Source organism: Robiginitomaculum antarcticum DSM 21748, assembly GCF_000365025.1.
Lineage (GTDB): Bacteria > Pseudomonadota > Alphaproteobacteria > Caulobacterales > Maricaulaceae > Robiginitomaculum > Robiginitomaculum antarcticum.
On the sequence record NZ_KB823011.1, the window covers coordinates 933,307 to 990,977 of the forward strand.

The 57,671-nt window shown below is 53.1% G+C and carries 52 protein-coding genes, 1 tRNA gene and 1 pseudogene (1 of these 54 running past the window's edge); 25 read left to right on the forward strand and 29 right to left on the reverse strand.

The features are described 5' to 3' along the window. A protein-coding gene (locus tag H142_RS0104450) for a hypothetical protein (protein ID WP_017930898.1) crosses the window boundary here: on the reverse strand, positions 1-209 show its 5' end (the start). 730 nt of this gene lie to the left of the window's left edge; only the first 209 of its 939 coding nucleotides appear in the window; it begins with the start codon at positions 207-209; its stop codon lies beyond the left edge, outside the window. Between the two features lie 71 nt (positions 210-280). On the opposite strand from H142_RS0104450, the gene H142_RS14305 reads away from it, so the two are divergent. After that, positions 281-922 carry an LOG family protein gene (locus H142_RS14305; RefSeq protein WP_017930899.1) on the forward strand — a complete coding sequence of 214 codons (642 nt, stop codon included), beginning with the start codon at positions 281-283 and terminating at the stop codon, positions 920-922. Here H142_RS14305 and H142_RS0104460 read toward each other — a convergent pair. After that, positions 882-1,364 carry a GAF domain-containing protein gene (locus H142_RS0104460; RefSeq protein WP_017930900.1) on the reverse strand — a complete coding sequence of 161 codons (483 nt, stop codon included), beginning with the start codon at positions 1,362-1,364 and terminating at the stop codon, positions 882-884. The two genes, H142_RS14305 and H142_RS0104460, sit on opposite strands and share 41 nt — an antisense overlap. Before the next feature lie 31 nt (positions 1,365-1,395). Continuing rightward, positions 1,396-2,346: an NAD(P)/FAD-dependent oxidoreductase gene (locus H142_RS0104465; RefSeq protein WP_017930901.1), complete on the reverse strand. Its 951-nt coding sequence runs from the start codon at positions 2,344-2,346 to the stop codon at positions 1,396-1,398. 115 nt (positions 2,347-2,461) lie between these two features. On the opposite strand from H142_RS0104465, the gene H142_RS0104470 reads away from it, so the two are divergent. Next, positions 2,462-5,311 carry a phosphoenolpyruvate carboxylase gene (locus H142_RS0104470; RefSeq protein WP_017930902.1) on the forward strand — a complete coding sequence of 950 codons (2,850 nt, stop codon included), beginning with the start codon at positions 2,462-2,464 and terminating at the stop codon, positions 5,309-5,311. A gap of 57 nt (positions 5,312-5,368) precedes the next feature. Here H142_RS0104470 and H142_RS0104475 read toward each other — a convergent pair whose 3' ends face one another. The 4 genes from H142_RS0104475 to H142_RS0104495 all read right to left on the reverse strand — a co-directional run bounded on the left by H142_RS0104475 (position 5,369) and on the right by H142_RS0104495 (position 9,536). Next, on the reverse strand, positions 5,369-6,127 hold the full coding sequence (locus H142_RS0104475) for a sterol desaturase family protein (protein ID WP_017930903.1): 759 nt from the start codon (positions 6,125-6,127) through the stop codon (positions 5,369-5,371). 39 nt (positions 6,128-6,166) lie between these two features. After that, positions 6,167-6,904 carry a GDSL-type esterase/lipase family protein gene (locus H142_RS0104480; RefSeq protein WP_017930904.1) on the reverse strand — a complete coding sequence of 246 codons (738 nt, stop codon included), beginning with the start codon at positions 6,902-6,904 and terminating at the stop codon, positions 6,167-6,169. An 85-nt stretch (positions 6,905-6,989) separates the two neighbouring features. Continuing rightward, positions 6,990-8,411 (reverse strand): sugar porter family MFS transporter, encoded by a 1,422-nt coding sequence (locus H142_RS0104485; RefSeq protein WP_017930905.1) that lies wholly within the window; start codon positions 8,409-8,411, stop codon positions 6,990-6,992. A gap of 120 nt (positions 8,412-8,531) precedes the next feature. Further along, positions 8,532-9,536: a LacI family DNA-binding transcriptional regulator gene (locus H142_RS0104495; RefSeq protein WP_017930907.1), complete on the reverse strand. Its 1,005-nt coding sequence runs from the start codon at positions 9,534-9,536 to the stop codon at positions 8,532-8,534. Between the two features lie 122 nt (positions 9,537-9,658). Here H142_RS0104495 and H142_RS0104500 point away from each other — a divergent pair, with 122 nt between their 5' ends. Genes H142_RS0104500 through xylA form a run of 3 tightly spaced genes read left to right on the forward strand, consistent with a single transcriptional unit; the run spans position 9,659 to position 14,861 of the window. After that, complete coding sequence (locus H142_RS0104500) at positions 9,659-12,088, forward strand: glycoside hydrolase family 3 N-terminal domain-containing protein (protein ID WP_017930908.1); 2,430 nt, start codon at positions 9,659-9,661, stop codon at positions 12,086-12,088. Continuing rightward, entirely contained in the window at positions 12,088-13,548 is a 1,461-nt protein-coding gene (gene xylB, locus H142_RS0104505; RefSeq protein ID WP_017930909.1) for a xylulokinase, read from the forward strand. The genes H142_RS0104500 and xylB overlap by 1 nt, the downstream gene beginning before the upstream one ends. Then, entirely contained in the window at positions 13,545-14,861 is a 1,317-nt protein-coding gene (gene xylA / locus H142_RS0104510) for a xylose isomerase (protein WP_017930910.1), read from the forward strand. Before xylB ends, xylA begins: the two co-directional genes overlap by 4 nt. Positions 14,862-14,874: 13 nt before the next feature. Here xylA and H142_RS0104515 read toward each other — a convergent pair whose 3' ends face one another. The 3 genes from H142_RS0104515 to H142_RS0104525 form a co-directional block, all read right to left on the reverse strand. Next, entirely contained in the window at positions 14,875-15,222 is a 348-nt protein-coding gene (locus H142_RS0104515; protein ID WP_017930911.1) for a hypothetical protein, read from the reverse strand. Positions 15,223-15,317: 95 nt separating this feature from the next. After that, positions 15,318-16,739: an MATE family efflux transporter gene (locus H142_RS0104520; protein ID WP_017930912.1), complete on the reverse strand. Its 1,422-nt coding sequence runs from the start codon at positions 16,737-16,739 to the stop codon at positions 15,318-15,320. Positions 16,740-16,942: 203 nt separating this feature from the next. Continuing rightward, positions 16,943-18,040 (reverse strand): DsbA family protein, encoded by a 1,098-nt coding sequence (locus H142_RS0104525; protein WP_017930913.1) that lies wholly within the window; start codon positions 18,038-18,040, stop codon positions 16,943-16,945. Between the two features lie 35 nt (positions 18,041-18,075). On the opposite strand from H142_RS0104525, the gene H142_RS0104530 reads away from it, so the two are divergent. Next, positions 18,076-18,531 carry a MaoC family dehydratase gene (locus H142_RS0104530; RefSeq protein ID WP_017930914.1) on the forward strand — a complete coding sequence of 152 codons (456 nt, stop codon included), beginning with the start codon at positions 18,076-18,078 and terminating at the stop codon, positions 18,529-18,531. A 75-nt stretch (positions 18,532-18,606) separates the two neighbouring features. On the opposite strand, the gene H142_RS16130 is transcribed toward H142_RS0104530, so the two are convergent. Then, entirely contained in the window at positions 18,607-18,915 is a 309-nt protein-coding gene (locus H142_RS16130) for a M14 family metallopeptidase (RefSeq protein ID WP_017930915.1), read from the reverse strand. Between the two features lie 300 nt (positions 18,916-19,215). On the opposite strand from H142_RS16130, the pseudogene H142_RS15935 reads away from it, so the two are divergent. Further along, positions 19,216-19,915 (forward strand): annotated as a pseudogene (locus tag H142_RS15935) (IS6 family transposase). Between the two features lie 86 nt (positions 19,916-20,001). Here the strand turns inward: H142_RS15935 and H142_RS0104550 are convergent. Beyond that, positions 20,002-20,078: transfer RNA gene (locus tag H142_RS0104550), tRNA-Met, on the reverse strand. Positions 20,079-20,219: 141 nt separating this feature from the next. Between H142_RS0104550 and H142_RS0104555 the strand changes: the two genes are divergently transcribed. Beyond that, positions 20,220-20,933 (forward strand): SIMPL domain-containing protein, encoded by a 714-nt coding sequence (locus H142_RS0104555; protein ID WP_017930917.1) that lies wholly within the window; start codon positions 20,220-20,222, stop codon positions 20,931-20,933. A gap of 81 nt (positions 20,934-21,014) precedes the next feature. Here H142_RS0104555 and panD read toward each other — a convergent pair whose 3' ends face one another. Then, the gene (panD, locus tag H142_RS0104560) at positions 21,015-21,377 is read right to left on the reverse strand and encodes an aspartate 1-decarboxylase (protein ID WP_017930918.1); all 363 of its coding nucleotides are present in this window, start codon (positions 21,375-21,377) and stop codon (positions 21,015-21,017) included. A 166-nt stretch (positions 21,378-21,543) separates the two neighbouring features. Here panD and H142_RS0104565 point away from each other — a divergent pair, with 166 nt between their 5' ends. Both H142_RS0104565 and H142_RS0104570 read left to right on the forward strand, forming a co-directional pair. Beyond that, entirely contained in the window at positions 21,544-22,035 is a 492-nt protein-coding gene (locus tag H142_RS0104565; RefSeq protein WP_017930919.1) for an asparaginase domain-containing protein, read from the forward strand. Continuing rightward, positions 22,028-23,119 (forward strand): NADH:flavin oxidoreductase, encoded by a 1,092-nt coding sequence (locus tag H142_RS0104570; protein ID WP_017930920.1) that lies wholly within the window; start codon positions 22,028-22,030, stop codon positions 23,117-23,119. The genes H142_RS0104565 and H142_RS0104570 overlap by 8 nt, the downstream gene beginning before the upstream one ends. Here the strand turns inward: H142_RS0104570 and H142_RS16135 are convergent. From H142_RS16135 to H142_RS0104605, 7 genes are all read right to left on the reverse strand, one after another. Beyond that, the gene (locus H142_RS16135) at positions 23,116-23,514 is read right to left on the reverse strand and encodes an ExbD/TolR family protein (RefSeq protein ID WP_017930921.1); all 399 of its coding nucleotides are present in this window, start codon (positions 23,512-23,514) and stop codon (positions 23,116-23,118) included. The genes H142_RS0104570 and H142_RS16135 overlap by 4 nt on opposite strands. A 76-nt stretch (positions 23,515-23,590) precedes the next feature. Beyond that, positions 23,591-24,367, reverse strand: a complete 777-nt coding sequence (locus H142_RS14325; protein ID WP_169331804.1) for an NAD(P)H-hydrate dehydratase — start codon at positions 24,365-24,367, stop codon at positions 23,591-23,593. A gap of 33 nt (positions 24,368-24,400) precedes the next feature. Continuing rightward, positions 24,401-24,781 carry a thiol-disulfide oxidoreductase DCC family protein gene (locus H142_RS16780; RefSeq protein ID WP_017930923.1) on the reverse strand — a complete coding sequence of 127 codons (381 nt, stop codon included), beginning with the start codon at positions 24,779-24,781 and terminating at the stop codon, positions 24,401-24,403. A 6-nt stretch (positions 24,782-24,787) separates the two neighbouring features. Beyond that, positions 24,788-26,023 (reverse strand): dipeptidase, encoded by a 1,236-nt coding sequence (locus H142_RS0104590; RefSeq protein ID WP_017930924.1) that lies wholly within the window; start codon positions 26,021-26,023, stop codon positions 24,788-24,790. Positions 26,024-26,326: 303 nt separating this feature from the next. Next, the gene (gene rpoD / locus H142_RS0104595; RefSeq protein WP_017930925.1) at positions 26,327-28,480 is read right to left on the reverse strand and encodes an RNA polymerase sigma factor RpoD; all 2,154 of its coding nucleotides are present in this window, start codon (positions 28,478-28,480) and stop codon (positions 26,327-26,329) included. 77 nt (positions 28,481-28,557) lie between these two features. Beyond that, positions 28,558-30,426 carry a DNA primase gene (gene dnaG, locus H142_RS0104600; RefSeq protein WP_017930926.1) on the reverse strand — a complete coding sequence of 623 codons (1,869 nt, stop codon included), beginning with the start codon at positions 30,424-30,426 and terminating at the stop codon, positions 28,558-28,560. 815 nt (positions 30,427-31,241) lie between these two features. Continuing rightward, the gene (locus H142_RS0104605; RefSeq protein ID WP_017930927.1) at positions 31,242-31,703 is read right to left on the reverse strand and encodes a GatB/YqeY domain-containing protein; all 462 of its coding nucleotides are present in this window, start codon (positions 31,701-31,703) and stop codon (positions 31,242-31,244) included. 162 nt (positions 31,704-31,865) lie between these two features. On the opposite strand from H142_RS0104605, the gene carA reads away from it, so the two are divergent. Continuing rightward, positions 31,866-33,074, forward strand: coding sequence for a glutamine-hydrolyzing carbamoyl-phosphate synthase small subunit (carA, locus tag H142_RS0104610; protein WP_017930928.1), 1,209 nt, complete (start codon positions 31,866-31,868; stop codon positions 33,072-33,074). 82 nt (positions 33,075-33,156) lie between these two features. On the opposite strand, the gene H142_RS0104615 is transcribed toward carA, so the two are convergent. From H142_RS0104615 to H142_RS0104625, 3 genes are all read right to left on the reverse strand, one after another. Then, the gene (locus tag H142_RS0104615) at positions 33,157-33,534 is read right to left on the reverse strand and encodes a type II toxin-antitoxin system death-on-curing family toxin (RefSeq protein ID WP_017930929.1); all 378 of its coding nucleotides are present in this window, start codon (positions 33,532-33,534) and stop codon (positions 33,157-33,159) included. Continuing rightward, a complete protein-coding gene (locus H142_RS0104620; protein ID WP_017930930.1) occupies positions 33,531-33,806 on the reverse strand; it encodes a hypothetical protein in 276 nt (91 codons plus the stop codon). Before H142_RS0104620 ends, H142_RS0104615 begins: the two co-directional genes overlap by 4 nt. A gap of 80 nt (positions 33,807-33,886) precedes the next feature. Continuing rightward, on the reverse strand, positions 33,887-34,720 hold the full coding sequence (locus H142_RS0104625; RefSeq protein WP_017930931.1) for a M48 family metallopeptidase: 834 nt from the start codon (positions 34,718-34,720) through the stop codon (positions 33,887-33,889). Between the two features lie 232 nt (positions 34,721-34,952). Between H142_RS0104625 and carB the strand changes: the two genes are divergently transcribed. The 5 genes from carB to H142_RS0104650 all read left to right on the forward strand — a co-directional run bounded on the left by carB (position 34,953) and on the right by H142_RS0104650 (position 41,457). Further along, positions 34,953-38,255, forward strand: coding sequence for a carbamoyl-phosphate synthase large subunit (gene carB / locus H142_RS0104630; protein ID WP_026147801.1), 3,303 nt, complete (start codon positions 34,953-34,955; stop codon positions 38,253-38,255). 25 nt (positions 38,256-38,280) lie between these two features. After that, positions 38,281-39,078 carry an energy transducer TonB gene (locus tag H142_RS16140; RefSeq protein ID WP_083898933.1) on the forward strand — a complete coding sequence of 266 codons (798 nt, stop codon included), beginning with the start codon at positions 38,281-38,283 and terminating at the stop codon, positions 39,076-39,078. A 223-nt stretch (positions 39,079-39,301) separates the two neighbouring features. Further along, a complete protein-coding gene (locus H142_RS0104640) occupies positions 39,302-39,838 on the forward strand; it encodes an outer membrane beta-barrel protein (RefSeq protein WP_017930934.1) in 537 nt (178 codons plus the stop codon). 147 nt (positions 39,839-39,985) lie between these two features. Further along, positions 39,986-40,459, forward strand: coding sequence for a transcription elongation factor GreA (gene greA, locus H142_RS0104645; RefSeq protein WP_026147802.1), 474 nt, complete (start codon positions 39,986-39,988; stop codon positions 40,457-40,459). 11 nt (positions 40,460-40,470) lie between these two features. Then, positions 40,471-41,457 carry a mitochondrial fission ELM1 family protein gene (locus H142_RS0104650; RefSeq protein WP_017930937.1) on the forward strand — a complete coding sequence of 329 codons (987 nt, stop codon included), beginning with the start codon at positions 40,471-40,473 and terminating at the stop codon, positions 41,455-41,457. Here H142_RS0104650 and H142_RS14335 read toward each other — a convergent pair. Then, positions 41,441-42,328, reverse strand: a complete 888-nt coding sequence (locus tag H142_RS14335; RefSeq protein WP_017930938.1) for a ThuA domain-containing protein — start codon at positions 42,326-42,328, stop codon at positions 41,441-41,443. The genes H142_RS0104650 and H142_RS14335 overlap by 17 nt on opposite strands. 148 nt (positions 42,329-42,476) lie before the next feature. Here H142_RS14335 and trxB point away from each other — a divergent pair, with 148 nt between their 5' ends. The 3 genes from trxB (at position 42,477) to H142_RS16145 (ending at position 47,234) form a co-directional block, all read left to right on the forward strand. Further along, positions 42,477-43,442, forward strand: a complete 966-nt coding sequence (trxB, locus tag H142_RS0104660) for a thioredoxin-disulfide reductase (protein WP_017930939.1) — start codon at positions 42,477-42,479, stop codon at positions 43,440-43,442. Positions 43,443-43,456: 14 nt separating this feature from the next. Next, positions 43,457-44,371: a LysR family transcriptional regulator gene (locus tag H142_RS0104665; RefSeq protein ID WP_017930940.1), complete on the forward strand. Its 915-nt coding sequence runs from the start codon at positions 43,457-43,459 to the stop codon at positions 44,369-44,371. A gap of 247 nt (positions 44,372-44,618) precedes the next feature. After that, positions 44,619-47,234: a response regulator gene (locus tag H142_RS16145; protein ID WP_017930941.1), complete on the forward strand. Its 2,616-nt coding sequence runs from the start codon at positions 44,619-44,621 to the stop codon at positions 47,232-47,234. Positions 47,235-47,630: 396 nt separating this feature from the next. On the opposite strand, the gene H142_RS0104675 is transcribed toward H142_RS16145, so the two are convergent. After that, positions 47,631-48,842, reverse strand: coding sequence for a pyridoxal phosphate-dependent aminotransferase (locus H142_RS0104675; protein WP_017930942.1), 1,212 nt, complete (start codon positions 48,840-48,842; stop codon positions 47,631-47,633). A gap of 65 nt (positions 48,843-48,907) precedes the next feature. On the opposite strand from H142_RS0104675, the gene H142_RS0104680 reads away from it, so the two are divergent. From H142_RS0104680 to H142_RS0104695, 4 genes are all read left to right on the forward strand, one after another. Further along, positions 48,908-49,810 carry a DMT family transporter gene (locus H142_RS0104680; protein WP_017930943.1) on the forward strand — a complete coding sequence of 301 codons (903 nt, stop codon included), beginning with the start codon at positions 48,908-48,910 and terminating at the stop codon, positions 49,808-49,810. Positions 49,811-49,879: 69 nt separating this feature from the next. Further along, on the forward strand, positions 49,880-50,059 hold the full coding sequence (locus H142_RS0104685; protein WP_017930944.1) for a hypothetical protein: 180 nt from the start codon (positions 49,880-49,882) through the stop codon (positions 50,057-50,059). Between the two features lie 137 nt (positions 50,060-50,196). Then, the gene (locus H142_RS17130; protein ID WP_017930945.1) at positions 50,197-51,810 is read left to right on the forward strand and encodes a hypothetical protein; all 1,614 of its coding nucleotides are present in this window, start codon (positions 50,197-50,199) and stop codon (positions 51,808-51,810) included. A 71-nt stretch (positions 51,811-51,881) separates the two neighbouring features. After that, a complete protein-coding gene (locus H142_RS0104695; protein ID WP_017930946.1) occupies positions 51,882-53,447 on the forward strand; it encodes an FMN-binding glutamate synthase family protein in 1,566 nt (521 codons plus the stop codon). Here the strand turns inward: H142_RS0104695 and H142_RS0104700 are convergent. Continuing rightward, a complete protein-coding gene (locus tag H142_RS0104700) occupies positions 53,444-53,686 on the reverse strand; it encodes a ParB N-terminal domain-containing protein (protein WP_017930947.1) in 243 nt (80 codons plus the stop codon). The two genes, H142_RS0104695 and H142_RS0104700, sit on opposite strands and share 4 nt — an antisense overlap. Before the next feature lie 60 nt (positions 53,687-53,746). Here H142_RS0104700 and H142_RS0104705 point away from each other — a divergent pair, with 60 nt between their 5' ends. Continuing rightward, positions 53,747-54,397 carry a fumarylacetoacetate hydrolase family protein gene (locus H142_RS0104705; protein WP_017930948.1) on the forward strand — a complete coding sequence of 217 codons (651 nt, stop codon included), beginning with the start codon at positions 53,747-53,749 and terminating at the stop codon, positions 54,395-54,397. Here the strand turns inward: H142_RS0104705 and H142_RS0104710 are convergent. Next, positions 54,388-55,125, reverse strand: coding sequence for a dienelactone hydrolase family protein (locus H142_RS0104710; RefSeq protein ID WP_017930949.1), 738 nt, complete (start codon positions 55,123-55,125; stop codon positions 54,388-54,390). The genes H142_RS0104705 and H142_RS0104710 overlap by 10 nt on opposite strands. Positions 55,126-55,229: 104 nt before the next feature. Between H142_RS0104710 and H142_RS0104715 the strand changes: the two genes are divergently transcribed. Continuing rightward, positions 55,230-55,904: a LysM peptidoglycan-binding domain-containing protein gene (locus tag H142_RS0104715; RefSeq protein WP_017930950.1), complete on the forward strand. Its 675-nt coding sequence runs from the start codon at positions 55,230-55,232 to the stop codon at positions 55,902-55,904. On the opposite strand, the gene H142_RS0104720 is transcribed toward H142_RS0104715, so the two are convergent. Beyond that, positions 55,879-57,102 carry an alkane 1-monooxygenase gene (locus H142_RS0104720; RefSeq protein WP_017930951.1) on the reverse strand — a complete coding sequence of 408 codons (1,224 nt, stop codon included), beginning with the start codon at positions 57,100-57,102 and terminating at the stop codon, positions 55,879-55,881. The two genes, H142_RS0104715 and H142_RS0104720, sit on opposite strands and share 26 nt — an antisense overlap. Continuing rightward, the gene (locus H142_RS14350) at positions 57,099-57,506 is read right to left on the reverse strand and encodes an ArsR/SmtB family transcription factor (protein WP_083898962.1); all 408 of its coding nucleotides are present in this window, start codon (positions 57,504-57,506) and stop codon (positions 57,099-57,101) included. Before H142_RS14350 ends, H142_RS0104720 begins: the two co-directional genes overlap by 4 nt. Positions 57,507-57,671: the final 165 nt, after the last annotated feature.

Sequence of the window (57,671 nt, forward strand, 5' to 3'; positions counted from 1 at the left end):
TGGACTTCTGACGGAGCAAATCCCTGAATTCTAACAGTTTGCCCTGTCAGGCTGACTTCGCTGATCTGCGCCGGAGCGTAAAGCGGCTCGGCCGGACGGTCTGCAGACGTCTGGTCAATTTGGTCAGGGCCCTCGCCGCAACCGCCCAGCGTTAAAGCCGCAGCCGTGCAAACAAATGCGAAGCGGTAATTTAATTTCCGGTTGCCCATATTCAGCCTTGCCAAATCAGTCAGTGAAACAGCACAGTGACAATCCATAGATAAAAACTCAAGAGCGCAATATGACAGAAAAAAAACCCACTTCCCCTAAAAGCATTTGCGTTTTTTGCGGCTCGTCCGGCGCCGTAGAGCAATCCTATCTGGATCTGGCCAGCGAAACAGGAGAGGCGATTGGCCGGTCTGAATTTCGTCTGGTCTATGGCGGCGGCGGCGTGGGCCTGATGGGGGCAACGGCCAAAGCGGCACATAAAGCAGGCGGCGACGTATTGGGCATAATTCCGGAGTTTTTAAAATCGCGCGAAGGCCTTTATGTCGATGTCCCGCACCAGATTGTTCCGGATATGCATACGCGTAAGCGAAATATGTACGCCGCGTCTGACGCATTTATTGTCCTGCCGGGCGGCATTGGCACGCTAGAAGAAACGATAGAAGTCATTAGCTGGCTGCGTCTTGGCTTACATGCCAAGCCCGTCATTTTTTTAGATAATGACGGCTATTATGTGCCTCTGCTGAGTCTGATCAAACATACAAGTGACGCGAAATTTACGCCTGACTGGCTTAATGATTTTCTATATCACGCAGAAACGCCGGACGAGGCTGTTAAGCTCGTAATTGCCAATATCGGCAGACATAAACCAGCCAATATTCTAGCAAAACCGGAATTTAATGACGTTGTGCCCCCGACAGAAGGCCTGCACATATAGTCTCCAGACCCGCTTTGTCATCGTCATCAAACGCGCTAAATTCCGTGCTGTCCACGTCCAGAACTGCGGCCAGCGCGCCGCCTTCGTCCAGAACGGGTACAACAATCTCTGAATTTGTGGCGCTGTCACAGGCAATGTGACCGGCAAAGTCATGGACATTATCCACGATAAGGGTCGTCTTATCCCGCGCCGCCGCGCCGCAAACGCCGCGCGAAAAAGATATGCGTAAACACCCTAATGTCCCCTGATAAGGCCCAACAACCAGCTCTTCGGGCCGCGCTGGATCAACCACATAAAATCCCGTCCAGAAATAATAAGGAAAGGCCTGCGAGAGCAAACAGGCCGCCGTGGCGTAGCGCGCTGTCGCGCTCGGCTCACCCTCAATAACGGCAGTAATTTCTTTGGCTATTCGCGCATAGGTCTGTGATTTGGTTTCCATCATGGCTATGTAGTGACGCAGCGCCGTTTTGCAATCATTTTGACATCCAGCCTTTGACTGTTAGGCCTGCAGCATTGCCACTTTGCCAAGCTGACTCGACGCGACCGCCCAAACATCCGTCTCCGGCGATAATCAAGTTTCGCTTCGGATCGGCGTAAATATCTTTACGCAATGATGTATAGACATTGGCATAGCGCCAACGGTGTAACATCAAAATTTTTGCGGTTGAGACATCAAGACCTGTCATGCCTTTAAACGCGGCGGTCATCTGTGCGCGCACCCAATCCCGATCCGCATCTTTATGCTGTTCTGCCCAGTCATTACGGCTTTGAATAACTAAGCTCGTATGATCGATATTGCGTCCCGGCTTCGCGCTATTGACTGCGGCCCATCCGATGACATCGCTGTCCGGGCGTATTGCGTCCCACGCACCGCTCCACATACCGGATAGACCTACCATGAGAGTGAAGTTTGCGATGTGGGATAGGGCCTCAATCGCCTGCGGAACGTCATCGCTCAGAATGTTGCGGGCTTGCGCGCTGGGCACGGCGACTATCAGGGCGTCAAATATCCCAAGATTAGCCCCATCTGCGTCGGTCAGCGTCCATCCTCCGCCGTCATATTTCGCGGATGCAACTTGCGTGTCCAGCGTGATGTCGAGCGGCTTGGCCATAGCCTTGCACAGACTGTTCATGCGCGGCGTTGCTATATATTTAAGGCTTTTGCTCTCCGGCAGAGCTTTGGGACTCCACGACGTGACCTGTCCGGAGATGACATAAGGGGAGAGAAAATCGGCAAATGCGTTGGTTTTTACCGTGAAATATTGAGCGCCGTGATCAAATTCGTAATCGCCGCTATAGCGCGTAGACATGCGCCCCGCGACGCCGCGTGATTTTTCAAAAACACTGACATTGCCATAAGGCGCCAAAAGCTGCGCCGCCCGAAGTCCGGCTATGCCCGCGCCGATAATTGCAAGTTTTTCCATCTCTTACTTACGCATCGCGCACAGACATCGTTCACTGCCGCTGCATATATGTTTGACAGCGCTGTTATTGTGTGAACACTGGCCAGCTTGCCGCTTTGGGTCTAAGGTCAAAATTATGAAAAAACGTACAATTGAAACACTTCACGCCGATCTGTCAGCTCAGCTTGCCGCGCATATGAAACGCATGGACAGTGATCCCCAAGCCAATGAAATTAAGCTTCTGGCTTATGATATTTCGAAAGAGGTCGAGCATCGTGAGATCGCATTTCGCGACATTGAAGCGCTGGTCAAAACGTTATCCGACAAAGGCGCGATTGCCCGCGCGAAACGTTTGATGACCCGCAGCGGCGCAAACGGCCTCGCCGCGCAAAAATCTGCGATTGTAAAATTAGCCAAAAGAAAAACGAAGCTGGGATATGACGCCTTCAAGTCCTGGGCAGAGAATCCCGGTCAGGGCATTGTTCTGACCGCCCATCCAACATTTTCGTTATCACGGAATATTCGCGACTGTCTTGGCGCGATGGCCAGTGCGCCTGATCAGGCGGAAAAGGATAAGCTATCCGCGCATTTGAAAACCCTGCCCTATTTGCCGAAACGCGCGCCGACCCTGCAAGAAGAACATGCTGATACACAGGCTGCGATTGAGCGCATCCAGATTGCCCTGCGTGATATTCATCACGCCGTCATCACCATTGCGCGCGAAGCCTTCCCGACAGACTGGGCCCGCATTACCCCGCGTTTGGCGACAGTCTATAGCTGGGTCGGTTATGATATTGACGGGCGAACGGATATTAGCTGGGGCGACGCTATACGCCTTCGCCTTGAGGAAAAAAGCACGCAGCTCGCGAGCTATCACAGCTACGCGCAAGATATGCTGAACAGCGCCGACGGCGTGCCGAAGGGTAGCGAAGCCCTGCTGGAAAAGCTGGTTGACCAACTGGCCAATGCCAAAGCCAGTGCGGAGCGCGACCTCGCTTTATTTGGTGAAGACCTCACAATTTCCGAAAACCTTGTCGCAGCGGCCAATAATCTGACCCGAAAATCGCCGCGCCGCATGTTGTCATTATCCGGCACAATCGATCAGATCGACAAAATTATCCGCGCCTCCGACCGTGCCGCCTTCTGTATGAAGATGATCGTCTTACAAAGTGATATGATCAATTACGGCCTCGGCACATCGCGCATTCATTTCCGCCTGAATGCGCGCCATGTGATGAGCGGCGTCAAAGCCGTATTCGGCATTTCCGGCAAAGCCGCCGATAACCGTACACTTTTAATGCGGGCCTCAAAACTGACTAAAAATGTGCAGCCGCAACCCGTCAATTTTGCCTCGCTCGCGCTGGAAAAAAGCACAGCCCATCAGCAAATGATCCTAACGGCGCAAATCCATAAATATATTGATGCCGATACACCGATTCGCTTATTGATCGCCGAATGCGAAGACAGCCTGACGCCGCTGGGCATGCTCTATCTGGCGCGGCGCTACGGTCTTGAAAACCATATGGATATTTCACCGCTTTTTGAGACCGCCGACGCGCTCAATAATGGCGGGCGCATTATCGATAAAATGCTCAGCAATAAAGTCTATCGCAGCTATATTGAAGACCGGGGGTGCTTTGCTATTCAGACGGGCTTTTCCGATGCCGGGCGCTTTATGGGACAAATCCCGGCGACACTCGCGATCGAGCGCCTGCAGTCTCATTTCGCGGCCGCGCTTGTCCGCCACAGGGTTAAAGACGTCACCGCAATTGTGTTCAACACCCATGGTGAAGGCAATGGCCGCGGCGGCCATCCGGGCAACATTCCGGCCCGTGTCGATTACGCGATGAGCCCGTGGGCCGTGGACCGCTTTACCCGCGCCGATATTGCTCTGACCCATGAGACCAGCTTTCAAGGCGGTGACGGCTTTATGTGGTTCCAAACCCCGCAGCTTGCCGCCGCTACGGTCAGCCAGCTTATCGTGACCCGGGCGCAGGATACATCCGTCGTGGATGATGATCCGTTTTATACGGAAAACGATTTTAGCTGGGATATCTACCGCACATTATCATCGCAGCAAGACAGCCTGTATCACGACCCCAATTATGTCAGCCTGCTCGGCGGCTTTGGGCAAAACCTGCTGATCCCGACAGGATCGCGCGCAGCCAAACGCGCCAAAGCCGGCAGCGATATGTTCGACCCGCGCCAGCTGCGCGCTATTCCGCATAATGCGATCTTGCAGCAAATGGGCGTTCCGGCAAATATCTTTTACGGTTTGGGCCGCGCCGCCGCGATTGATCCTGAAAAATTTGTCAGCCTGTTCGAGACCAGCGCGCGCGCGCGGTCCATATTCGGGCTGGCCTTTGCGTCAATGAAACGGGCTAATATCTCAATATTGACGGGGTATGCGCGATTGTTTGATCCAGCCTTTTGGATCAGCCGCGCTCTGTCGGGAAAAGAACCCATGGCCGCGCGAAGCTGCCTGATTGTGGCCGACACATTATCGACCTCGGAATGGGCAACGCGGCTTGGCGATCTGGCCAATCGCCTGCGTATGGATGTCTATGACAGCGTTATTTATCTGGGCGAAGGCGCGAAAGCCGCGGGATGGGATCCAGAATTTACCGAAAGCGAAGATCTGAAAATTCTGCATGCCTTGCGTCTCGCTCTGGTGATGAAAATGCTCATGATCGCAACCGAGCTTCCGGCGCACGGCGAAGAAGACACCGCGCAGCTTAATGTGTTGCAAAAGCTGCAAACCTTCCAGATCGACAGCGTGCTGTCTGACCTTAAAGAGCGTTATCCGGCCGTTTCCGCAGGCCAGTCATGGACTGAGGAACTGACCGAGAAAACTGACGCCCCCGTCGCGCCACCCGGCGGTTTCCCGCATATTAGCGAAACCATCATCAAACCGCTGGAACGCGCCTCGCAAATCGTGCGCCAAATCACGGTGGCCATTACCCATGAATTCGACGCCTATGGATAGTTTAGAGTGCAATCAATCCGGTAGGTCGATTGCAAAGAGGCTTTGAAACCGGCAAGCTTAACTTCCCGTCTCCAACCCTCTATCCGTCCCCATCACCTTATCCCAAAACCGGAAATACAGGCCGTAATTGCCTTTAAATTTCGTATGATGCAGATTATGGTGGCTGGCCGTAATCATGACGCTGCCAAACCAACCGGACAGCCAGCGTTTCGGATAAATCTCCCAGCCCGCGTGATTGAATACAGCGTTCATGGTCATGATGGTCAGCAAGACCAAAACCACGCCGACATGGATCGGAATGAACAGAGCGACCGCGGGCAGGAACCACGCGCTGATCAAGGCCTCTAGCGGATCAAAGGAAAAGCTCGCCCATGGCGTCGGCTGTTTGGAGCGGTGATGCCCGGCATGTGTGGCGCGGTAAAAGCGGGGATGGTGCATCACCCGGTGCGTCCAGTAAAAATAGGTGTCATGGGCAAATAGATAGAGCCCCGCTGAGAGCAAGACATAAGCCCATCCGTCAAATGTCGTCACTGGCCCGCTATAAATAGCCGTGCCGCCCGCTTCCCACATTTCAAGCAGAAGCGCACCGGGCGCGGCATAAATAAAGCTGCTGATCAGGGAGAGTCTAATTTCGTGGCGGATCACTTTGCGCGTCGGGATGATTTTGGTCAGGCGGCGCGCTTTGACCTTATTCTCGTCGCGCATCCACAGCGCCCAATGCATTGCCCCCGCAATCACGACATAGCGCGCCATGATGATCGCGACGAGTGCCAGATAAGTAACCAGCAAAGCTATAGGGTTCAGGGCGTCCATCATAACGGTTTAGCGGATAGCGGCGGCATTGCGTAGGCGCGTTTAGTCGCGCGGCAAATAAGGTTGCAATGCCTCTGCCCAGGCGTCGTATCCCGCCTCGGTTAAATGAATGCCGTCATGGGTATAGTCTTCGCGTAGATCATCGGCGGACGTGCCCATGACCGGCGACAGGTCAATAAAGGTAACGCGCTCGGACAGGCCGTCTTCACGTGACAGATCGACCAGTGCATCGTTTAAATTGACGACTGACTTATCCCATTGTCCATTACGCGGCAGCACGCTTTGCAGATAGATTTTCGCCTCCGGCCAGCGCTGCACATATTCGAGCAGAGATGCCCGTAGGGGCGGCAATATTTGATCCGGCGTGCGGTCATAAGATAAATCATTTGTCCCAATCATGACGAAAACCGCTTTGGGATCTTCACGCAAAATTTGCGGGGCGCGCGTCAGAACGCCTTCGGTCACATCCCAGCCCACGCCGTGATTGGCGACTGGTCCAACATAGGGGAAGTCCTGCTCCATCCAACCTTCGGTAATGCTGTCACCGATCAGCAATATTCCGCCGGCATTCGCACCCGCCGCCTCAATCTGCGCGACGCGCAGATTAAAATGGCTTTGTCCATCTTCATACATCCAGTCGGGCGGCGGTATTGTTAATTCCGCCTCCATCTGGGCCGGAGTAATATTGTTTTGCGTCTGGGTCTGGGTCTGCGCCGCGTCCGGGGCACACGCCGCGAGCGCAGCGGCAAGACTAAAAGATATTAAAATTTGACGTGTCATGGCGCATCTCCAAATAAGCTGATACAAAAATGGCACCCGCAATGACTGCGGATGCCTGAACTTTAAACCAAATATATCCGCGGCACTAGCCGACCATATCTTCGAGTTCTTTGCCTTTGGTTTCGCGAACCATGACAATCACGAATACGACCGAGACCAGCGCGAAGAAAGCATAAATGCCATATGCCGCCGCAAGACCGATGCCCGCAAGGAAAACGGGAAATGACCACGTAATCGCAAAATTGGTAATCCACTGCGCAAAACCTGCCACTGCGAGGCCGGAGCCGCGCACTTGGTTCGGGAACATTTCGCCGAGCATAACCCACATGACGGGACCCCAACTCATATTAAAGCAGACGACATAGGCATTGGCAGCAATCAATGCGACCAGACCCATTTGACCCGGAAGTTGAAGCGTACCGTCAACCAGCTCACCTTGCGAGAAAGCAAAGGCAACGGTGGCCAATGTGATAAACATACCGACCGAGCCCCAGACGAGAAACGGCTTACGGCCAATTTTATCAATTGTTGCCAAAGTGATCAGAACAGCTGCAATAGACAAACCGCCCGATAAGACATTGATCAGCAAAGCATCGTTTTCGGTAAAGCCAACAGCCTGCCAGAGAACCGCGCCATAATAAAATACAACGTTAATACCAACCAGTTGCTGGAACATGGCAAGACCAATACCGACCCAAACGATGGTTCGGAAAACCCTGCCGCCGGAGGCTTTGGTTGCCAGAACATCTTTCAGGCTCGGCTTGTGATCATTAGCCAATGACGTTTCAATTTCTTTGACTTTTTGCGACGCTTTGGGTTCACCAAACAATTTGCGCAAAACAGTTAGCGCGCCGGGCGTATCTTCGCGAAACATTAAATAACGCGGACTTTTCGGAATGAAAAACAGCAATATTAGGAAGGCAAAAGCCGGAATAAGTTCCATCCAGAACATCCAGCGCCATGTCTCATACCCACCCCAGAATTCCGCTGTAGAGCCGCCCGCATTTTTCGCGAGGAAGTAATTTGATACGAAAGACAGGAACAGACCCGCAATAATGGCGACTTGTTGAATCGAGGTTAATCGGCCGCGCTGATGGGCGGGTGCAATTTCGGAAATATAGGCAGGGGCCATGACTGACGCCGCGCCAACAGCCAAACCGCCTAAAATACGGTAGATAATGAACTCAATCGGCGCGCCTGATACACCGGATCCCCATGCACTGATAATGAAACAAACCGCTGCGATAATGAGCATATTGCGGCGACCGAATTTATCAGCAAGCCAACCTGCCCCGAACGCGCCTATCGCAGAACCAAGCAGCATTGAGGATACGGAAAATCCTGTTCCGACGCTGTCGGAATTAAAGGCTTGCTGCAGACCGTCAACCGTGCCGTTGATAACGCCGCTATCATATCCGAATAAAAATCCGCCCAATGTCGCGACGATGGTGATGAGTAAAATAAATCCGGCGCTTCCGCCCGCATTCATCGTGTCAGTTTTTGACATGAAATTCCCCTATTATGTTTTGACGCCGTATCTTTTTCCGGCGTTCTTATTTATGACCTATTGCATTGATCCGCGCGACACAAATCATTTATGACAGCGCTGTCAGATTTATTATGACACTCACGTCTTACCACACGGGCCGTGTGAGGCCCGCATAACCAAACTATGCGGCAGGATTATATGCTGCGGCTCTGACTGCGCGTCACGAATGCGTGCCAATAATAATGCGGCGGCTTGCGCGGCCATGTCTTTGAGCGGCTGGCGCACTGTGGATAAGGGCGGGCTGATGACGCTGGCGACAGCAACATCGTCATATCCAACAATGGTCACGTCAGCGGGCACGGCAATGCCGCGCCGGTAAGTCTCTGCGATTGCGCCCGCTGCCATATCATCATTACTGGCAAAAATAGCGGTTGGCGGCGCAGGCAGATCGAACAGATCGGACGTGCAGCTTTGCCCTGACGGGTAAGAGAACGCACCTTCACAGATAAGCGTTTCTTCGATCGTCAATCCCGACTCTACCAGTGCATCTCTATATCCCGCAAGCCGGTTACGGCTGACCCCGAACTCTGACGGGCCTGTGATAAGACCAATGCGGCTATGGCCAAGTGTGATGAGTTTCTTAGTCATTTCCCGGGCCGCCGCACGGTCATCAATGCGCACGCTGGGCGCTTTATCATTCGCCGTCTCCGGCGCAATGCGCACAAAGGGTATACTTTTATCGATTAATTGCCTTTGTATGTCCGGGTCATCGGACATAGGCGGAATTAAGATGACCCCTGCCATGGCGCCGCGTGACAACAAGTCTGACAAACCCTTTGGATGGGCGCTGACATCTTCGACAACAAGATGAAACCCATTGCGGCTACACCATTCCATCGCGCCGATTTGAATGTTTTCAATATAAGAGCGGCTGGGGTTGGAGATAATCAGCGCGATCAAATTTGATCCTCTACGGCGCAAATTACGTGCCGATGTATTGATCTGAAAGTTTAGGGTCGTAGCCGCATCCTGCACTTTTTTGCGTGTGGAGTCGCGAACGCCCTCCTCACCATTCATCACGCGGCTGACGGTCTTAAATGAGACCCCTGCCGATTGGGCAACATCCTTGATTGTCGCGCTCATGATGATTCTTGCTGCGTCATAAACTAATTGCTAGAGCTAATTGACAACGTTGTCAATTTGGGATTATGACTTAAGAAATTACGCGCAATAGAGCCGCAACGATAGACTTACAGGGGATATTTATGAAATTTCGCACCACTTTACCGCTTACCGCCGCGACGATTGCGCTGACAGCAATGCTGTCTCTCACATCTTGCACTGATAACGCTCCGAGCACAAAAACAGCCCCGTCTGAAGCCTCCCGCCAGAACGATAAGATGACGGCCCCATGGCAGGATGATGCGCGTATTGATGATTTAATCGCCAAAATGACGCTGGATGAAAAGCTCGCGCAAATCAGCTGCGTCTGGTTTGGCAAAGCCGATATTTATAATGCGGATGGAAGTTTTAATCCTGAAAAAATGGCGGAGAAATTCCCCCACGGCGTCGGCTGCTTCGCCCGTCCGCAGGACACGATCGGTATGGAAGGCCCGTCCGAGCGTAAAGACATCAATGATTCGACCGTAGTGCGCCGTTTGAGCGCCCGCTCGCCTGCCGCGTCGGTGAACATCGTCAATGATGTGCAGCGCTGGCATGTTGAAAACACCCGCCTTGGTATCCCGACTCTGTTTCACGAAGAAGGCCTGCACGGGTTTCAAGGCAAAGACGCGACAGCGTTCCCACAATCTATCGCGCTGGCGGCCAGTTTTGATCCGGAGCTGGCCGAGCGGGTTTACAGCATTACCGCGCGCGAAATTCGCGCCCGCGGCGTTCACCATGTTCTCTCCCCCGTCGTTGATGTAGCGCTTGATCCGCGCTGGGGCCGGATTGAGGAGACCTTCGGCGAAGATCCCTATCTGGTCGGACAAATGGGTCTGGCTGCGGTGAAAGGGTTTCAAGGCACCGAGGATTATCTGGGCGATGATAAAGTTCTGACCACGCTCAAACATATGACCGGTCACGGACAGCCCGAAGGCGGCATGAATGTCGGCCCGGCGGCCGTGTCCGAGCGTATGCTCTACGAAATATTCTTCCCGCCGTTTGAAATCGCTGTGCGCGAAGGCAAAGCCGCGTCGGTCATGGCAAGCTATAATGAGATTAACGGCATTCCGTCACACGCCAATGGCTGGCTGCTGAATACAGTTCTGCGCGGCGAATGGGGCTTCAACGGCGCCGTTGTCGCGGATTATTTCGCTATTAATGAGCTGGAACGCCGCCATCATATCGCCTCCGACATTGCCGGCGCTGGAGAGCTGGCCCTGCGCGCCGGCGTCGATCTGGAATTGCCGGACGGCGTGGCCTATTATGCGTTAAAGCCGCGGATTGAGTCCGGCGAAATCCCGATGAGTATTGTCGATCAATCCGTACGCCGGATTTTAGAAATGAAAGTACGCGGACGCGTCTTTGAAACGCCTTATGGCGACGCCGAAACCGCCGAAGCCGTAACCGGTAATGAAGAAGCCCGCGGCGTCGCGCTGGAAGCTGCAATTAAAGCCCCTGTCCTGCTTAAAAACGAAGGCAAGATCCTCCCGTTGGACGCGTCGAAATATAAAACTATTGCCGTGATTGGCCCGAATAGTGATGTCACGATTTTGGGCGGGTATTCCGATGAACCGCGCCAAACCGTCTCAATTTTAGACGGCCTCAAAGCCAAAGCCGGCGAGGACAACATCATCTGGTCCAAAGGCGTAACTTTAACCGATAACCGCAGCTGGTGGGATGACGGGGTCAAGCTGACCGATCCGAATACAAACCGGAGCGACATTTATAAAGCTGTCGCCGCCGCCCAGGACGCTGACCTGATTATCGTGGCTATTGGCGGTGACGAGAGCACATCCCGTGAAGCCTGGTCGGAAACTCATCAAGGCGACCGCAATGATATCACGTTGATCGGCGAGCAAAAAGAGCTGGTGGACGAATTGGCCAAGACCGACAAACCCATGGTGGCCGTTGTTATTTCAGGCCGCCCGCTTAGCCTGTCCAATGTCGAAGCGCATTTCGATGGCATTCTTTATGGCTGGATTTTGGGTCAGGAAACCGGAACCGCGGTCGCCGATCTTCTCTTCGGTGACGCTGTGCCTTCCGGTAAAATGCCGGTCTCCGTGCCGCGCACGGCCGGACAAATTCCGGCCTATTATTACCATAAACCGACAGCGCGCCGCGGCTATGCCTTTGGCGATGCCAGTCCGCTTTACGCGTTTGGTCACGGGCTATCTTACACAACATTTGAGATTTCAGAGCCGACATTATCAACGGCCACAATCGGCATAGGCGGAGAGTCCGGCGTCTCGGTGACTGTCTCTAACACGGGAGACTATGAAGCGACCGAAGTCGTGCAGATGTATATTCGCGATGAGGTCAGCACAGTCACCCGTCCCGTCAAAGAACTTAAAGGTTTCAAACGCGTCACCCTCGCCCCGGGCACGAGCGAGACGGTGACATTGCCCATCCCGAACAACGCATTATCGTTTTATGATATCAATATGGACCGCCTCGTCGAGCCGGGAGCATTTGAAATCATGGTCGGCAATAGCTCTATCAATACGAAATCCGTCACTTTGACGGTTGAGTAATGTATCTCGGTCTTGATATCGGCACATCGGGTGTCAAAGCCGTTTTGGTTGACGGCGCGCAAAAGGTCGTTGATCAAGCCAGCGCGCCGCTCGCCGTTTCGCGGCCAAAGCCCCTATGGTCAGAGCAAGACCCTGCAGATTGGTGGCGCGCCACCACGGAAGCCGTCCATAAATTAGATACGCGCGCGCGCCGCGCGGTCAAAGCTATCGGCCTTTCAGGGCAAATGCATGGCGCGACATGCCTTGACGCATCAGGCAAAGTTATCCGTCCGGCCATACTCTGGAATGACGGACGCAGCGCCGAAAATTGTGCGGTAATGATGCGCGATATGCCGACTCTGACCGAAATTTCCGGCAATCTGGCTATGCCGGGATTTACCGCGCCGAAACTGCACTGGATGCGCGATCATGAGTCGGAAAATTTCAAGCGTATCAACAAAGTTCTGCTACCCAAAGATTATGTCCGCTACCTAATGAGCGGCGACTTTGCCTCTGATCTGTCTGACAGCGCAGGCACATTATGGCTCGATGTGGAAAAGCGCAAGTGGTCAGACGATATCTTGGCGCTGACGGGGTTAACGCAAGCCCATATGCCAAAGCTTTATGAAGGCTCTGAGGTGACAGGCACATTATCGGCCAAAATTGCCGATGATTGGGGCATGGCGCGCGTGCCGATAGCGGCAGGCGGCGGCGACAATGCTGCCGGAGCCGTGGGCGCAGGTGTGATCACACCCGGCGAAGGCTTTATCTCGCTCGGCACAAGCGGCGTGGTCTTTCTTGCCGATGATACGTACCGGCCCAATACAGATGGCGCAGTTCACACATTTTGCCATGCCCTGCCCGGCCTCTGGCACCGGATGAGCGTCATATTATCGGCAGCCAGCGCGGTTGATTTCGTGGCCCGTATTGCCGGATTTGAAACTGAAGCCGCGCTGTATGACGCGGCGGCAGACGCAAAAACACCCGCTCGCGGCGCGATCTTTCTGCCCTATCTGTCAGGTGAGCGCACGCCGCATAATGACCCCTATGCCAAAGGCGCATTTTTCGGCCTGTCCCACGAAGATACCCCATTATCCATGGCGCAAGCCGCGCTGGAAGGCGTGGCTTTTGCATTGGCTGACGGGGTTGATGTATTGCGCGAGAGCGGTGCGAGGATCGAGAATTTGTCCGTCATTGGCGGCGGCTCGCGCTCGGCATGGTGGGGTAAAATTATTGCCAGCGCGATGGACCTGCCGCTGACATACCGAACGGCCTCCGCCGTCGGTCCGGCTTACGGCGCTGCGCGTCTGGCGCGTCTTTGCGCGGCGTCTGAGCGGGCAGAAGATATCTGCACGGCTCCCGCCATCGACCATGTGATAGAGCCGGATGCCGATATGCGCGATCTCTATGCGCGGCGGCGCGAGACATTTACGAAATTATATAAAGCGACACACAGTCTGACACAGGAGCTAAGGGCATGAGCGGCTATTTTGATCATATCGACCCCATTAAATTTGAGGGCAAGGACAGCGAAAATCCGCTGACGTTTAAATATTACGACAAAGGCAAAAACGTTCTCGGCAAGAGCATGGAAGAGCAACTTCGCATTGCCGTCTGTTACTGGCATAATTTCTGCTGGGACGGGTTTGACGTGTTTGGCGGTGGTACATTTAACCGGCCATGGCACGGCGCGGTTAATGACCGCAAAGCGGCAGAGATGAAAACCGATGTCGCCTTTGATTTCTTTACCCGTCTTGGCAATCCGTTTTTCACTTTCCATGACGTCGACACTATGGCCGCATCGGAAACGCCGCGCGAGCACGTCGACAACCTGGCTCATATTGTCGACTATATCGAAGGCAAAATGGGCAGCACGGGAAAGAAGCTGCTCTGGGGCACGGCCAATATGTTTTCCCATCCGCGATATATGTCCGGCGCGTCGACCAATCCAAATCCCGAGGTCGCGGCTTTTGCCGCGCTGCAAGTGCGCCACGCCTTAGAGGCCACGCATCGCCTTGGCGGAGCGGGCTATGTGTTGTGGGGCGGCCGTGAGGGCTATGACACCATTCTCAACACCAAAGTCGGGCAGGAAATGGATCAACTGGGACGTTTTCTCACTATGACGGTGGAGCATAAACATAAAATCGGATTTAAAGGCGATATCTGGATCGAGCCCAAGCCGCACGAGCCGACCAAACATCAATATGACCGCGATGTCGGCACGGTTTACGGCTTTTTGAAAGCTTACGGGCTTGAGAACGAAGTCGGAGTCAATATAGAGCCGAACCACGCCACATTAGCAGGGCATAGTTTTGAACATGAGGTCGAGATGGCCAATGCTCTGGGCATTTCCGGCTCTATAGATTTCAACCGCGGCGACCCGCAAAATGGCTGGGATACGGACCAATTCCCCAATGACCTGCGCGAAACAACCCTGGCGATGTATTACATTTTAAAAGGCGGCGGCTTTAAAAATGGCGGCTCAAATTTCGATGCCAAAGTGCGCCGCCAAAGCCGCGACGTAGATGATTTGTTCTACGCTCATGTCGGCGCCATGGACCTTCTGGCCCGCGCGCTCGAAAATGCCGCCGCTATGATTAAGAAAGACACGCTTGGTGATTTTCGTGAGCAGCGTTACGCCGGATGGTCAACGGGTATGGGCCGGAAAATGATGGACGGCAAAGCCAGTCTTGCCGAAATGGCGGATTACTGCCTTGAGAAAAATGAGAGCCCTGCCCCGGTTTCAGGCCGTCAGGAGTATCTGGAGAATGTCGTCACGCAGGCCGTGAAATAACGCCGCCTTGAACCTAAGCTACTAAGTCCAGGTGAAGTTGCGATCCTTTAGACGGCGGCGCAATGCCCAAATGGTGGTCAATATCGCTGCGGTAGGTCTCGAACATGGATTTCAGTGCCTTGGGTAGACCGTTACCGGGCAGATGCCGGGCATAGCCCGGAAAACTACTGGCATGCGTCCATTGCTCCGGCGCACTGCCGAACTCGCTCCCCTTGCGAAATTGAAACCCAAAGCGTGATAAGCCCGCGCCATAACGTGCCGGCAGAGTATAGACGATGGCCCGCCAGTGATGCGTGCCGATCCGTCTGGCGGGGGAACACCAGAGAATACGGTCTATAAATGCGTCATCAAAGCGGGCCATACGTCTACCATTTTTTAAAACGTCAACGGGGAATTAACGTTTTACTTCGGGGGACGTTCCGTTTATTCAAATAATGAGAACATTACAAGAACATTCTACACGTTTTGTGAAAAAATTATCCGCTCGGGTCTCATCCATACCAGATAGATAAACCGGCCGCAGAGCAAAACAAAGGCGAAGAACAGACCGATAGACAGGCCATACCACACGCCATTCGCTCCATAGGCCGTATGCAGGCCGAGCCAGTAACAAATCGGAAAGCCAATGACCCAGTAACTAAAGCCTGTGAAAATCATCGGCCAGTTCACGTCTTTTAGCCCGCGCAACAGCTGATTGGCGACAACCTGCGCTGCGTCATACACCATGAAACCGGCGACGATGGGCAAGAAGCCCGCAATCAATCCGACGACCGCTGCATTTTCCGGCGCGTTGACATCGAGATAGACGCGCGATATCACCGACGCGCCAAAGGCCACGCCTAAGGCTAGAATCGCAACGATGCCAACACAGGTTACAAATGTCACAATCGCCGAGCGTTTCAGCGCCGGAAGGTTTTGCGCGCCTACGGCGAGCCCCACACGGACCGACCCGGCCATAGCCAGGCCAAAGGGCACCATAAAGGATAGTGAAGCGACATTCAGCCCGACTTGATAGGCCGCCTGCGCGCTGACGCTGATCGCGCCGACAATTAGGACAGCCACGTTAAACAGCATGCCTTCGAACAGCGTCATGACAGTGATCGGAAAGCCAAGCGTGATCAGGTCGCGCATACGGCTCCAATCTGGACGCCACAAGCGGCGAAAAACGCGAAACGGCGCGGCTTTACTGTCCCGGGTCACATAGATGGCAAAGAGGGTGAAACTGAGGACGTAGGAGAGCGAAGAGGCAATGCCGGCCCCGACAAGTTCGAGCCGTGGAAACCCCAAATTGCCGTAGATCAAAATCCAGTTCAGCGCGACGTTAAACAGTGTCGTCAGACTGATCAGCACCATCGGCATCCAGACCCGTCCAAATGCCGACAGAAAATTGCGCAGGGCAAAAATCATCAGCGCAAAGGGCCAGCCAAATATCAATGTCAGCGTATATTGCGCGCCCAATTGTGAGACCACCGGATCCTGCCCCAGAGCCAAAGCCATAGGCTCAACAAACAAGCCGAAAATTAAGGCAAAAGGCGTCATAAAGGCAATCAGCCAAAAGCTCATCCGCACCGTCATACGCACGTCGCGGCGCTCATTTTGGTTGCGTCCCAAAGCTTGGCTGACCAATGGCGTCACGGCGAAAACAGCGCCGGAGCCCAGCATCCACAGCAGAAAGAATATCACCAAACCAAGTGACGACGCAGCCAGTTGCGTCTCGCCCAGACGGCCAATCATGGCGGCGTCAATCGTGTAGACGACGAAGGATATGAGTTGCCCTAATCCAATAGGAAAGCCGAGGGCTAAAAAAGCTTTAAGCTCTCCGCCCCATGTGGACGGAAACTGCGCTTTACGCGCGGGTTTTAAATATGTTTCAGACATATGAGTCTCTTTATATAAAATAGACTCCGGATATAAAAAAACCTCCGGAGCGGGTGCTCGGGAGGTCACAAGCCTTGATGGCGCGCGTCGTTACCGAGCAGAGCGGGAAGTGCAGGTCTGGCCTACACTCGGAAAAACGACAAAAGTGTTCATGGAATAATCTCCGTTAAGTGTAGGCGGGATAATGGCGTAGTCGATTTTTGTCAATTCTGAAATAGATTTTCCTGAATGCGGGCCAGCCTGTCTTCGCCCCACACCGCCTGTCCATTCACGATAAAGCTCGGCACGCCCCATAATCCCGCGGCATGTAAATCCGCTTGATTTTTCGCCGCTTTTGCGCGCCACGTCTCGTCGCGCAGGGCCGCGCCGACCTCGTCGCGGGTAATGCCGGCGCGCTCACATATGCGGCGAAGACCAATGGCCGAGCCGGCATTGACGCCCTCCGCCCAGACGGCTTTGTAAAAGCTTTTGAGAAAGGCCTCTTCGCGCGGCGTGCCGAGAACGGAAAACAGCACAGCCATGCCGCGTTCGGTCGGCTTGCCCACCGCATCGCTAATCAGGCCGTAAGGAATATTCTTACGCCGGGCCTGCCGCGCGACATCTCCTGCAATATAGAGCCGCTTGGACTTCGGCACATCATAGCCGCGCATCAGCATGGGCAGGACAGGTCTAAGACTGACGGTTGCTTCATGCTGCCGCGCGAGATCATAAATCTTCATGGCGGCGAGATAGCTATAAGGACTGCGAAGCGACAGGAACGCCTTGATGGAGCGGTCAGTTTTGCGCGTATCGTTGCGATCCCAATCCACAGGCGGGGTGATCGGCGCGCCCTCACCCCGCCCTATATCCTGCAGCCGCTCTTCGAGGAAATGCAAGCGATCCAATCCCCAATACCATTCACCTGCATAGTAAATCATGCCGCCCTGATAATGGCCGAGCTTTAAGAGCTGCGCCGTACCCTCCGGAGCGTCCGCAATCTCGCCGGGAACATGGCCGGGAAATTTAATACCCAGCCGTGCGGACAGCCAGCGCGCATCTTCTTTGGCCCAAGCCCTAAGAGCGTCCAGTTCAGGTGCATATTTTGGCGGCATATCGGTAATCGTAAACGCGCGCAGGGTCAGGCCGTACCAATCGAGCAGCGCCGGGATTTGCGAAGCCAATAAAACGCTATGAGCATCTTTGGGGTCATGGAAAAAGACGATCTCGCGTGAGGTCATCTTACTTTCATAGAAAACCCGCTTGCGCAGCATGCGGCCTTCCGACAGCAGATAACGAATAATGTAGGATTTTAGCGCGGCCATGTTATGACCCTATCGCAATATAATGGAGTTACAATATGGCGGGCAAGTGGTTTGATGAATTATCGGTGGGCGATGTCTTTGATCATGCCCTGCGCCGCACCATTACCGAAGCCGATAATGTGCTGTTTTCGGCTATGACACATAATCCGGCGCAGCTGCATCTCGACGCGGATTATTGCGAAAAAGAAACCGAGTTCGGCCAGCGTCTGGTCAATAGTTATTTCACCCTTGGCCTTATGGTTGGCATATCCGTCGGCGACACAACGATGGGGACAGCCGTGGCTAATTTGGGCATGACGGATGTCAAATTTCCAAAGCCGCTTTTTCACGGTGATACCGTGCATATTCAGACAGAGGTCGTCGGTTTGCGCGAGAGCAAATCACGGCCTGACCAGGGCCTAGTCACATTTGAGCACCGCGCTTTTAATCAACATGATGAGCTCTGCGCTGTGGCCACGCGCACCGGATTACAACGCAAAAAGCCGATCTAAAATCTCTTTATGCGACAATTGGAATACGAGATAGTCAGGCCGGATTAATCGCGTCAGTTAGTCTTGCGCAAATGGTCATAAATCTTCTGTCAGAATATACATCATCTCTTGCGCAAATATTGCAGCGGAAGTGTCAATGGCGCCGCGATCCGTTTCATCACCGACTTCATAAGTAATTGCCGGAATATTGTAGCGCGTATGCATATAATTTTTCGATGTAGGCAGATCAGAATTATGACGTTGTGCCCGCTCAAACGGATAGGATTGTGTGTCAATTTTCTGGGCGCTTCGCGCCATCCAGTCTTGCGTAAATCCGGCTGCAAAGCCGGCATCTTCATCCGTCTGTGTGTAAAAAACATTGCGCCGCGTCGAGTGAAAATCCAAAAACAGGCGCGGGCCGTTACCGCCGATCCCGTCAAGCCATGTTTTAATACTGCGCGTTTCGGGTTGTTCAAAAGGCCCCCAATCACGGTTTAAATCTGTTCCGTCAACATTATGCCGCCAATGGCCGCGCGACTCCGTCAGGATTTATGAGCGGTATAATCACAACATTATAAACACTGCGAAAGGCGGGCGCCTTTGGCGTGTCAGCCATTACGGTTTCAGCGAAGCTTTGCAGGTCCTATGCGCCTGTTACTTCGTCACGTTAATGGCCGTTTTCAGACAATTCGCTAAGGTATTGCGATGCAAACCTCAATTTACACCCGTCATCGCTTCGATCCCGATGTAATCAAAGGTGCCGTTTGGATGTATTTTCGTTTCCATCTAAGCTTTCGTGATGTCGAAGAGCTCATGATAGAACGCGGCGTCAATGTTTCCTATGAAACATTCCGGAGATGGGTTGAGAAATTCGGGTCGACCTTTGCAAAGCGAATAAGTTGTAGATCTGAAAGTCCCTCTCCTGTTTGGCATTTGGATGAAGTCTACACGAAGGTTAACGGTCGAATGGTTTACCTCTGGCGTGCCGTTGATGACGAAGGAACGGTACTTGATGTCGTTGTTCAGCAACGCCGCAATACTAAGGCAGCCACGCGATTACTGCGTAAACTCCTTAGAAACCAGGGCATCAAGCCCACTCGTATCGTGACAGATCGACTTGGGTCGTACGGAGCCGCTCTCAAGTGTTTAGGCCTACAACACCTTCAAGATGTCGGCGGAAGAAAAAACAATAGAGCTGAATGCTCTCACGTTCCCATACGAAGACGAGAGCGAAAAGTACAAAAATTCAGATCTGTGGGGAACGCTCAAAACTACTTTCAGCCTATGGTCAAATCTACAATCTGTTCAATCACCGACGCATCTCAATTCAAGAAACACGCTACGAAAATTCAGAACTAAATCTCAATGCGAATGGAGCATCGTGACGGCAGCGGCTTGCGCCTAAAGCGCCAGTTAGCAAAAAATAACGGCTAGATTAGTTAACGTGACAAAGCCGTCACTACCTATACGTGGTAAAAAGCACTTAGTGCGTGGTAGGTCCGGAGGGACTCGAACCCCCAACCAGACGGGTATGAACCGTCGGCTCTAACCAATTGAGCTACAGACCCCTATTCACGCCAAGTTCACGCATTGCCGCGTAGAAAACTCATAGAGCGCCGCCCTATAGCGCGGCTTTGGCCAGAGTAAAACCCTCTTGTTAGTCCGTGTGCATCTATGGCATATCTGGCTCTCAAAATTGGAGACTAACTATGCGCAATATTTTGATCACATTAGCCGCCGCCGCCGCGATCGCGGCCTGCACCCCGACTTCGCCCACTTACGTACAGCCGCAGGAGCAGACGATGGCCGTTATCAACGTCTCGGCCAGCGCTGACGTCAAAATCGCGCCGGATCAAGCCATGGTCTCGGCCGGGGTCGTCAGCCAGTCCGCAGATGCCGGACAGGCTATGCGTGATAATGCGGCCAAAATGACCAAAGTTTTTGAAGCTTTGGATGCCGCCGGTATCCCGCGCGAGAATGTACAAACCTCACAGATCAGCCTGCAACCGCGATATAATTATGAGGAGCGTAAAGCGCCGCGCATTACGGGCTATGAAGCGCGCAATATAATTACCGTGACGACAGACGATCTGGCTAAGACCGGGGCTATGGTCGACGCCCTGGTTAAAGCCGGCATCAATAATATCGATCAGGTTCAGATGACGGTTAAAAATCCTGAAGAGGCTGAGAATACAGCCCGCACAAATGCGATTGCCAAGGCTAAAGCTAAAGCCCAATCCATGGCTGAAGCGGCCGGAGTGGAGCTGGGTAAATTGACGAATCTGAGCGAATCCAGCGGCGGTGGGCGCCCGGTCATGTACCGTCAAACGGCAGCTATGGACGTTATGGAATCTACGCCTGTCGCGCCGGGCGAGCAAACCATCAGTGTCACTGTAAATCTCAGCTACGGCATTGTCGAATAGCCTGTCCAGAATGGCACCGTATTGAGCTAATAAAAAAGCCGCCTGCAAGGGCGGCTTTTTCAATATTGATATTAAAATGATCTAGCTGACCGGAGGAATATAGACCTCGTTATTTTCGTCTAAAAGCACGACATTGGGCGCGTAATTGCGCGCCTCTCCCGCATCCATTTGGCAATATGTAATGATGATAATTTTGTCACCAACCTGTACCCGGCGCGCCGCAGCGCCGTTCAAACCAAATGTTTTGGACCCGCGCGGAGCGTCAATGGCATAAGTCGTAAACCGTTCGCCATTTGTGATGTTGAGGATATCGACCTGTTCATTAGGTAGAATTCCGGCGCGTTCGAGCAAATCCTGATCAATAGAGATTGAGCCTTCGTAGTGCAGGTCAGCCTGAGTCACCGTCGCGCGGTGTATTTTGCCCTTCATCATGGTCACAATCATCTGGATCTCCTCGTCTACGCCGCTCTTAGCGCGGGCTACGCTATATATCTAGGTAAGACATTGGCCTTTAAGAACCTCTGCTGACGCATATCACATCCGATATGCTATGCAAATTCGCATGGCTATTCCGATTGCAGGCCACGGCGGCGATGGATAAGACCCCCACATGAAAGATGTCCTTATCATAACCACCGGCGGCACGCTGGACAAAGACCACGACACCTATACCGAAGGTTTGGTCTTGTCCGGCACGGATGCCTCGCATCTCGGCGAGCTCTTGGCGCGCGGCCGGTGCTATTACCCGCGCGAAATTGCCCTGATGAGCAAGGACAGCCTGGAGATTAATGATGATGACCGGGCGTCAATTTTAGGCGCGCTGTCAAGCGCAGAAGAGACTGCCGTCGTCATCACACACGGCACCAGTACAATGGATAAAACGGCCGCATTCCTGTCAGGGAAAACGGGCGAGAAAACAGTCATTTTAACGGGGGCCATGCGCCCCTTCGCGATCGGAAAATCCGACGCCGGATTTAATGTCGGCGGCGCCGTAATCGCCGCGCAGCTTCTGCCCGCTGGTGTTTACGCGGTCATGAATGGCCGTATATTCGCCGCGAAAGATATTCACAAAAATGAAAAACAAGGACGCTTTGATGTCTAACACGTTATTTACGCCATTTTCCTGCCGCGGGCTGGACCTGCCAAACCGTATTGTCATGGCGCCGATGACGCGCAGTCATTCGCCCGCCGGCATACCCGGCACAGATGTGGCAGAGTATTATGGCCGCCGCGCCGGGGCCGATGTCGGCCTGATTGTCACCGAAGGCACAGTCGTTGACCGGCCCGGCGCAGGCAATGATCCCAAAGTGCCGTTATTTTACGGTGACGCCCTGCCCGGCTGGAGCAATGTTGTGAAATCCGTTCACGCGCAAGGCGGCAAAATCGCGCCGCAGCTTTGGCACACAGGCATGGCAAAAAAACCGGGCGCAGGTCATTTTCCTGAAGCCGACGCAGACAGCCCGTCCGGCCTGACGCATACCGGCAAACTGGTCGCGCCTGTATTATCAGAGTCCGAAGTCGCCGATATTGTTGCCAGCTTCGCCCGATCCGCCGCCCACGCCAAAGATATGGGCATGGACGCAATCGAAATTCACGGCGCGCATGGCTATCTCATCGACGAGTTTTTCTGGGCGGTTATGAACCAGCGCGACGATAAATATGGTGGCGATCTCAAAGACCGCGCCACATTCGCCGCTGAGATTATTTCCGAATGCCGCAAGGCTATTGGTGAGGATATGCCGATCATCCTTCGCTTCTCGCAATGGAAGCAGCAGGATTATGGCGCGCGTCTGGCGGAAACGCCCGAAGCTTTGGGCGAATTTCTAGGCGTTTTCGTCGATGCGGGTGTGGATATATTGCACTGTTCGCAGCGTCGCTATTGGGAGCCCGAATTTGAAGGCTCCACCCTAAACCTTGCCGGATGGGCGAAGAAGCTGACCGGACTGCCGACCATTACCGTCGGGTCAGTCGGGCTGGATGGGGATTTCTTTGACGCCTTCCAAGGCAAAGGCAGCGGGACGCGCGGTCTTGACGATCTCTATGAACGCTTAGACGCTGGTGAATTTGATCTGGTCGCGGTGGGCCGCGCCCTGCTTCAGGATCCGCAATGGGCCAGCAAAGTCAAAGACGGCAAGCTCGACGCGCTCGGCGACTATGACGCCGCCTCGCTGCAAACTCTATATTAGGGTCTGTCAATCTTCAGTCTCGTCGTAATCTGACGCACGGCAAATTCATCACGCAAAGTAACGACCCCGTCCAGATCGGCAGCGCTATGTGCGCGCAACAGAACCGCCGTTTGAGGTTTGCTGGACAGAAAGGTCACGACCCGGTCCGGCGCGGTCTCTATCGACAAAAGCCTGCCATCGACGATTACATCGTTTTGAGCTGTGATATAGACATCCAGAACAGGAACCGAATGGGTCGGGGTCTCACTTGGCGCAGGCTTAGCTAACGCCGTGCCGTGCTCGTCCAGAAATGTCGCGGTAACAATAAAAAATATCAGCAAAATAAACACGATATCCAGCATGGGCGTCATATCGACTCCGGCCTCATCTGCGTAATGGCGGCGTAATGTTTTCATCTTATCCTCCCATATTTATAGATATGCAATAACATAACAATTGAGATATTACAATATTCATAATAAAGATGCGGTCTTAGTCCCCAAAAAAGCCTTTTAAAACCGCCGGAACTTCCCCCGGCAGATCACTGGCGATCAACCCCCGTCCCAAGCGCGCGCCGCATTCGCTGTGTGTCCACACCCCCGCGCAAGCCGCCTCAAAGGCCGCCATATGCTGCGCCATCAGCCCGGCGATAAATCCCGCCAGCACGTCGCCCGTCCCGCCTTTGGCCAGAGCGGCATCGGGATGGTTATTGATAACGCAGCGGCCATCGGGATGGGCAATATATGTCACGGGGCCCTTTAAGACGATAATCGCGCCGCAATAGGCCGCCGCCCGGCGCGCCATGTCTTCACGCGAGCCTTTCATATCCGGAAACATCCTCGCAAATTCGCCGTCATGCGAGGTGAGCACAGTACAAGGCGGGAACTGCGCCTCTCCGGCGGGCGCGGGAAAAGCGCTACTGTCAATCACGCGCGGCATATCCCCGGGCAAATCATCCAGTGCGGCATGATGGGCGGGCGCAATCCCGCCCGGCCCGGCAAGCACAGCCGATACCTTATTCAAACCACCCAGAGCATCTTGCGTCACCATGATATCAGGCGGGAGGCTGGCGCGGTAAACATCGCCCCGTGACATAGCCAGCACGCTGACCAATCCTGCGCCAATACGCAGAGCGGCCTGCGCCGATAATCGAGTCGCGCCTGTTAGATCAGGCGCTGCGAATATCGCCAGATGCCCATTATCATATTTATGAGCGTCATCAGCGGCGTGCGGGAGAGCATGTTTAAAAATATCAGGGCCATTGGGCATAGCGGGCATCCTCCTCATTTGTGGTCGATAAATCTACCAATGACCTTTCGCTTTATTCCACCGATATAAAAGCTTAGCCAAAATATGATAGCAGGCACGGGTCAACGGCATGATGACGGGGTTGCCGAAAATGGCCGCCAGCCAAGCTTGACCGCTTGACCGCCGCCAGATTTCGACCGCAACAACCGCGCCGACCAAGAGCTCCCCGCCGTCCAGAGCGTGGAGCTTCATGCGGATATCCTCAAGACTCGCTCCGAATTGTGACAGGCGCTGCGGTTCTTTGTTAATGTCGCGAAATTCAATCCCGCCGCGGCGTAGCAGCTCGATCATCCGTCTGCGCTGCCAGCTTATGCCCGCATCACAGACGGGGCACAGCGTATTAGAGTAGATGATAAGCGGTGCGCCCTCGGTCATATTAGCCTATTTCGCGTCCGCCTCAACGATGCTCAAGACGCGCAGCAAATTACCGCCCCAAATTTTAGCAATGTCTTGCTCACTATAATCGCGGCGCAACAGCTCTGCCGTGACATTGGCGGTCTGCGAGGCATCTTTCCATCCGATGATCCCGCCTCCGCCATCAAAATCCGACGCAATGCCGACATGATCAATGCCGGCAATTTTAACGGCGTGGTCGATATGATCGACAAAGTCGGAGACCGTCGCCAAAGGCTCTGTTGCGATTATTCTATCGCGTTCTTGGTCGACAACCAGTTTGTCTTCTTCGCTTAGCGCCTCATAATCCGGGCGTGACGAAATTCCAAACCGCTGTCCTAATGCGTCCAATGCGGCCAACTGCTCCGGTGTTTGGACTTTAACATAGACGCCGAGCGCCACCATCTGCGCGACGCCGCCGACGTCTCTGATCTTGCGAAGCTGTTCATCATCAAGATTGCGCAGGCTGTCGGAAACGGCTTTAGCCCCGCTATGTGACGCAATAATAGGCGTGCGCGATATTTCGGCGGCCTGCATCATTGTGGCTTTGCCCGCATGGCTGACATCGACCATAATACCGTTATCATTGAGCGCTGCGACAAGGTCACGGCCCAGTGGCGACAAACCATTCCATTTCGGGCCCTCATCACGCACAGGGTCGGCGTTAGAGCTATCACCAAACTGGTTATGCCCGAAATGAGTGACCCCCATATAGCGCACGCCGCGCGCCGCCATTACCGGGACGTCAGCGACGCTATCACCCAGCGGATAAGCGTTTTCCATCCCGATCAGAACGGCATGTTTGCCGCCGCTGACAATACGGCGAACATCATCAGCTGTGCGCGCCAGCTCAAAATCAGCTCCGTGCACCTGCGTCAGCTGCTCTATGGCCGTGAGCCGTGTTTGCGCAATCGCTCCAGCCGCCGCATAGCCCTCAGGCGTCAGCTCACCTTGCGGCGTATAAACAATCCAGAACCCGCTATCGAGCCGTCCTTCGGTCAATTTTGGTAAATCAACCTGCAGCTCGGTTGGGCCGCTTGGGTCAATCTCTGTCATATAAGTGAGCGGGATATCGATATGCGTGTCCAGCGTCAGAATTTGATCGTGAATTTGCGCAGGCGTCAGCGGCGTAGGCGCTGCTGTGTCTGCGGGCGGCGTATCCGATGCGCCACAACCCGCCATTAGTAAGGCTGCAGTGGCCAGTAATGTTGTTTTGAATGTCATGTAAATTTCCCCTTTCTCAAACCATAAGCCGAAAGCACGTTTTGGCAATGTAAAAGCGGTAGCCGTCAGGGCGGAATATGTCCCGTGACTATCGGGTGAAGCGCCGCGTCACTGAAATCTGCCCTCCCCCGCAATTTACTCCAACAGCGTAAGATAAACTAAGTAGACATTCAGTAGCGCCAGCCAGCAAGCCGGTAAACTTTAAAAAAGTTCTTTAGACAGTGAATAGGCTGCAACCAGAAATCTGCCATGTGTCCAGACCAAGTCGAAAGGGGAAGGAAATTCGTCTGCAGTAACCATAAGCTACTGATCCAAGAAAGACCTTAGCTTGCGGCTGCGGCTTGGATGTTTCAGCTTGCGTAGGGCTTTAGCTTCGATCTGGCGGATGCGTTCACGGGTGACGCTGAACTGTTGCCCGACTTCTTCGAGCGTATGGTCGGTGTTCATACCGATCCCAAAGCGCATGCGCAAAACGCGTTCCTCGCGCGGGGTAAGCGACGCCAGAACGCGGGTCGTAGTCTCGCGCAGATTGGACTGAATGGCAGCATCGATGGGCAGCTGCGCATTTTCGTCCTGGATAAAATCGCCAAGCTGGCTATCTTCTTCATCGCCGATTGGCGTTTCCAGAGAGATCGGCTCTTTGGCGATTTTCATCACTTTGCGCACTTTTTCAAGCGGCATAGCGAGTTTAGAGGACAGCTCTTCGGGCGTCGGTTCGCGGCCGATTTCATGCAAAATTTGGCGTGACGTGCGGACAATTTTGTTGATCGTTTCAATCATATGCACCGGAATACGGATGGTCCGGGCCTGATCGGCAATCGACCGCGTAATGGCCTGACGGATCCACCATGTGGCATATGTCGAGAACTTATAGCCGCGGCGATATTCGAATTTATCGACTGCTTTCATCAAACCGATATTGCCTTCCTGAATTAAATCAAGGAATTGAAGGCCACGGTTTGTGTACTTTTTCGCAATCGAAATAACCAAACGCAGATTGGCTTCGACCATTTCTTTTTTCGCCTGACGCGCTTCGCGCTCGCCTTTTTGCACAGTCTGAACAATACGGCGAAATTCATCAACCGGCACGCCGGTCTCTTGCGCCTGTATACCAATCTCATTTCTGATCTTCTCTATCGAGCGGCGTTCGCGCTTAATGAAACGGTCCCACGCTTCACTGCGCCCTTCCATTTGCTCAACCCATGTCGGGTTCAACTCGCTGCCTAAATAGCACTCAAGAAAGTCCTGACGCGGAACGCCGTTACCATCGGCGAGGCGCATCAATTTACCTTCAAGGCCGATCAGGCGTTTGTTGATCGCGTAGAGCTGCTCGATCAGCGCATCAATCCGCGCATTGTTTAGATGCAGGGATTTGAGCGCATCAATGATGCGGTCTTGGATTTGGTCATATTCTTCGGCTTGCGGCTTGCGCAGTTTCTTGCCGGACAGACGCGCGCGGATAAGCATGTCTTGCAGCTTTTGGAAGCGCGCAAAATCAAGCGAAATATCATTTAAAAGCTGAAAGACGGACTCGCGCAGCTCTCCTTCCATGGACGCCATGGACAGATTGGCTTTTTCGTCTTCGTCAATCTCATCATCATCATCGAGGGTTTTCTGGCCCTCTTCATAATCTTTGTCGCGCTTAATGACTTCGGGGCGGGTCGGCAGAAGGACTTCACCTTCCTCGGCTTCGATCTCGCCTTTTTCGATTTTCTCTTTACGCACAGCGGCGGCAGAGTTGTCGATCTGTATCTTGCCAATAAATTTATTATAAGTGCTGTCCAGATCGATAATATCGCGCAGAAGGATACGCCCTTCTTCCAGCTCTTCACGCCAGACCATGATCGCTTCAAATGTCAGCGCGCTTTCGCACAAACCTTTGATCATTGTGTCGCGGCCGGCCTCAATACGTTTGGCAATGGCGATCTCGCCTTCGCGTGAGAGCAACTCGACCGTACCCATTTCGCGAAGATACATGCGAACGGGATCATCCGTGCGGTCGAGATCCGCTTTGGCATTGCCGCCCTGAATGGAGCGGTTCTCATTACGAACCAAAAGATTGTTCGGGTTTTTCGCATTGGGGTCTTCGTCGACCACGCTAATGCCCTGATCAGACAAAATCGCCAAAACGGCTTCAATCTCATCGGGCGTTACATCATCGGTGCGGATATGCTTGTTCAACTCGGCGGTTGACAGCAGGCCGGATTTTTTGGCCAGGGTGATCATCCGCTTCACTTCGGATTTTTTCATATCCAGAAGCGGAGCCTTCTCGCCGGTATCCGTCAAAGGCGGCGTATCGGGCGCAACCGCAACCGCAGTCTCTTTGACTTTGGATAGTTTGGCTTTGGACTTTGCCGCAATCTTTGTTTTAGACTTTATTGGTGTCTTTGCTTTGGACGCTGTTTTTTTAGGGGCCGCAGGTTTTTTGGCTGCGGCTTTAGGTGGCGTTTTCGCCATAAAATGCTCCGTTCATACAGATAACTGTATGCATGAGAGGCCCGAAGCGTTCCATTGGCTGGCAGCCATGGACAGCCTCAAGCCGAGGTTTGCCGTTTCGTCGCCGCTGCGGCCCGCATGAGTTTCTTCATCGCTTCACGGTCATTTGCCTGAAGCACCGCATTCATGCGGTCTCTAAACTCTGCGCGCTGCGCGTCTGCAACGTCTAATTCTTGATGAGCTGCCGCCTCTTTAAGCCATTCCGCCTCGCGAAAATCCTGGTCTGCATCCGGCCCGGTCATCGCGAGCGCGGAAGGATTTCTGCCAAACGCAGTGAATAGCTTTAAGTGAGCCGCATACCCTTGCTGCTCTATATGGGCACGAATCGCATGTTTATCAACAGCTATTGCGCTGCGCCAAAAGCTAAATATGCATTTTTGCAGCTCCGTCAGAGCCGGTGTGTCAAATTTCAGCTCAAAAAAGATCTCATCGACCCGCTCAAGCAGTGCCGGATTATGCAAAACCGCCTGCACCAGACGCTTCTCACGGGGCGCGCGGCCCATCCCGATATCATCATACCGTCCCATTCGGGCTTTCAGCGCTGAGGTCGGCGGCGGATTGCCTTTATTACGGCCCCAGCTTGATTTGCCGCGACCGGGTTTAAAGGCCGGCCGGCCATAGGCTTTATCGAAGCGCTCCAACAGCGCCGTTTTATACTGATCGCGCACGCCGTCATGGGCGATTTCGCGAAGCGCGGCGTAAATACGGTCTTTAAGCCCCGCTTTAGACTCAGGCGTGTCCAGCGGTTCTCTGTCCACTTCGCGACGCCACAGCATATCGACCAATGGCAAAGCGTCTTCGAGGGCCTTGCGCATGGCTGATGCGCCGCGTTCGCGGATGAGATCATCGGGATCCAGTCCCTCGGGCATCAGGGCAAAGCGCAAGGTCTGCCCCGGCTTGATCAGCGGCAGGGCGCGCTCAATAGATCGAAACGCCGCGCGCAGCCCGGCTTTATCACCGTCAAAACACAAAATTGGTTCCGGGCCGGCCCGCCATAACAGACTCATCTGGTCCTCGGTCAACGCTGTGCCGAGCGGCGCAACGGCGTGCTCAAATCCCGCGCGGGCCAGCGCAATGACGTCCATATAGCCTTCAGCCACGATCAGTCCGCGCGCCGGATTTTTCGGATCGGACAGCGCTTTTCGCGCTTGGGGATAGTGGTAAAGAACGCTGCCTTTATGGAAAAGCTGCGTCTCCGGTGAGTTCAGATATTTCGCTTTGGCATCGGCGGCCATAGCGCGGCCGCCAAAAGCAATAAGCCGCCCGCGACTATCCGTGATCGGAAACATGATACGGTTACGAAACCTGTCCCACGGTTGCCTATTGGACTGTCGGTCACGGTCTTCGGGCTCAATCACCAGACCGGTCTCGACAAGCGCGCCCATCGGCGCACCTTTATTAACCAGTTCATCACGCAGCGCGTCAAAGCTATCGGGGGCAAATCCGATACCAAAGCGCTTCCAATCGGCCTCGCTCAGGCCGCGGCCCTCAAGATAAACACGGGCCTGCGCGCCTAAATTGCGGCGCAGGGATTTCTCAAAAAAACGCTGGGCTTCTTCGGTCCAATTGATCAGCTTTTTACTTTGCGCGGCTTTGGCGGCAGCTTGCGGATCTTCGGCCGGCATCGATACGCCCGCCATGCCCGCAAGGCGCTCAACGGATTCAGGGAAAGACAAGCCTTCAACCTCCATCATGAAATTGATGGCATCACCATGCTTTCCGGAAGAAAAACAGTGATAAAACCCCTTCTCGTCATTGACGAAAAAGCTGGGCGATTTTTCATTGGTAAAGGGCGATAATCCGGCAAATTCACGGCCCTGCCGTTTAAGCTTTACGTGACGGCCGACAATGTCGGACACGCGGGTCCGCGCCTTGATCTCGTCCATAAAATCATCGGTAAATCGCATGTATTACATCTAAGGGCTGGGGCAGATGATTGCGAGTCCTATTCACCGCGCTCAGCGTCAGTGTGGCCCCATATAATCCGACACCGCAATGCAATGATGGAGGGTTTAGCAAATCAATATTCCGCTATCCCCAGGTCAGGCGTGGATAAATTACCGCTAACATTGCGCGAGAACGGCCCCGTTCGCAGGGGTCAGCGGAGCGGGAGATGTTTCAAAACCGTGGATATATATTTATTCATCCCCACCTCTCCTTTTGCCCCTATCTTCAAACTGTTCTTATCTCACAGGGCAGGCAAGCGGACGTTGGCTGGTCGGAGGGTAAGACGGTGTTGGGTGTAGGTTCCGATGGTAACGCAAAGGAGGCCGGCCCGCTAAGCGTGAGCTGTCTAGCGCCTCGACTGGCTAATTCGGCCGCTTAGCAAAGACATTGCTGTGCTGATGTTCAAACAGAGTTTGGGCGTCATGTCGGATATGCGGCGCGATCCGTATTTCCGGCAGGGACTTTAAGAAGCGAAATTACATTTACGCGTACCCAAACAGGTAGCCCCTGTTTTTTAAAGTCCCGCACAGACGCCCTACTTTAAACCGAAACAAATGAAGAGATAAATTATTGAAATAGACATACCACACTCACCACCCCGTCATCCAGAGCGCAGCGAAGGATCCAAGCCTAGGAGTATCAACTTAGTATATAAATCGAAATCCAGATATGGAGTCTTCGGGGCATTTTAATTTTCTAATCGTCAAGCGATTTGAAATGCTCCTCTGAATGACGGGCTGTTATTTTAGCTTACGCCATTCATATTCGCCCCGGATTAGCTACACAAATGCCCGCGAACCAATTTACCCGCTTTACCCATGTCCATACGTCCGGCGTAGTTCTGTTTGAGCTCGCCCATGATTTTGCCCATATCTTTAAGGCAGGTCGCGCCGTTTTTCTCAATGGCAGCAGACACAGCGGACTTCATTTGCGCATCAGTCAACGGCTTAGGCATAAAATGACGGATGATTTCGATCTCAGAGCGTTCCTGCTCAGCCAGCTCCGGACGGTTGTTTTCGTCATAGATTTTAGCGCTTTCTTCGCGCTGTTTGACCATCTTTGACAACAAAGACATGATCTCCGTTTCGTCAATGCCGCCGCAGCGGTCATCCGCGCGCGCGGCAATATCGCGGTCTTTAATCGCTGCCGTGATAAGGCGCAATGTCGCCAAACGGGTCGCGTCCTTACTCTTCATCGCGTCCTTTGTGGAGGATGAAATCTCGTCACGAAGTGCCATGTCGGCTCCTGTATAATTACCCCGAATTTACGGTTCCCACAAAACCGTCTTCGCTATCGCAGCCCACCCGACGCAGCCAAGTCTTGACCTCTTAGCGACCCGTGATAGGTACAACTCCGCACGCGCAAAAGCGAGTCACTTCTTAGGCAAGGGCGGTCATGTATGTCTCTATTTAATAAAAATCAAGCACAGCCGACAGAAGACGGCGTTCACAATCCCTATGAGGATTTGACCAAAGCACCGACCGGGGTACTGGTCTTGGCGGACGGAACGGTGTTTTACGGGCGCGGCGCAGGCTATCAAGGCGAGGCCACCGGCGAGGTCTGCTTCAATACGGCCATGACAGGATATCAGGAAATTCTAACCGATCCCTCCTATTCAGATCAAATTGTCTGCTTCACATTTCCCCATATCGGCAATGTCGGCACGAATGACGCCGATGATGAGAGCTTTTCCGTGCCCGCCCGCCGCGCTGCCGTCGGCGCCATCTTCAAAGCGCCGATCACTGTCCCGTCCAATTACCGCAATGAAATGGCGCTGCCCGAATGGATGGCCGCGCGTAAGATCATCGGTTTGTCGGGCATTGATACACGCGCGCTGACAGCTCATATTCGCGATCATGGTATGCCCAATGGCGTGATTGCGCATCATGTCGACGGGCAATTTGATCTGGGCGCGCTTAAGTCTAAAGCCGCGGACTGGCAAGGTCTGGTCGGCGCGGAGCTGGCCGAAGGCCGATCTACGCCCGCGCAGCACACTTCACATGTGCAAGGCTGGAGCTGGGATGAGGGTCACAGCGACAATACCGGCAAGGGTAAACATGTCGTCGTCATTGATTATGGCGTGAAGGGCAATATTGTCCGCCGCCTAGGCAGCGTGGGTCTGCGCTGCACGATTGTTCCGGCGCGCACATTAGCCGCCGATATTTTGGCGCTTAATCCGGACGGCGTTGTTCTATCCAACGGTCCAGGCGATCCGGTGGCCACGGGGGAATATGCCCTGCCGGTCATTCGTGATCTGGTCGCATCCGACACACCTCTTTTAGGCATATGTCTTGGCCATCAATTACTGGCTCTGGCGATGGGCGCAAAGACGGTCAAAATGGCGCAGGGTCACCACGGCGCCAACCATCCGGTCAAGGATTTCACCACCGGCAAGGTCGAGATTGTGTCGATGAACCACGGGTTTGCGGTCGATAAAGACAGCCTGCCCGACACGGTCGAGGAGACTCATGTCAGCCTCTTTGACGGCACCAATTGCGGTATTAAGGTCAAAGGCAAACCGGTATTTAGCGTCCAGCATCACCCCGAAGCCAGCCCCGGCCCGCAGGACAGTTTTTATCTGTTCCAGCGCTTTGCGGACACGCTTTAAGATATTTCATCCACGCCTTGCGCATATAGTTTATGCTATAAGCCTAGCCTTCAAGTCTGTCTTGATATTGTAAATATAAGACCTAAAGCGCGGCAATATTTGCGCGCAGCCATGCATCTAAACTTTGGAAATTAAAATCACTTTGCTCAAATAAACCGAGCATAAATTTCCACACATCATCATCGGGACAATTTATGTACGACCCATTGAGCTGTAAAAAGATATCCGTCACGATCAGAGACGTACGCTTATTTCCATCAACAAACGGATGATTATTCGCCAGACTTTCCCAGAGCGCCGCAGCCTCTTCGATTAAATCTTTATAGTAACCCGATTGCGGACGAAACATAGCGGATGCAAGCTGTCCCAGATCGCGAACGCCATCCGCGCCGCCAAACCTGACGAGTTGATCATCGTGAAAAGCAATAGCATCCTCTATGGACAAATACCGCAGCGTCACTTCGCCAGAATTTCAAGCGTTTTAGGAAAGCGCCGCAGAGTATTTTCATACGCTGTCCGGACATCATCAGCCATACGATAAGTCGTTTGATCTTTCAGATAAGCCTCAACCGCGTCTTCGAGCACGGCTTGGAGCTGACGCCCCTCTTTTTTGGCAAATGCGCGAATGTCTTCGAGCAATTGCTCGTCCATTTGTGTAGCAAATTTCTTACGCACCTTTGTGCCACGCAGGTGATTATCATAAGACGTTGGCTTTTCACGAAATTCAGGCATATCAGCTCCATCAAGATATTTCTTGATAAACCATTATGAGCTTTTGTCAAGTTCCATCATGATAAATCATGATGCTCCAGTTACTGACAATAGCGCGCATAAACTTCCAGCGCTTCGGGCATCCATTCTTCGAACTGGCGAATGCGGGTTTCTGACGCCGGATGAGTTGAGGCAAATTCGGGCGGCGCGCCTGCGCTATTGGCCCCCATACGCGCCCAGAGCTGCGGCGCTTCGCGCGGATCGTAACAGGCGCGCGCCATGAGAATAAGCCCGATATAGTCAGCCTCTGATTCATGATTGCGCGAAAATGGCAGAGCGAAGCCATATTGCGCGCCCGCGCCGAACAGGCCGATCACAGTGCGCTGCGCGCCGGCGTCCATACCGCCTGCGCCCATCATTACGCCTGCGCCGACAATTTGCTGCATGTTTTGCTGCGCCATACGCTCCGCGCCGTGATGGGCAAGCGCGTGGCCGATTTCATGGCCCATAATGACGGCCAGACCGTCTTCATTTTCAGCAATTGGGATAAGGCCTGTATAGACTGCCGTATAGCCGCCGGGCAGAGCGAAAGCATTGGCCTGCTCAGATTTTATTACGTTGAACGTCCAGTCATATCCGGTCTGCTCTCCGGTTTCTTCGACCATATACTGCTCTGCAACGCGGGCCAGACGTACGCCCATAGCATTGACCGTGTTCACTGTTGAGCCGGATTGGACAACATTTCCACGATTGTCAGCCAGAATCTGACGGTAAGATTGCAGCCCAAGCGCCATTTCCTGTTGCGGCTCTAATGTTCGCACTTGTGTACGACCTGTCAGAGGCACAGTCTCTTGGTTCATGAAATAATAAACCGCCGCGCCAATGATCGCCAGCACAGCAAATTGCCATTTGAATCCACCACTGCGTCTACCCATAATATCCTCCGTTAGTTTTAGACATTACGCGACAGAGCGCAAAAGGTCACAGAAAAAATCAATCCGCACTGAAATAGGGCGCTATATAATGTCCGTACAGTAAGTGCATCATAGAAATTACCATGATTTACCATCAAATACGTAAGTCTGTATTGAAAGTGTAGCCCCAAAACTATAGAAGAACGAAATTTTGCCCGCATCGCAGTGATTCTGCGCATATGATAGGATGACCATGCCCAAACGCACCGATATTGAGAGCATTCTAATCATCGGCGCGGGGCCTATCATTATCGGACAGGCTTGCGAATTTGATTACTCCGGTGTTCAGGCCTGCAAGGCGCTCAAGGAAGAGGGTTACCGGGTCATTCTGGTTAACTCTAATCCGGCAACAATTATGACGGATCCCGACATGGCGGACGCGACCTATGTCGAGCCGATTACGCCCGAAATTGTCGAAAAGATCATCGCTAAGGAGCGCCCGGACGCCTTGCTCCCGACGATGGGCGGGCAGACTGCGCTCAACACCGCGCTGGCGCTGGAAGATATGGGCGTGCTTGAAAAATACGGCGTCGAAATGATCGGCGCAAAAGCTGACGTCATCGACAAGGCCGAGAACCGCGAGCGGTTCGCCCAAGCCATGACTAAGATCGGTTTAGAAAATCCGCGCGCCACAATCATCACGGCGCCCAAAGACGACAACGGCAAGGCCGATATCACAGCCGGCGTCGCCGAGGCCGTTCGGAAACTCGACTATACGGGCCTGCCTGCCATTATCCGGCCCGCTTTTACAATGGGCGGTACAGGCGGCGGCGTGGCCTATAATATCGAAGAATATGAAGAAATTATCCGCAGCGGTCTGTCCGCCTCTCCGACCAACCAAGTTCTCGTCGATGAGAGCCTGCTCGGCTGGAAGGAATATGAAATGGAAGTCGTCCGCGACAAGGACGATAATTGTATCATCATCTGCGCGATTGAAAATATCGACCCGATGGGCGTTCACACCGGCGATTCTATCACAGTCGCCCCTGCCCTGACCCTGACGGATAAAGAATATCAGATTATGCGCGACGCCTCGATTGCCGTGCTGCGCGAAATCGGCGTCGAGACGGGCGGGTCAAATGTCCAGTTCGGCGTCAATCCCGCTGACGGGCGCATGGTTGTCATTGAAATGAATCCGCGCGTATCGCGATCCTCCGCATTAGCCTCCAAAGCGACGGGGTTCCCGATTGCTCGCATTGCGGCCAAATTGGCCGTCGGCTATACTCTGGACGAACTGGACAACGATATTACCGGTGCAACTCCGGCAAGCTTTGAGCCGTCAATTGATTATGTCGTGACAAAGATACCGCGTTTCGCTTTTGAGAAATTCCCCGGCGCAGAACCTATTCTGACCACGTCCATGAAATCGGTCGGCGAGGCTATGGCGATTGGCCGGACGTTCAAGGAAAGCTTCCAAAAAGCCCTTCGTTCGCTGGAAACAGGTCTAACCGGATTAAATGAGCTCGATATCAGGGGTGAAGACGGCGTCACGGCGGATAAAGCGCTTCGCGCACGCCTCGCCATTCAAGCCCCGGATCGCCTGCAGGTCGTCGCGCAGGCCTTTCGCCAAGGGCTGAGCTTGGAAAAAATCAACCAAATCACGTCTATTGATCCATGGTTTTTAGGTCAAATTGAAGAAATCGTCGCCAGCGAAGACTGGCTCCGCCAAGAAGGCCTGCCCAAAGACGCAGATGTGCTGCGCGCTGTTAAAGCCGACGGATTTTCCGATGCCCGTCTTGCAGAGCTGACCGGAAACAAAGAGTCTAAAGTGCGCAAAGCGCGCCACAAGGCCGGAGTCCGGCCCGTTTATAAGCGCGTTGATACCTGTGCAGCGGAATTTAAGGCCAAGACGCCTTATATGTATTCCACCTATGAAACGCCCGGTTTTGGCGGTGAGGTCGATGATGAGAGCCGCCCGAGCGGCCGCGACAAAGTCATCATTTTAGGCGGCGGTCCAAACCGCATCGGCCAAGGCATTGAATTTGATTATTGCTGCTGCCACGCCGCCTATGCGCTCGCGGACATCAATATCGAATCCATTATGGTCAATTGTAACCCTGAGACTGTATCGACCGATTACGATACCTCTGACCGCCTCTATTTTGAGCCGCTAACGACCGAAGATGTTCTAGAGCTGATTGAAACAGAGCAGCAAAACGGCAAATTACTTGGCGTCATCGTGCAATTTGGCGGACAAACCCCGCTCAAACTCGCCGAAGATTTAGAAGATGCGGGCATACCTCTGCTCGGCACCAAGCTGGATGCGCTGGACCGCGCTGAAGACCGCGAACGGTTTAAAGAGCTGGTTCAAAAGCTTGGCTTACACCAGCCCAAAAACGATATTGTTCGCGACGCCAAAGCCGCTGAAGAGGCCGCCGAGCGTGTCGGCTATCCCGTAGTACTTCGTCCGTCCAATGTACTGGGCGGACGCGGCATGGAAATCGTCGAAGATACGGGTCATTTGCGCCGCTATATTAGCGAGGCCGTCAAAGTCTCCGGCAAATCCCCCTTGTTGATCGACCAATATTTACGTGACGCCATTGAAGTTGATGTTGACGCCATTTGTGACGGGCAGCATGTCTATGTGGCCGGTATATTAGAGCATATCGAAGAAGCCGGCGTGCATAGTGGTGACAGCGCCTGCTCATTGCCGCCCAACACCTTACCGGACGCTGTCATTGACGAAATGGAGCGCCAAGCGGGACTGCTCGCGCTGGAGCTTGGCGTTGTCGGGCTGATGAACATACAATTCGCGGTCAAAGACGGCACTGTTTACTTGATCGAAGTCAATCCGAGGGCCTCCCGCACTGTGCCTTTCGTGGCCAAAGCTGTCGGCACCCCTGTGGCGGCAATCGCGGCCAAAGTCATGGCGGGCATGAAATTGTCTGAATTTGATCTAGACCGCCGTAAGTTTTCCGAGCGCACGTTTAAGACCATCGCGGTCAAAGAAGCCGTCTTCCCCTTTGCGCGTTTTCCGGGCGTCGACACAGTATTGGGGCCGGAGATGCGCTCAACAGGGGAAGTCATGGGCATGGCAACCTCATTTGGCATGGCCTTTGCCAAAAGCCAGCTGGGCGGCGGCGTCACCCTGCCAAGCAAAGGCTGCGTCTTTATCAGTGTGCGCGAAGGCCATAAATCACTCATGGCCGATCTGTCACGCGAGCTGATCCGTCTTGGGTTCACCATCATGGCCACAGGCGGCACGACCAAATATCTCCGCCGCCACGGCATCAAAGTGGACTATGTGAAAAAAGTTCACGAAGGCCGACCGCATATTGTCGACGCGATGAAAAACGGACAGGTGCAGCTGGTCTTCAACACCACTGAAGGCAAGCAAGCGCTGGACGATAGTTATTCACTGCGCCGCACAGCCCTGACACAGAAAATCCCATATTTCACGACCGCCACCGCGGCCAAAGCCGCCGTCGCCGCAATCAGGGATCTGTCGGAAAAGGATTATGAAGTGCTGAGTTTGCAGAATTTGTTTGGGGATTAGCCAAATTTCCTTTAGCCTAAGAAATATGAGATCGTCTTATTGTGCAGTTTCAATGCTCTGCGTAGCACTTTTGCTAGTCGCCTGCGCATCGACCGGCGCAACCTTCACGCGGAATATAGAATTCGATATACATCCGGCGGGTACAAAAGTCGCATTAACATATGAAGGCGAAAATACGCCATTTGCGACTTGCTTAACACCTTGCACTTTAACGCATGATGTCACAAAAAATATGACATATGAAATGACGTTGGACGGCAAGCTCGACAAAACAGGGCCCCTAAAGAAAATCTTTGAGGTCGGGGGCCAAGCGGTGTCTTACGTAAAGCCCGGCACAAATACGATTCCCGGTACTGTTATTAATGGCCATATGGAGTCGGCCGGGGAGAAAGACGAACGGCTAGCTAACTTACCTGAAATGCAAAGACGTCAAGAACAAGTACTTGATATGGTCTATAATGGCGGTGTTGACGCTATGATTGCAGACCGCACATCAGGTAAATCTGGCTGCAGGGCTGGAAGCTCACTCGACTCTAGCGTTGATCCGAAACCAACAATTCGCATACCGCCTGTTTTTCCGTTTCAAGCAACGAGAAGCGGGCATTGCAAAATGCGTTTTAATGTCGACCCCGATGGAGATCCTGTCGACATACAAGTCGTGTCTTGCTCAGATGATGTCTTTGAAGAAAACTCAAAAATTTCGCTTCTTTATTGGAAATACGCCCCTGCACTAATGGACGGGTCTCCGGTTTATGCCTGCGGCATTGAAACTAAGATATCTTATCAGTTATCAGATGAACGCGGTAAGATTGTTCCGGAATAGCGAAAAGAATTTGTACTCGGATTTAGTCACGAGAGCCTGACTGTATTTATAATTTATAAAATTATTTTAATTTAAGCTCCCTGTCTATGACGTTGATTTAATTAAGTGTGATAATTTTACAACGGCAGAATCCTCTCTACATATTCCTACGAAACCGTAACTGGAATGCTGCGTTATTGGCATTATGTAAATACGCATAAGCGATCAATAAAAGGAGTTTCGCATGACTAAAACATTTAAATTTGCTTCCGCCGCTGCAATCGCAGCTCTGGCTTTCGCCCCCTTAGCCTCCGCACAGGATGCCGGGTGGAGCATAGATGGCGGTCTGGGCTATCTGGACTATGACGGTGCCGATATTGTGACGGCGCAAGGCCATCTTGGCTATGACTTTAACGACTATTTTGGCGTTGAGGGCGAGCTTGCAACAGGCTTAACCGAAGAAGATGCAGGCGGTATAGAGACCAGCTTGAATTATAACGCAGCTGCATTTGCGACTGTATCGACGCTGCGTACCAATGGCTGGGAACTGTTTGGCCGTCTCGGCTATGGTAAAGCCGAAGTTGAAGGCTCAGCGGGCGGCGCATCTGCCAAAGTCGACGTTGACGGCCCCGCCTATGGCGTCGGCGCGAAGTATTTCTTCAATGCCAATCAAGGCCTTCGTGTTGATCTGACACAATATGACTATGAAGGTGAGGCTTTTGGTGCAGATTTCGATGCCGAAGCCACCTCTGCACAAGTCGGATATCTGTATAAATTCTAGACATAAGCTATAAATATAGAAGCCCCGCCTTGTGCGGGGCTTTTTTTGTCCACTGCTCGCTTGCAAATCACGGTTAGGCTTCCTAGATTTAATGCCTTGGCGCTGCGGCGCTCACCAAATTTCAAGGCCGAAGAGGCAGGATCAAATATGCAAAAATACCCCATGACCGTAGCAGGCCACGCCTCGCTGGAAACCGAGCTTAAACAGCTTAAAACCGTAGAGCGCCCGGAGATTATTCAGGCTATCGCGGTGGCCCGCGAGCATGGTGATTTAAAGGAAAATGCCGAATATCATGCGGCTAAAGAAAAGCAGGGTTTTGTTGAAGGCCGGATCAAGGAAATTGAGAGCAAGCTCGCCTTGTCGCAGATCATTGATGTGGATAAAATGAATGGCGATACCGTCAAATTCGGCGCGACTGTAACTGTGGTCAACGAAGATACTGATGAAGAGTCGACCTATCAAATCGTCGGTGAGGATGAAGCCAATGTGAAGCTGGGCAAAATTTCGAACACGTCTCCGATTTCACGCGGCATGATGGGCAAAGAGGTCGGTGACGTTTTTGAAATTATGGCGCCGGGCGGCGCGCGCGGCTTTGAAATCACCGGGATCAAATACGGTTAGAGCTTTCCAATATGACTGATAGCTTCCCGCATGCCCTTGTCATCTCCGACGGGCGGCGGGGCATCGAAAATCAAGCCCTCGGCTTAGCTGAGGCCGCAGCCCATATTCGATCTCTCACGATTTCAACCCATCATATCCAAAATGACAAGACTTTTGCCGCACTGCCTCCTGCTTTACAATTTGCTCTGCGCCGCTCTCCGCATGACTATGGCCTAACAGGCCTAAAGCCCGACATCGCGATTGGATGCGGGCGGCAAGCCATTGCGCCTCTTCGCGCACTGAAACGTGCCCATGGCGCGGATGTCTTCACCGTCTATGTCCAAGACCCGCAGACGTCATTATCGCACTTCGATCTTGTTATTGCGCCGCAGCATGATGGCGTGAACGGTGACAACATATTTGCTATTGTCGGTAGTCCGAACCGCATCACAGCGCCTCGCCTGACCCACGAGACAGAGATATTTGCCCCGAGACTGGCGCAATACCCTGCCCCTTATGCCGCCATTCTCATCGGCGGAGCGTCTAAACGCTGGAGCGTCAAACAGGAGGATATGGCTGCGTGGCATGACGCCATGCGCGATCTGCATGTCAAAGGATATTCCCTGCTTGTTACGCCGTCGCGGCGTACGCCGGACTTTGCCCGTAAAATGCTGGCCCAATTTGCATATGAGCACGGGCGAGTCTGGCTGCATGACGATGCAGAGGATAATCCCTATTTTGCATTTTTGAATGCGGCGGACATTATTTTGGTCACCGAAGACAGTACCAATATGATGACCGAGGCCTGCGTGACAGGCAAACCGGTTTACCGCCTGCCTGTCTCCGGCGATCCCGGAAAATTCGCGATACTTTTCGACTCGCTGCAGACTCGGTGCGGCGTGACTCGGTATGAGCCCGCGAGCTCACCTCAATCTTATGAGGCGCTGTCAGAGACACGGCGCGCGGCTGACTATTTATGGAAGCGTTTTGACCAAGTCAGAGCTAGCCGCCCGCATTAAAGCAGCCCTGACCGTCAGGATCGGTTTTTTTATCTGTCCATAGAATCGCATTTGCAATCAGTTTGCGCACATAGGGCATATCATAGGCCGTATCTTGGTGGCCAAGAGCGGAATAAACAGCCCGGCCAGCCCGGACGCATCGCGCCCATGCGACGGGATGGGCGATCGGGCCTTTACCGTCTTTATCCATAATGAGGTTAGAATTGCCATATGACCTGTTCACGGGACTATATGTGCTCTCGTCAACGCCGAGAAGGACAATTTGGCCGAAATTCTGCGCGGGCGCGTCAAATGAATACCATTCTTCATTATGCACCCATTCTGACGGAAGGCCGTCCATAACGGGATGTTGGGGGTTCAAATTTTCAAGCCGCGCATCTTGGAATTGGGGATCTGCGGGATGGTTGGTGAATGTACTGCCCAGCAAAGTCTGAGAATACCATGGCCAGTCCGTGTGGCTGCTATCCCCGGCGCCGTGCAGCCCAACCCAAGCTCCGCCCGCCTCCAGCCAGTTTTTAAAGGCCGCCTCCTCATCCGGTGTCAGAGCATCCCCTGTGACATTATTGAAGACAACAACGTTAAAACGCGACAGGCTTTGGGCGTTAAATACGGCGCTGTTTTCCGTCGTGAATACGCCGTAACCCAGCTCCCGCCCGGTCTCGATCATATAGAGGTCAGCGCCCGCAATACCTTCTTCGTGACGCCACTGCTGTGTCTCGGAGAAAACGAGTATAGACGGCTCAGCCATATATTCGCTGATTTTAGGCGGTGGCGTGTCAAAGGCGACAATATCGCGATCAATGACCGTTACGGCGCAGGCGCCAAGAGACAGAGCGAGTACGGAGCAAATCAGAAATGTTTTCATTCCCATTCTGTGCCCCAAATATTGCAGCATGCCAAGACGCTCAATTCATTCATTTGGCCTGTATTTTTTAGGGGATAACCTACCCGCATGCTTGCAGAGAGGGCGAGGCCCCCTTACCTATGCAAAAACGCAATTGCTAAATGAGACTGTTTCTATGCCCGCGACCCACCACCACAAAGTTATTGTTATCGGCTCCGGCCCCGCCGGATATACTGCGGCAGTATATGCCGCGCGCGCTATGCTTGAGCCGGCCATTATCGCCGGCCTGCAGCCCGGGGGGCAGCTGACCATCACAACCGATGTTGAAAACTATCCTGGTTTTCCTGAAATATTAGGCCCCGAGCTGATGGACAAGTTCAAAGAACACGCCCTAAAATTTGGCACAAAGTTCTACGAAGACGTCATTATCGACGTCGATTTCTCTGTCCGTCCTTTTAAGATGACGGGCGATAGCGGCGACACCTATACCGCTGATTCCGTCATCATCGCCACCGGGGCGCAGGCCAAATGGCTCGGCCTGCCGTCCGAGGACTATTTCCAGGGCTTTGGCGTATCGGCGTGCGCGACATGTGATGGTTTTTTCTATCGCGGCAAAGAGGTCTTTGTTATTGGCGGCGGCAATACGGCTGTTGAAGAGGCCCTCTTTCTAACTAACTTTGCATCCAAAGTGACGCTTGTGCATCGCCGCGATAGCCTGCGCGCAGAGAAAATCCTGCAAAACCGTTTGTTTGATAATCCCAAAGTTGAAATCTTATGGGATACAACACTGGAAGAAATTCTGGGCGACACGGATCCCAAAGGCGTCACAGGCGTACGCCTTAAAAACGCCCATACCGGCGAAGAATTTACCCGCGATACACATGGGGTTTTCATTGCCATCGGCCATAAGCCATCGACCGAAGTCTTTAAAGGCCACGTCAAAATGAATGATGGCGGATACATCACCACGGCTCCCGACAGTACCCGGACCAATATTCCCGGCGTCTTTGCCGCGGGAGATGTATCCGATGAGGAATGGCGGCAAGCCGTAACAGCGGCCGGACTTGGGTGCATGGGCGCGCTGGAAGCGGAACGCTATCTGGCGGAAAAAGAGGCGGGGCATAAAGCCGCCGCCGAATAAATTAAAGGCCGATTATGCCGCTAACGCTAGATTGGGACAAGCTGAAAACCTTTCACGCTGCGGCGGAGGCAGGATCGCTCACCGGCGCGGCAGAGCGGCTGGAGATTTCTCAGTCCGCCGTTAGCCGCCAGATAAGCGCGCTGGAACACAGCCTAGCAACGCCTGTTTTTCACCGTCATGCACGAGGCCTAACGCTTACGGAGCAAGGCCGTATTCTTTATGCGGCAGCCGACGAAATGGCCCACCGCGCGGCGCTCGCTGTGGCCACTGTCAAAGATAGCCGCGATAAACCTCAAGGCACATTGCGCGTTTCGACTCCCATTTCACTTGGTGCAAACTGGCTGACGTCGGTCTTACCGGAATTTTTAAAAGCTTATCCTTTGATCAATGTCGAGCTGTACCTTGAAGATGAAGAACATGACCTCGCGGCATTTGATGTCGATTGCGCGCTGCGGCCGTGGCCAAGCACGCAGGGCGATGTCATAGAGCGCCGTCTCGGTACGATTTCGCAGAGCCTGTATGCGTCCCAGACCTATCTTGCGCAGCGCGGCGCACCCCGAACTGTCGAAGATCTTGATAATCATGATCTGGTCGCCTTTGGTAAATTAATGCCTTCGCGGCTAAACAGTGCAAACTGGATTTTGAGTTTGGGACGCGAAGAGGGAGAGACTGCGCGCCAACCTATTCTCGCCGTGAACAATCTTCACGGCATTATGCGTGCGGCCGAGGCCGGAATGGGGATAGTGGGTATTCCCGATTATATGACGGCTATGAGCCGCAGACTCGTCCGCGTTTTGCCGCAAATTTCCGGTACACCCTTTGATGTCTTCTTTGTCTACCCCGCCGAGCTTCGCGGATCCGTCAGAGCAAAAGTGTTTCGCGATTTTCTGGTGCGGGTCAGTAAAGGCTGGCGGCAATCCCCGATATAAGCCCGAGCTATGCGTAAGTGCATAGGAGCCGTGAAGCTATAGGCCTGCACTTCTACGGCGAGCGCGCTATATAGAGAGGGTCAACACAAGAGATATCCCCCTTAAGTGTTTGAGTACCGCATACATATTCCTCCCCGAATGGTATAGCGAAGACTAGGCCCGGCTTCTTAGGAAGACCGGGCTTTTTTTTGGCAAATTCTTAACACTGTATGTGCCACATTGGCTTACCTATGCTCCCGGGGGTCGCGTGAAAAACTCGAAATACAAACAAGAACTTGCCGCTGAGTATCTTGATATACTTGATAATTATCTCACGTTCGGAGTCAGCATTATTGACCCTGATATGAATTATGAATTTATCAGCCGAAAAACTTATGATAATCTCGGGATAACCCCTGAACAGCTTAAAGCCGGAGATCCGCTGTCTCGGTGTCATGAGCTTATGGTCGCAAACGGTCTGCTGACGCCTGACATGATCGCCCAACAGAGATTATCGGACGAACACCAAAAGCAACGCGCTCAAACAGGACGTGATATGGCATCCAATATCGTTCGACTGGGCAATGGTACAGCGCATCGGTTTACCCGAAAGGCCCTGCCGGATGGCCGCACCGTCTCCATCAGTGATGATGTGACTGAACTCGTCACTGTCAACGAAATGCTCCATCAAGCCCTTGCACTCGGAAATGCCGGCTATTGGGTTTATGATATCGCCAATAAGACATATGAGCTCAGTGATACATTGCAGTATTATTTTTCAAAAGAAGATCAAGAACTGATCCACAGCAAGGGTATTATCGCAATCGTTCACCCGGATGACCGTCCGGCAATGCGCGAGGCGCTCAAAAATATATCCAAAACAGATGACAGATTTTCAGTCACTTGTCGGTCAAACACTTACAAAGGCAATCAGCGTTGGAGTGACACAACGGGACAAATCATCCGAAATGCTGAAGGTAAACCCGTCAAAATTAGAGCTTTTGTGCAGGACATTACCCGCGACCGGCGTCAGTCAGTTGAACTTGAGCGCGCCAAAGATGAAGCTATTGCCGCCTCTAAAGCTAAGTCAGAATTTTTAGCCAATATGAGCCATGAAATCCGTACGCCTATGAACGGTGTCCTTGGTATGGCGGAGCTGCTTGCACAGACGGAAATCAATGACCGGCAGCGTGAATATATCAATGTCATAACCAATTCCAGTCAAGCGCTTCTGACAATTATAAACGATATTTTGGATTTTTCGAAAATTGAAGCCGGGGCATTTCAACTTGACCCCACAGCTTTCAACCTGCGCGAAGCGATAGATGATGTCATGTCACTGGTCTCCAGCCGCGCTGTTGAAAAAAATCTTGAATTAATTGTTAATTATTCACCTTCGCTGCCCCGAAACTTTCTCGGTGATCCGGGACGGATACGTCAGGTTATGATCAATCTTCTAGGCAACGCCATTAAGTTTACCCAAGAAGGCCATGTTTTATTAAATGTCTCAGTTTTTCAAGGAAAAGACGGCATTGCCAATATCCGTATTGAAGTAAAAGATACCGGTATTGGCATTGAACGCGACAAGATTGAAACTGTCTTTCAAAAATTCACGCAGGCCGACAATAGCACCACACGTCTATATGGCGGCACAGGACTTGGTCTGTCCATCTCGCGCCGTATAGTAGAATTGATGAACGGTAAAATGTGGGTCGAATCCACATTTGGGCAAGGCTCAACATTTTATTTTGATATGCATTTGCCGATTGATACGCAGGCCCGCACCGGACCGCGTAATGCTGATCCTGTAATGGGCAAACGGGCGCTTATAATTGATGACATTGAAGTAAATAGAAAAATTTTGCTGGAGCGCTGCGCGAGTTGGAAAATGCAAAGCTGCGCCGTTAAAGACGGAATTGATGCTGTAACCGAGCTTGAACGCGCGATAGATGCCGGACACCCCTATGACATCATTATTTCGGACTATTTAATGCCCGGAATGAATGGTCAGGAAATGGCGACCGTGATTGCCGCGAACAATAAAATCGCAGGAACACCAATTATTATGCTCTCATCTTGTGACCAGCCGGTAAGCAGTCAGGAATTATCAACAATTGGCATTACCCAATATCTTGTAAAACCTGTGCGGGAACAGCGTTTGCTTGACGCACTTTGCCAAAATATTCTTGAAGTTAGTCAGAATGTTTCCGAGCAAAAACCTGAGCCGGAACCCTCTTCACTGCCTACCGCTAAAGAGCCCTCTGCGCCGTCAGAAGCTAAAACGATGGCGACAAATATTCAGCAGCGGGACGACATACAAAGTACATTAAAAGAAATTGAAGCTGTGCTCGACGCTGTTAAAACACACAGCACTACCTCTGTTGATGAGGCCTCAGACTCGCAGCTCATTGTGCCTCAGCCTGTCTCTCTTGAGATGAGTTCAAATCCGATTAAAGCGTCCCCGCGCGTTTCGGGTCGCAAAATTTCGATATTGGTCGCCGAAGACTTCCCGCTCAATCAGGACGTGGTACGCTTGATGTTGCAGGACACAAAATATGCTCCCACATTTGCGAATAATGGCCAAGACGCTGTCAGGGAGTTCAAAGACGACCCTGATAAATACCGTGCGATTTTAATGGATATCTCCATGCCTGTTATGGACGGATACGAAGCCGCAGAAACAATCCATGCCTATCAAAAATTAATCGGCCAAGAGCCTATTCCGATTGTCGCGCTGACTGGACATGCTTTGAAACATGACCGCGAAAAGTGTCTGGATTCATCTATGTGCGACTACCTCACCAAACCGGTAAAGCAAGAAAAGCTCATCGCAACTCTCGATCATTGGATCATGGGCACGCCGATGCAACAGAAACGTGCATAGTTTTCACATTGCGGTTTCATAGAAAGCCTTGTGACGCGCCACCGCATATTTTAACCCTTAAAGGATAGAGTTAGGGAGCGACCAACACGTCCGTTTTAAAGAGATATATAGTACCATTCATATTGTGTATATGGGGGTTCTGGGTAGGTAATCGCTGGAAGCCGGACGCCGCAATGTACCGCAAAGTCTGGTTAGTAACCTAATGCAATAGCGTGGCACGATACCGTTTACACAACATTCTGGACAAATGAAATCGTTTTTACGGATGACGTCTTAAGCGCTGCGATATGCGGATTTTACGGCAGTTACGACATTATTGTCACTGCGCCGGATGGACGCAAAACCCAGATTAAATCGCGCATCGAAAATGACGCGGATAATATCGTCACTATTATTTTAGACTAAGTCTGCACAAAATTTGCCAAGACGCGTCAGGGCTTTATCCAGTTCTTCGCGCGAGGAGGCGTAAGACAGGCGGAAATGGCCCGGCGCGTGAAAGGCGCTTCCCGGCACGAGCGCCACCAAGGCCTCATCTAATACGGCATTACAAAAATCCAAATCGTCAGATATGAGCGCGCCGCCCGCGCTGGTCATCCCAAATGTCTGACTACAATCGGCGAAAATATAAAATGCGCCGCCCGGCACCATGCAAGACAGTCGATCTGTATGATTAATGGCCGATGCAACCACGTCACGGCGCGCGCGAAAGTTCTCCCGCCGGTCCACAAGATACTCCTGCACTCCGGACAGCGCCGCAACAGAGGCCCACTGGCTAATAGAGCAGGCATTTGAAGTCGTTTGAGAAATCACCTTGCCCATCGCGGCAATAAGCGGCCTGGGCCCCGCGGCCACGCCAATGCGCCACCCTGTCATAGCATAGGCTTTCGATACGCCGTTCACGATCAAAGTGCGGTCGGCCAAATCCGGCGCGGCGTTGAGCAATGTTGCAAAACCGCCTGGCTCGTAAATGATATGTTCGTAGATATCGTCCGTCATGACCATGACGTGAGTTTTCGCGCGCAAAACCTCCGCCAGCGCGCCATATTCTGCATTGTTAATTACAGCTCCGGTCGGATTATTAGGTGAATTCAAACACAGCCATTTCGTGTTTGGCGTAATGGCAGATGAGAGCTGCTCCTGGGTAATCTTGAAGTCCGACGCTGCAGTGGTGGGGACAATAACGGGTTTAGCTCCGCATAACTTTACCATTTCCGGGTATGAGACCCAGCAGGGCGCAGGAATAATTACTTCATCATCCGGATTTAAGGTCGCCATAAAGGCATTGAAAATTGAAGCCTTACCGCCCGGCGAAATATGTATTTGGTCCGTTGTAAAAGCCAAATCATTATCACGGGCAAATTTGCTGACCGCCGCCTGTTTAAGCTCCGTAATTCCGTCGACAACCGTATAGCCCGTCTTGCCCGCCGCGATGGCGTCGCGCGCCGCCGCGCAAATATGCTCCGGCGTTGCAAAATCCGGCTCACCGGCGGACAGGTTAATCACATCCAGACCACATGCGGCCTTGTCCTTGGCGCGGCGTGACATGGCGATGGTGGCCGACGGCGCAACGCGCGACAGATTTTCAGACGGTTTGAATGTGAAACTCATATAAATCCTTCACCAACGATAATTCAGACTCTAGCGCGCCGCGCCGCGCGGTGATAGGGCGCGTCATGACTTTACGCGAATTTCTAGTTCTACTTTTGGTGTGCTTCATTTGGGGCATGCATTTCGTTGTCATGAAGGTGACGATTTCCAATACATCTCCGCCGCTGTTTTATGCCGCCACACGCATGACCATCGTCGCGATCCTTCTGCTACCGTTTTTGCGCATCCATAGAGGCCAGATGAAATATGTCATCGGCGCAGGGCTGGGCTTTGGCGCGCTGAATTACGCCTTTATGTTTCCGGCCCTTCAATTTGTGACCGCGTCCGCCGCCGCTGTAATGATTGAGCTTTATGTGCCGTTTTCGATTATTTTGTCCGTGATGTTTTTAGGTGAAACCGTCGGCGCAAAACGCATATCAGGAATTGTCGTCGCCTTTGTCGGAGCGGTAATTATCGCCACGGCTAAGCCGGATGAAGCCGCAGGGCCTTATTTCCTTTTTGGCATCGGGCTGATGGTCTGCGGCGCATTTTCCGAAGCGATGGGCGCGTTTTTTGTTAAAAAGGTCAAAGGCGTAAAACCCATGGAGCTGCTGGCTTGGTGCGCTGTTATGGGCGTCGTCGTACTCTGGCCGCTGACCCTCGCCATAGAATCGAACCAAATCGATGCGATATCGCCGGATAACCGCCTCAATTTCGGTATGGCGCTTCTCTATTCATCGCTGCTTGTTTCCCTTGTCGCGCATGGCAGTTATTACTGGCTACTCCAGCGTTTACCGCTTTCTATTGTCGCCGGGACGGGGCTGATGACAACCCTGATTGCCGTGGCGGCTTCGACGATTATTTTACGCGAAACGATGAGCGTGCCCTTTATTATCGGCGGAGTGATGATCCTGTTCGGCGTCACCTTGATACTGCTTCGCACCAAGCGAAAGGGCGTAGCGGCAATTACGCCCGAAACAATCACATAGTGGCCACAATCACGCCCTTATTGCACCAAATTATCACGTCATTAACCCTGAAACATTCAGGAGTCCCTCATGCGTACATCACCCGCCCGCCGCAAACCCGCTTATGAAAAATGGGCGATCGGTTTCGCCTGTTCAATCGGGCTGCTTTTAATGGCCATTGGTACCACGGCGTCACCGGTGAATAGCGCAATGACAGATAACGCAGCGCATGGAACCGTTCTACCTGCCGCAATTTCGCCGCCGCCATAGGATTACCCGACTGACCAAATCGTAATGCGGTGCGCCCTTATCGCCGCGCCTGCGCCGCGCTATAGCCTTGGATTGCGCGGCGACTCTTTATAGTCTTTGCGTATCTGCGCGCCCCGCGCTCTACCAAGGTCAGTCTATTGCGCATACCGGCGAAAATCGCAGATACATTCTCGCCCTATTTGGATGCCTATGCCGTCGTTGATTTTGTTGATGACCTTGAAAAACGGACCTTCATTGCGGTATTAGCGACGATTGCGCTTAACTCTGCATTCTTTGCTGCCTTAACAATGTCATCGCATTATATTGTCATCCCGCCACTCATACCCGACATTATTCCGATCCGGATCGTTGCCTCTGTAGGCGAGACCGAAGAGCCGCCCGAACCCGTACAGGAAGCATTGCCGACGCCCGCTATACCCACGCCGTCTCCGACGCCCGCTCCGCGTCCAAGACCGCAGCCCGCCGCGCCGCAACCCGCAACTATAGAGCCAACACCTGCGCCGGAGATCGAGATAGAGCCGATCATTCAGCCCGTTATGCCTACGCCGGAAATTATATCCAGACCTGAGCCCGAACCGGATGAAACCGCCCTTCCCAAACCCCCTGAAATTATAGAGACGATAGAGCCCGAAATCACAATGGAGCCGCCTGAGCCCGAAATCGTTTTAGACGACGCGCCAGCGCTGATCACGCCTCCTGACATTACCGCAGTGGATATCGCTGAGCCTATATTGGCACCGGAGCCAATCATAGAGCCGCCACTTGATCAATTAGAACCGGACATTGCGACGGAGATCATCGAGCCTCCCGTCACGCCGGGGCCGATTTTTGAGAACGCACCGCTAGTACCGCCTGAGGACATTATCGAGACGCCTGAAAGTCCTGAACTGCCAGTCCTTGAAGCTACGCCGGGGATTATAGAGCCGCTTTCCGGTATAGTAGTGCCGACAGAGCCCGACGCGGCTGTCACACCGCAAACACCTGTCGAGGCACAGGACAATCCGGTGACTCCTGACGCGCCTGCAAAGGACGCACCGATTATAACAAATGCCCCAATGGTTTTGGCTGATGACGATGCTGCGCAAAGCGAGCGGGAACGCGACCGCGCCGTGCCGCAATCCCAAGCCGATACCGGCCCAAGCGGCGGTTACCGGACGCCCACAATTGGCGGCGGCGGGATATCGCCTCTTGATCCTAATGCCGGCGGCGGCGGACGGTCGACCGGACCCGTGGCGGGAACGGGGCGCGCGGCCCCGGGGGCTGGAGGCTGGTCACTGGGCGAAGGTGCGCAGGGTGATTATGACGGTGAAGGCGGCATGCGCGGCGTACTATATGATACGCGGTGCCGCGATAAAACACGTATGCACGAAGATTGCCCTGAATATGTTGCCAAACCGAAGGGCCGCGATGTTGATGGCTATGAGACGCCGCGTATTAACCGTGGCTCAGTCGGGCGCGGCACACGCGGTCTCGGCTCAATTGGCCGGGACACCAGCACATCCGGAGGAAATTTCCCCGCGACGTCTAACGGTATGCCCAGCACGACGGTGCTCGATGACACCGATTTCGGCGTTCTTTATGGCCGTACGCCGCAAGTGGATATCGAAAATGCTCAGCCGCGTCTTCGCGATTTATTTGACGAAGATCAGGATTTTGTAAACGACACGCAGCCCCTACCCGATCTAGGTGAGGCTCCGCCGATAGTCGACGAAAACGAAGACCCGTGGGCCTTGGATAAGCTTCCGGAGTAAAAGGAACGAAGCTTCTCCCCGCTTGCAACTCATGGACACGCGGCGCATTATATTTTCAACAGGAAGATACAATGATACATATTTTTGCCCAAACGGATAATGGCGGCTCCGGCGTCATGGAATTTTTAACCAGCACGGCTGTGCAGGGATTGAATATTCTCGGCAATTTGTTTTTGTTCGTCATAGGCGTGACGCTTGCGTTATTTGTCATTTTCTTTCTGATAGATATTTTACAAACCAAAGATGCCATACGCCGGAATTTTCCGGTTATTGGCCGGTTTCGCAGCCTGTTCAGTAATTTAGGTGAATTTTTCCGTCAGTATTTCTTTGCGCTGGATCGAGAGGAAATGCCGTTTAATCGCGCCGAACGGGACTGGATTAATGATGTGTCAAAAGACGGCAGCAACACGGAGCCTTTCGGATCAACGCGCCGTCTGACCCCTGGCGCGGCAATATTTGCAAATGGTATGTTTCCCAAATTGGAAGAAGAATACGGCCCCGATGATCCGCTCATCATCGGTCCGGATTGCAAACGGCCTTATGCGCCATATAGCTTTTTTAATGTCAGCGCGATGAGTTACGGCTCACTATCCCAGCCTGCTGTGCGCGCGCTCTCATTAGGCGCAAACCTCGCAGGATGCTGGCTCAATACAGGTGAAGGCGGGTTGTCACCCTACCACTTGGAGGGCAATTGCGATATCGTCTTTCAACTCGGAACAGCTAAATTCGGCGCGCGCAATCATGACGGCTCGCTCAATGTAGAAAAGCTGGTCAAGCTCACCAGCGAAAACCCGAATGTACGTATGTTGGAACTCAAACTCTCCCAAGGCGCAAAACCCGGTAAAGGCGGCATATTGCCGGCTGAGAAGGTGACTGCGGAGATTGCTGAAATCCGCGGTATTCCTGAAGGCGAGGCCGCGATCAGCCCGAATCGTCATGTCGATGCCGGAACGCCCGAAGAGCTACTTAATCTGGTCCATACTATGCGCGAAGCCACAGGCTTACCGGTAGGGATAAAATTTGTCGTCGGGAACATCTCCCATGTCGAGCAGTTGCTCATCGCGATAAAGGCCCGCGGCATGAAAAGCGCGCCGGATTTCTTTACCATTGACGGTGGCGATGGCGGCACGGGCGCTGCGCCTATGCCGCTTATGGATAATGTCGGTCTAACCATCCGCGAAGGCCTGCCCGCCGTCGATGATCTGTTGAGAACCTACAAACTTCATGAGCGCATCCGCATCATTGCCTCCGGCAAGCTGATAACACCTGCCGAAGTCGCATGGGCCTTTGCGGCAGGCGCGGATTTCGTTAATTCAGCACGCGGTTTCATGTTCGCCTTAGGCTGCATTCAAGCCATGAAGTGTAATGAAAATACCTGCCCTACCGGCGTGACCACGCATAATAAACGCCTGCAACGCGGCTTAAATCCCGAAAACAAAGCCGTCCGCGTTATGAATTATTGCAAAAATATCCGCAAAGAAGTCGAAATGATTGCCCATAGCTGCGGTGTTGATCACCCGCGGGATTTGCGCCGCAAACATGTATTAATTGTTCAGGATAGCGGGCGGTCTTTGCCTTTCTCGCAGGTTTGGGGCGAACGCCCGCGCCTAACAGGCCAATCAAAAGAAGACGCTTAAGACTTGCGCGCCTGCACGATTTTGGCCGCGATATAAGTCTCACCGAGGAGTTTGAGAGCAGCAAGACGGTGCGCGCCTTCCTGCAGAACATAGCGGCCCTTACCTTCCCTTACATAAATCGGGTTTTGCAGTCCGTTTTCTAAGATATCTTCGGCGAGTGGTTCAACATCATCCTCGCGAATGCTCTTCTTTGCGGCGGGAATATAGACGTCTTGTATTTTTATGTCGACAATACGCATTGGCGATCCTTATCAGTTTCGCTAAAGATAGCGTGACAACCCTCCAGCGCAAAGTGATTTATGACCTCGTGCCCCTCCAGCCCCGACCCTGTTTTCATTCCCATTGCCGGAGACGGAAAATTCCCCGTGCGGCGGATATATTGTGTCGGGCGCAATTATGCCGATCATGTGACAGAAATGGGCGGCGACCCTAAAAGCTCTGCGCCGCTCTTCTTCACCAAAAGCCGAGAGACTGTGGTTAAAAATGGCCGCGAAATCCCCTTTCCGACAATGACGAACAATCTGCATTATGAAGGCGAGCTGGTCGCCGCAATCGGCGCTGATGGCGGCGTCTTCGGTTACGCTTGCGGCCTTGATATGACGCGGCGCGATCTGCAAGCCGCCGCCAAGGCCAAAGGTAAGGCGTGGGATATGGCCAAGAACTTTGACCATAGCGCCCCGATTGGCGCGCTGACGCGGGTGAGCGATTTTAGCCTGAGGGACGCGAAACTACAAACCATGTTAAATGGCGAAACGGTTCAGGAGGCCCCCCTCGCCGATATGATCTGGAGTGTGGCCGAGATAATCCAAACCCTGTCCGACTATGTCACGCTGTATCCCGGCGATATTATTATGACCGGAACACCCGCCGGCGTGGGCCGCGTCAAGTCCGGTGATACGGTCAAGATCGCCATCACCGGACTTGAAACATTAACTATCCGCTACGCCTGATCCGTGCCGTGCAGCGCGAAAACTTCGCTTAGCAAATCCGTGGCCGCCGCCCAGCTGCGGCGGTCAGCATCGGCGTTATAATCCAGGCCGAGTTTCTTATCATTTGCGCCCGGCACAGTGAAGGCGTGAGAGGTTTGGCCGTAGGCGTGAAGCTGCCAGTCCATACCCAAACCGTTTAGCTCTTCGCCTAATTTGACGATGGATTCATGATCGCTCATCGGATCATCCCATCCGTGCAGGACAAGAACCTTAGCGGTGCTCTTTTTGCGTTTATAGTCAGGATCATCAATGACGCCGTGAAAACTGATCGCGGCTTTTAGATCCGCGCCACGCCGCGCCATATCCAGCGTGCACATGCCGCCAAAGCAAAAGCCCATCATCGCCATATGACCGCCGTCAATCTCGTCTAGCGCCTGCGCGGCGGCCATGCCGGCCTTAACGCGCGTTAAGAGCTTGTCGCGATCATCAGCTATGGCGCCCATAGCCGCCATTTTCTCGTCTGTCGTTTCAGGCTGCGCGGCATCACCGTAGACATCGATGGCAAATCCAACATAGCCGAGGCCCGCCATTTGCACGGCTTTCTGATCCGCAAAGCTGTCGCGCCCGCCCCAAGCCGGACTAATCAGAACGCCGGGACGCGGGCTGACCACGCTATTGTCCCAAGCCAGATAGCCGACGCAGCGCTGCTTACCGTCAAAATACTCTACTTCACGCGTCATAATATCCATAAATTGTCTCCGGTTCTGCGGGGCGGCATAAAACGCCGCCCTCTTAAGATAATGTTATCCCTAACATAGCATGATTGCGGCGTTACAAAACAAGGGAGGACGACATGTCCCAGCGCCTATATTTTACCGGCTTAACCTGCGCTGCATTAGCCGTGCTTGCTCTGGGCAGCTGTGCAACGGCACAGGAAAACCCACAATATAAATTTAGTTCGAGAGTGGACGGCACTCAAACGTCCAACGTACAACTTGCCAATACTGCGCCGAGCGCAACCGCGCCTTCTACGCAGCGCCAGATTGGCACAGCGCCCGCCCATACATCCGCGCAAAATACGGGCACGATGCCCACGCCATCGCAACAGGGTCAGTGGGCCCCGCAGAGCTACGATAATAGGCTTGCAGGCGGCTATAATAGCGGCGCGGCGGCAACGGCCATGGTCGAGACAGGCGGGCAAAATGGCGGACAGAATGGCGCGTTATTGGAAGTCATTGTGCCGCAATCGGCGGCCGTGCAAGCGCCGCAAACTATAGGAATGACATCGCAACCGACCAAAATATATATGGCGAATTCGCAGGCTGCACAGCCTGGCTATGTCACAACGCAGATGGGCGTGCCGGTCACCGGTCTGATGAGCTATATCGTGCAGGAAGACGATACGGTCTATAACCTGTCCAAGCGCACATGTTCGACGCCGGATCAGATTAAAACCATGAACAACCTGGACGCCGCCTATACCATTCGCGCAGGGTCAGCGATTACGCTGCCCGCCCCGCGCTGCTAGAGCCTACCTCTTTATTCGCCAGGGATAACTCCGGCGAATATTTGCGGTAAAGCCGCGCTTTGGCTTTGGGGTCGATATTAACTTTGGTGATATCGCCGCCCGCCCAATCCATGACTTTTTTATCCATAATTCTATACCACAGCGGCGGAATGGCCGCGAGGCTGTAACAGCCTAGATAGCCATTGGGCAGGCTGGGCAGATCATCAAAATTGCGCAGCACTTGGTAAGGACGCAGCGGATTGGCATGGTGATCACTGTGCCGCTGCAGATGAAACAGCTGCATATTCGAGAACAGATGATTGGTGTTCCAGCTATGGCGCGGCTGCGTACGCTCATATTTCCCATTGGCCTTTTTAGCCCTCAGCAATCCATAATGCTCAATATAATTGGCTTGTGTCAGCGTATACCATCCGATAATGTGATGCGGCACAATGAAGGCCAGAATGAGCGGGCCAAAGACGGCCACACAGATCGCGATAATCACAAAGCTCAGCGCGTAGCTCTGCAGGACATCATTTTTATAATGCCAGAACCCGTGTCCTAATTTAGCCAAACGCTCACGCTCGTGATGCCATCCACGGGCAAATGTCCCGCCGATTTCACGAAAAGCAAAACGGTAAATGCTCTCGCCCATGCGCGCGCTGGCAGGGTCTTCGGGCGTGCTGACCATGACGTGATGGCCGCGATTATGCTCAATACAGAAATGACCATAGCCGACTAGGGCATTGCCGATTTTGGCCATAAATTGATCGAGCTTATTGGTTTTGTGACCCAGTTCATGGGTAAGGGTCAGGATGCCGCCGCTGCCAATACCAGATGATATCACCAATGCCAGATAGGCCCACCACGGCAAAGCAAAGCTGCCCACGATAAATATCGTGAACGCGAACATAGCAAAGGCAATGACGAAATGCGGGTAAATTGAAAAGCGGTAAAAATCATCTTTGATCATGGCAGGCATAACGGCTTCGGGCGGGTTATGCGTATCTTCACCGACCAGCAAGTCAATCGTAGGAACGATTCCAAAAATCCAAATGACCGGCATAACCAGCCACAAAGCCGCACCGGTTATTAAAAATGCGGCGTAAAAGGATGCGACAATAATGGAATGCGTATAGGCTAAAAGATACCAATAGCGTTTATGATCATTATAGCTGACCGTTTGGCCTTGCTCATCTGTTCCGGTGAAAACTGTCATGCTGCGGCCCTTCCACATTCACATTTGCCTGCGCAGTTGCATTCGCGTCCGCCAAAGGGAACACACAGCTCCCGCATAGGCGATACGGCCGCCAGAATATCTTCGAGCTTGGTCACAATATCCGGGCCCGCCATATCATAAAGCCTGCGGCGGCCATCTTTGCGGCTCATCAGAATTTCCGCGCGCTCCAGCTGCGCCAGATGACGCGATATTACGCTGCGGTCCTGCGTCATTGTCTTGGCGATTGTGCCGACATCCGCTGCGCCGATTGTCACGAGGCGGCGGATAATCTCCGCGCGCACCGGATCGCACAAGGCTTTGAAAAATTTAGTATCCAAAACCGCGCTGACGGTTTTGGCGATGTCCCTGCGGGCGCGCGAGCCCGGTGCATTATCATTAATCATAGATGTATATGTGCACATATATGCACATGAGTCAAATATACTAAAATAAGCGCCCGCAGGGTAAGTATCTTTGCCGGAGACGCAGCGTGCATATTGCTCTGGGAGAAACTGTAAGCAAATCTGCGAGGATGAATATCCAAGCGCTATAACTTTATGCGCGTTTTG

What these genes read in the sequence shown, in the direction of transcription:
- H142_RS14305 (WP_017930899.1), top strand. Translation starts at nt 281, where the DNA reads ATGACAGAAAAAAAACCCACTTCCCCTAAAAGCATTTGCGTTTTTTGC.
- H142_RS0104460 (WP_017930900.1), bottom strand. Translation starts at nt 1,364, where the DNA reads ATGATGGAAACCAAATCACAGACCTATGCGCGAATAGCCAAAGAAATT.
- H142_RS0104465 (WP_017930901.1), bottom strand. Translation starts at nt 2,346, where the DNA reads ATGGAAAAACTTGCAATTATCGGCGCGGGCATAGCCGGACTTCGGGCG.
- H142_RS0104470 (WP_017930902.1), top strand. Translation starts at nt 2,462, where the DNA reads ATGAAAAAACGTACAATTGAAACACTTCACGCCGATCTGTCAGCTCAG.
- H142_RS0104475 (WP_017930903.1), bottom strand. Translation starts at nt 6,127, where the DNA reads ATGATGGACGCCCTGAACCCTATAGCTTTGCTGGTTACTTATCTGGCA.
- H142_RS0104480 (WP_017930904.1), bottom strand. Translation starts at nt 6,904, where the DNA reads ATGACACGTCAAATTTTAATATCTTTTAGTCTTGCCGCTGCGCTCGCG.
- H142_RS0104485 (WP_017930905.1), bottom strand. Translation starts at nt 8,411, where the DNA reads ATGTCAAAAACTGACACGATGAATGCGGGCGGAAGCGCCGGATTTATT.
- H142_RS0104495 (WP_017930907.1), bottom strand. Translation starts at nt 9,536, where the DNA reads ATGAGCGCGACAATCAAGGATGTTGCCCAATCGGCAGGGGTCTCATTT.
- H142_RS0104500 (WP_017930908.1), top strand. Translation starts at nt 9,659, where the DNA reads ATGAAATTTCGCACCACTTTACCGCTTACCGCCGCGACGATTGCGCTG.
- xylB (WP_017930909.1), top strand. Translation starts at nt 12,088, where the DNA reads ATGTATCTCGGTCTTGATATCGGCACATCGGGTGTCAAAGCCGTTTTG.
- xylA (WP_017930910.1), top strand. Translation starts at nt 13,545, where the DNA reads ATGAGCGGCTATTTTGATCATATCGACCCCATTAAATTTGAGGGCAAG.
- H142_RS0104515 (WP_017930911.1), bottom strand. Translation starts at nt 15,222, where the DNA reads ATGGCCCGCTTTGATGACGCATTTATAGACCGTATTCTCTGGTGTTCC.
- H142_RS0104520 (WP_017930912.1), bottom strand. Translation starts at nt 16,739, where the DNA reads ATGTCTGAAACATATTTAAAACCCGCGCGTAAAGCGCAGTTTCCGTCC.
- H142_RS0104525 (WP_017930913.1), bottom strand. Translation starts at nt 18,040, where the DNA reads ATGGCCGCGCTAAAATCCTACATTATTCGTTATCTGCTGTCGGAAGGC.
- H142_RS0104530 (WP_017930914.1), top strand. Translation starts at nt 18,076, where the DNA reads ATGGCGGGCAAGTGGTTTGATGAATTATCGGTGGGCGATGTCTTTGAT.
- H142_RS0104555 (WP_017930917.1), top strand. Translation starts at nt 20,220, where the DNA reads ATGCGCAATATTTTGATCACATTAGCCGCCGCCGCCGCGATCGCGGCC.
- panD (WP_017930918.1), bottom strand. Translation starts at nt 21,377, where the DNA reads ATGATTGTGACCATGATGAAGGGCAAAATACACCGCGCGACGGTGACT.
- H142_RS0104565 (WP_017930919.1), top strand. Translation starts at nt 21,544, where the DNA reads ATGAAAGATGTCCTTATCATAACCACCGGCGGCACGCTGGACAAAGAC.
- H142_RS0104570 (WP_017930920.1), top strand. Translation starts at nt 22,028, where the DNA reads ATGTCTAACACGTTATTTACGCCATTTTCCTGCCGCGGGCTGGACCTG.
- H142_RS16135 (WP_017930921.1), bottom strand. Translation starts at nt 23,514, where the DNA reads ATGAAAACATTACGCCGCCATTACGCAGATGAGGCCGGAGTCGATATG.
- H142_RS14325 (WP_169331804.1), bottom strand. Translation starts at nt 24,367, where the DNA reads ATGCCCAATGGCCCTGATATTTTTAAACATGCTCTCCCGCACGCCGCT.
- H142_RS16780 (WP_017930923.1), bottom strand. Translation starts at nt 24,781, where the DNA reads ATGACCGAGGGCGCACCGCTTATCATCTACTCTAATACGCTGTGCCCC.
- H142_RS0104590 (WP_017930924.1), bottom strand. Translation starts at nt 26,023, where the DNA reads ATGACATTCAAAACAACATTACTGGCCACTGCAGCCTTACTAATGGCG.
- rpoD (WP_017930925.1), bottom strand. Translation starts at nt 28,480, where the DNA reads ATGGCGAAAACGCCACCTAAAGCCGCAGCCAAAAAACCTGCGGCCCCT.
- dnaG (WP_017930926.1), bottom strand. Translation starts at nt 30,426, where the DNA reads ATGCGATTTACCGATGATTTTATGGACGAGATCAAGGCGCGGACCCGC.
- H142_RS0104605 (WP_017930927.1), bottom strand. Translation starts at nt 31,703, where the DNA reads ATGGCACTTCGTGACGAGATTTCATCCTCCACAAAGGACGCGATGAAG.
- carA (WP_017930928.1), top strand. Translation starts at nt 31,866, where the DNA reads ATGTCTCTATTTAATAAAAATCAAGCACAGCCGACAGAAGACGGCGTT.
- H142_RS0104620 (WP_017930930.1), bottom strand. Translation starts at nt 33,806, where the DNA reads ATGCCTGAATTTCGTGAAAAGCCAACGTCTTATGATAATCACCTGCGT.
- H142_RS0104625 (WP_017930931.1), bottom strand. Translation starts at nt 34,720, where the DNA reads ATGGGTAGACGCAGTGGTGGATTCAAATGGCAATTTGCTGTGCTGGCG.
- carB (WP_026147801.1), top strand. Translation starts at nt 34,953, where the DNA reads ATGCCCAAACGCACCGATATTGAGAGCATTCTAATCATCGGCGCGGGG.
- H142_RS16140 (WP_083898933.1), top strand. Translation starts at nt 38,281, where the DNA reads ATGAGATCGTCTTATTGTGCAGTTTCAATGCTCTGCGTAGCACTTTTG.
- H142_RS0104640 (WP_017930934.1), top strand. Translation starts at nt 39,302, where the DNA reads ATGACTAAAACATTTAAATTTGCTTCCGCCGCTGCAATCGCAGCTCTG.
- greA (WP_026147802.1), top strand. Translation starts at nt 39,986, where the DNA reads ATGCAAAAATACCCCATGACCGTAGCAGGCCACGCCTCGCTGGAAACC.
- H142_RS0104650 (WP_017930937.1), top strand. Translation starts at nt 40,471, where the DNA reads ATGACTGATAGCTTCCCGCATGCCCTTGTCATCTCCGACGGGCGGCGG.
- H142_RS14335 (WP_017930938.1), bottom strand. Translation starts at nt 42,328, where the DNA reads ATGGGAATGAAAACATTTCTGATTTGCTCCGTACTCGCTCTGTCTCTT.
- trxB (WP_017930939.1), top strand. Translation starts at nt 42,477, where the DNA reads ATGCCCGCGACCCACCACCACAAAGTTATTGTTATCGGCTCCGGCCCC.
- H142_RS0104665 (WP_017930940.1), top strand. Translation starts at nt 43,457, where the DNA reads ATGCCGCTAACGCTAGATTGGGACAAGCTGAAAACCTTTCACGCTGCG.
- H142_RS0104675 (WP_017930942.1), bottom strand. Translation starts at nt 48,842, where the DNA reads ATGAGTTTCACATTCAAACCGTCTGAAAATCTGTCGCGCGTTGCGCCG.
- H142_RS0104680 (WP_017930943.1), top strand. Translation starts at nt 48,908, where the DNA reads ATGACTTTACGCGAATTTCTAGTTCTACTTTTGGTGTGCTTCATTTGG.
- H142_RS0104685 (WP_017930944.1), top strand. Translation starts at nt 49,880, where the DNA reads ATGCGTACATCACCCGCCCGCCGCAAACCCGCTTATGAAAAATGGGCG.
- H142_RS0104695 (WP_017930946.1), top strand. Translation starts at nt 51,882, where the DNA reads ATGATACATATTTTTGCCCAAACGGATAATGGCGGCTCCGGCGTCATG.
- H142_RS0104700 (WP_017930947.1), bottom strand. Translation starts at nt 53,686, where the DNA reads ATGCGTATTGTCGACATAAAAATACAAGACGTCTATATTCCCGCCGCA.
- H142_RS0104705 (WP_017930948.1), top strand. Translation starts at nt 53,747, where the DNA reads ATGACCTCGTGCCCCTCCAGCCCCGACCCTGTTTTCATTCCCATTGCC.
- H142_RS0104710 (WP_017930949.1), bottom strand. Translation starts at nt 55,125, where the DNA reads ATGGATATTATGACGCGTGAAGTAGAGTATTTTGACGGTAAGCAGCGC.
- H142_RS0104715 (WP_017930950.1), top strand. Translation starts at nt 55,230, where the DNA reads ATGTCCCAGCGCCTATATTTTACCGGCTTAACCTGCGCTGCATTAGCC.
- H142_RS0104720 (WP_017930951.1), bottom strand. Translation starts at nt 57,102, where the DNA reads ATGACAGTTTTCACCGGAACAGATGAGCAAGGCCAAACGGTCAGCTAT.
- H142_RS14350 (WP_083898962.1), bottom strand. Translation starts at nt 57,506, where the DNA reads ATGATTAATGATAATGCACCGGGCTCGCGCGCCCGCAGGGACATCGCC.